The sequence below is a fragment of the Micromonospora violae genome, from assembly GCF_004217135.1.
Taxonomy (GTDB): Bacteria; Actinomycetota; Actinomycetes; order Mycobacteriales; family Micromonosporaceae; genus Micromonospora; species Micromonospora violae.
The window spans coordinates 1,943,780-1,998,193 of record NZ_SHKK01000001.1 but is presented as its reverse complement, the minus strand read 5'-3'; the positions used below and the strand labels follow the sequence as shown (position 1 = coordinate 1,998,193).

General features: G+C 72.2%; 63 protein-coding genes and 1 pseudogene (2 of these 64 only partly in view). 38 read left to right on the top strand and 26 right to left on the bottom strand.

The window, feature by feature from the left end:
- The 7 genes from kamD to EV382_RS09060 form a co-directional block, all read left to right on the top strand.
- On the top strand, nt 1–1,495 hold the 3' portion of the coding sequence (gene kamD / locus EV382_RS09090; RefSeq protein WP_130401130.1) for a lysine 5,6-aminomutase subunit alpha. Its footprint begins 65 nt before the window's first position; only the last 1,495 of its 1,560 coding nucleotides appear in the window; the start codon falls outside the window, past its left edge; its stop codon occupies nt 1,493–1,495.
- Nucleotides 1,492–2,256 carry a lysine 5,6-aminomutase subunit beta gene (kamE, locus tag EV382_RS09085; protein WP_130401129.1) on the top strand — a complete coding sequence of 255 codons (765 nt, stop codon included), beginning with the start codon at nt 1,492–1,494 and terminating at the stop codon, nt 2,254–2,256. Before kamD ends, kamE begins: the two co-directional genes overlap by 4 nt.
- Nucleotides 2,253–2,657 carry a 3-aminobutyryl-CoA ammonia lyase gene (kal, locus tag EV382_RS09080; protein ID WP_130401128.1) on the top strand — a complete coding sequence of 135 codons (405 nt, stop codon included), beginning with the start codon at nt 2,253–2,255 and terminating at the stop codon, nt 2,655–2,657. The genes kamE and kal overlap by 4 nt, the downstream gene beginning before the upstream one ends.
- 11 nt (nt 2,658–2,668) lie before the next feature.
- On the top strand, nt 2,669–4,006 hold the full coding sequence (locus tag EV382_RS09075) for a glutamate mutase L (RefSeq protein ID WP_130408621.1): 1,338 nt from the start codon (nt 2,669–2,671) through the stop codon (nt 4,004–4,006).
- Between the two features lie 479 nt (nt 4,007–4,485).
- Nucleotides 4,486–6,201, top strand: coding sequence for an apolipoprotein N-acyltransferase (lnt, locus tag EV382_RS09070; protein ID WP_130401127.1), 1,716 nt, complete (start codon nt 4,486–4,488; stop codon nt 6,199–6,201).
- A 34-nt stretch (nt 6,202–6,235) separates the two neighbouring features.
- Entirely contained in the window at nt 6,236–7,045 is an 810-nt protein-coding gene (locus EV382_RS09065; RefSeq protein WP_130401126.1) for a polyprenol monophosphomannose synthase, read from the top strand.
- A gap of 69 nt (nt 7,046–7,114) precedes the next feature.
- Nucleotides 7,115–7,633, top strand: a complete 519-nt coding sequence (locus EV382_RS09060; protein WP_130401125.1) for an FxsA family protein — start codon at nt 7,115–7,117, stop codon at nt 7,631–7,633.
- 70 nt (nt 7,634–7,703) lie between these two features.
- Here EV382_RS09060 and EV382_RS09055 read toward each other — a convergent pair whose 3' ends face one another.
- From EV382_RS09055 to EV382_RS09045, 3 genes are all read right to left on the bottom strand, one after another.
- On the bottom strand, nt 7,704–8,045 hold the full coding sequence (locus EV382_RS09055) for an RNA polymerase-binding protein RbpA (RefSeq protein WP_030327608.1): 342 nt from the start codon (nt 8,043–8,045) through the stop codon (nt 7,704–7,706).
- A gap of 228 nt (nt 8,046–8,273) precedes the next feature.
- On the bottom strand, nt 8,274–9,428 hold the full coding sequence (locus EV382_RS09050) for a coiled-coil domain-containing protein (RefSeq protein ID WP_130401124.1): 1,155 nt from the start codon (nt 9,426–9,428) through the stop codon (nt 8,274–8,276).
- Between the two features lie 26 nt (nt 9,429–9,454).
- Nucleotides 9,455–10,822: an MFS transporter gene (locus tag EV382_RS09045; RefSeq protein ID WP_130401123.1), complete on the bottom strand. Its 1,368-nt coding sequence runs from the start codon at nt 10,820–10,822 to the stop codon at nt 9,455–9,457.
- A 57-nt stretch (nt 10,823–10,879) separates the two neighbouring features.
- Between EV382_RS09045 and EV382_RS09040 the strand changes: the two genes are divergently transcribed.
- Genes EV382_RS09040 through EV382_RS09030 form a run of 3 tightly spaced genes read left to right on the top strand, consistent with a single transcriptional unit; the run spans nt 10,880 to nt 13,745 of the window.
- Complete coding sequence (locus tag EV382_RS09040) at nt 10,880–11,527, top strand: TetR/AcrR family transcriptional regulator (protein ID WP_425271877.1); 648 nt, start codon at nt 10,880–10,882, stop codon at nt 11,525–11,527.
- Between the two features lie 56 nt (nt 11,528–11,583).
- The gene (locus EV382_RS09035) at nt 11,584–12,924 is read left to right on the top strand and encodes a flavin-containing monooxygenase (RefSeq protein ID WP_130401122.1); all 1,341 of its coding nucleotides are present in this window, start codon (nt 11,584–11,586) and stop codon (nt 12,922–12,924) included.
- Nucleotides 12,921–13,745 carry an SDR family NAD(P)-dependent oxidoreductase gene (locus EV382_RS09030; RefSeq protein ID WP_130401121.1) on the top strand — a complete coding sequence of 275 codons (825 nt, stop codon included), beginning with the start codon at nt 12,921–12,923 and terminating at the stop codon, nt 13,743–13,745. Before EV382_RS09035 ends, EV382_RS09030 begins: the two co-directional genes overlap by 4 nt.
- A 9-nt stretch (nt 13,746–13,754) precedes the next feature.
- Here EV382_RS09030 and EV382_RS09025 read toward each other — a convergent pair whose 3' ends face one another.
- On the bottom strand, nt 13,755–14,405 hold the full coding sequence (locus EV382_RS09025) for a LysE family translocator (protein ID WP_130401120.1): 651 nt from the start codon (nt 14,403–14,405) through the stop codon (nt 13,755–13,757).
- A gap of 213 nt (nt 14,406–14,618) precedes the next feature.
- Between EV382_RS09025 and EV382_RS09020 the strand changes: the two genes are divergently transcribed.
- Both EV382_RS09020 and EV382_RS09015 read left to right on the top strand, forming a co-directional pair.
- A complete protein-coding gene (locus tag EV382_RS09020) occupies nt 14,619–15,107 on the top strand; it encodes a DnaJ family domain-containing protein (protein ID WP_130401119.1) in 489 nt (162 codons plus the stop codon).
- 31 nt (nt 15,108–15,138) lie between these two features.
- Nucleotides 15,139–15,666, top strand: a complete 528-nt coding sequence (locus EV382_RS09015) for a GNAT family N-acetyltransferase (protein ID WP_130401118.1) — start codon at nt 15,139–15,141, stop codon at nt 15,664–15,666.
- Between the two features lie 3 nt (nt 15,667–15,669).
- Here the strand turns inward: EV382_RS09015 and EV382_RS09010 are convergent, their stop codons facing one another.
- A complete protein-coding gene (locus tag EV382_RS09010; protein ID WP_208758350.1) occupies nt 15,670–16,245 on the bottom strand; it encodes a maleylpyruvate isomerase N-terminal domain-containing protein in 576 nt (191 codons plus the stop codon).
- Nucleotides 16,246–16,445: 200 nt separating this feature from the next.
- On the opposite strand from EV382_RS09010, the pseudogene EV382_RS09005 reads away from it, so the two are divergent.
- Nucleotides 16,446–16,646: pseudogene (locus EV382_RS09005) on the top strand (helix-turn-helix domain-containing protein); the annotation flags it as partial.
- A 4-nt stretch (nt 16,647–16,650) separates the two neighbouring features.
- On the opposite strand, the gene EV382_RS09000 reads toward EV382_RS09005, so the two are convergent.
- Together EV382_RS09000 and EV382_RS08995 are read right to left on the bottom strand one after the other, a co-directional pair.
- Nucleotides 16,651–17,130: a hypothetical protein gene (locus tag EV382_RS09000; protein ID WP_130401117.1), complete on the bottom strand. Its 480-nt coding sequence runs from the start codon at nt 17,128–17,130 to the stop codon at nt 16,651–16,653.
- Nucleotides 17,131–17,164: 34 nt separating this feature from the next.
- Nucleotides 17,165–18,040, bottom strand: coding sequence for an NmrA family NAD(P)-binding protein (locus tag EV382_RS08995; RefSeq protein ID WP_130401116.1), 876 nt, complete (start codon nt 18,038–18,040; stop codon nt 17,165–17,167).
- Between the two features lie 86 nt (nt 18,041–18,126).
- Here EV382_RS08995 and EV382_RS08990 point away from each other — a divergent pair, with 86 nt between their 5' ends.
- From EV382_RS08990 to EV382_RS08970, 5 genes are all read left to right on the top strand, one after another.
- A complete protein-coding gene (locus EV382_RS08990) occupies nt 18,127–18,846 on the top strand; it encodes a TetR/AcrR family transcriptional regulator (protein ID WP_130401115.1) in 720 nt (239 codons plus the stop codon).
- A gap of 258 nt (nt 18,847–19,104) precedes the next feature.
- Nucleotides 19,105–20,487, top strand: coding sequence for an FAD-dependent monooxygenase (locus EV382_RS08985; RefSeq protein WP_244236916.1), 1,383 nt, complete (start codon nt 19,105–19,107; stop codon nt 20,485–20,487).
- Between the two features lie 206 nt (nt 20,488–20,693).
- The gene (locus EV382_RS08980; protein WP_130401114.1) at nt 20,694–21,893 is read left to right on the top strand and encodes an NAD(P)/FAD-dependent oxidoreductase; all 1,200 of its coding nucleotides are present in this window, start codon (nt 20,694–20,696) and stop codon (nt 21,891–21,893) included.
- Nucleotides 21,890–22,810 (top strand): RNA polymerase sigma-70 factor, encoded by a 921-nt coding sequence (locus EV382_RS08975; RefSeq protein WP_130401113.1) that lies wholly within the window; start codon nt 21,890–21,892, stop codon nt 22,808–22,810. The genes EV382_RS08980 and EV382_RS08975 overlap by 4 nt, the downstream gene beginning before the upstream one ends.
- A gap of 88 nt (nt 22,811–22,898) precedes the next feature.
- On the top strand, nt 22,899–23,906 hold the full coding sequence (locus EV382_RS08970; protein WP_130401112.1) for an RNA polymerase subunit sigma-70: 1,008 nt from the start codon (nt 22,899–22,901) through the stop codon (nt 23,904–23,906).
- Nucleotides 23,907–23,936: 30 nt separating this feature from the next.
- On the opposite strand, the gene EV382_RS08965 is transcribed toward EV382_RS08970, so the two are convergent.
- Nucleotides 23,937–24,521 carry a dihydrofolate reductase family protein gene (locus EV382_RS08965; RefSeq protein ID WP_130401111.1) on the bottom strand — a complete coding sequence of 195 codons (585 nt, stop codon included), beginning with the start codon at nt 24,519–24,521 and terminating at the stop codon, nt 23,937–23,939.
- Nucleotides 24,522–25,221: 700 nt separating this feature from the next.
- Between EV382_RS08965 and EV382_RS08960 the strand changes: the two genes are divergently transcribed.
- On the top strand, nt 25,222–25,704 hold the full coding sequence (locus tag EV382_RS08960; RefSeq protein WP_208758349.1) for an NUDIX domain-containing protein: 483 nt from the start codon (nt 25,222–25,224) through the stop codon (nt 25,702–25,704).
- On the opposite strand, the gene EV382_RS08955 is transcribed toward EV382_RS08960, so the two are convergent.
- The 3 genes from EV382_RS08955 to EV382_RS08945 form a co-directional block, all read right to left on the bottom strand.
- Nucleotides 25,705–26,355: a DUF6518 family protein gene (locus EV382_RS08955; protein ID WP_130401110.1), complete on the bottom strand. Its 651-nt coding sequence runs from the start codon at nt 26,353–26,355 to the stop codon at nt 25,705–25,707.
- 111 nt (nt 26,356–26,466) lie between these two features.
- Entirely contained in the window at nt 26,467–26,928 is a 462-nt protein-coding gene (locus EV382_RS08950; RefSeq protein ID WP_130401109.1) for an HNH endonuclease, read from the bottom strand.
- 4 nt (nt 26,929–26,932) lie between these two features.
- On the bottom strand, nt 26,933–27,643 hold the full coding sequence (locus tag EV382_RS08945) for a TetR/AcrR family transcriptional regulator (RefSeq protein ID WP_130401108.1): 711 nt from the start codon (nt 27,641–27,643) through the stop codon (nt 26,933–26,935).
- A gap of 99 nt (nt 27,644–27,742) precedes the next feature.
- On the opposite strand from EV382_RS08945, the gene EV382_RS08940 reads away from it, so the two are divergent.
- A complete protein-coding gene (locus tag EV382_RS08940; protein ID WP_130401107.1) occupies nt 27,743–28,861 on the top strand; it encodes an FAD-dependent oxidoreductase in 1,119 nt (372 codons plus the stop codon).
- 7 nt (nt 28,862–28,868) lie between these two features.
- On the opposite strand, the gene EV382_RS08935 is transcribed toward EV382_RS08940, so the two are convergent.
- From EV382_RS08935 to EV382_RS08925, 3 genes are all read right to left on the bottom strand, one after another.
- Nucleotides 28,869–29,090 carry a type 2 periplasmic-binding domain-containing protein gene (locus EV382_RS08935; RefSeq protein WP_208758348.1) on the bottom strand — a complete coding sequence of 74 codons (222 nt, stop codon included), beginning with the start codon at nt 29,088–29,090 and terminating at the stop codon, nt 28,869–28,871.
- A 92-nt stretch (nt 29,091–29,182) separates the two neighbouring features.
- Nucleotides 29,183–29,656 carry a GNAT family N-acetyltransferase gene (locus EV382_RS08930; RefSeq protein WP_165435750.1) on the bottom strand — a complete coding sequence of 158 codons (474 nt, stop codon included), beginning with the start codon at nt 29,654–29,656 and terminating at the stop codon, nt 29,183–29,185.
- A 133-nt stretch (nt 29,657–29,789) separates the two neighbouring features.
- Nucleotides 29,790–30,530: an SDR family oxidoreductase gene (locus tag EV382_RS08925; protein ID WP_130401105.1), complete on the bottom strand. Its 741-nt coding sequence runs from the start codon at nt 30,528–30,530 to the stop codon at nt 29,790–29,792.
- Nucleotides 30,531–30,664: 134 nt separating this feature from the next.
- Here EV382_RS08925 and EV382_RS08920 point away from each other — a divergent pair, with 134 nt between their 5' ends.
- Nucleotides 30,665–31,147 (top strand): RrF2 family transcriptional regulator, encoded by a 483-nt coding sequence (locus tag EV382_RS08920; RefSeq protein WP_208758347.1) that lies wholly within the window; start codon nt 30,665–30,667, stop codon nt 31,145–31,147.
- 25 nt (nt 31,148–31,172) lie between these two features.
- Here the strand turns inward: EV382_RS08920 and EV382_RS08915 are convergent, their stop codons facing one another.
- Nucleotides 31,173–32,726, bottom strand: a complete 1,554-nt coding sequence (locus EV382_RS08915; RefSeq protein ID WP_130401104.1) for an ArnT family glycosyltransferase — start codon at nt 32,724–32,726, stop codon at nt 31,173–31,175.
- Nucleotides 32,727–32,848: 122 nt separating this feature from the next.
- Here EV382_RS08915 and EV382_RS08910 point away from each other — a divergent pair, with 122 nt between their 5' ends.
- From EV382_RS08910 to EV382_RS08895, 4 genes are all read left to right on the top strand, one after another.
- Nucleotides 32,849–33,880, top strand: a complete 1,032-nt coding sequence (locus tag EV382_RS08910) for an aldo/keto reductase (RefSeq protein ID WP_130401103.1) — start codon at nt 32,849–32,851, stop codon at nt 33,878–33,880.
- Nucleotides 33,877–34,383 carry a DinB family protein gene (locus tag EV382_RS08905; RefSeq protein WP_130401102.1) on the top strand — a complete coding sequence of 169 codons (507 nt, stop codon included), beginning with the start codon at nt 33,877–33,879 and terminating at the stop codon, nt 34,381–34,383. The genes EV382_RS08910 and EV382_RS08905 overlap by 4 nt, the downstream gene beginning before the upstream one ends.
- A gap of 176 nt (nt 34,384–34,559) precedes the next feature.
- Nucleotides 34,560–35,246: a Type 1 glutamine amidotransferase-like domain-containing protein gene (locus EV382_RS08900; RefSeq protein ID WP_130401101.1), complete on the top strand. Its 687-nt coding sequence runs from the start codon at nt 34,560–34,562 to the stop codon at nt 35,244–35,246.
- A 98-nt stretch (nt 35,247–35,344) separates the two neighbouring features.
- On the top strand, nt 35,345–35,917 hold the full coding sequence (locus EV382_RS08895; RefSeq protein ID WP_130401100.1) for a GNAT family N-acetyltransferase: 573 nt from the start codon (nt 35,345–35,347) through the stop codon (nt 35,915–35,917).
- Here the strand turns inward: EV382_RS08895 and EV382_RS08890 are convergent.
- Nucleotides 35,914–36,159: a flavin reductase gene (locus EV382_RS08890; RefSeq protein ID WP_130401099.1), complete on the bottom strand. Its 246-nt coding sequence runs from the start codon at nt 36,157–36,159 to the stop codon at nt 35,914–35,916. The genes EV382_RS08895 and EV382_RS08890 overlap by 4 nt on opposite strands.
- Nucleotides 36,159–36,443, bottom strand: coding sequence for a hypothetical protein (locus EV382_RS08885; protein ID WP_130401098.1), 285 nt, complete (start codon nt 36,441–36,443; stop codon nt 36,159–36,161). The genes EV382_RS08890 and EV382_RS08885 overlap by 1 nt, the downstream gene beginning before the upstream one ends.
- 206 nt (nt 36,444–36,649) lie before the next feature.
- Between EV382_RS08885 and EV382_RS08880 the strand changes: the two genes are divergently transcribed.
- Together EV382_RS08880 and EV382_RS08875 are read left to right on the top strand one after the other, a co-directional pair.
- Nucleotides 36,650–37,420 (top strand): DUF5753 domain-containing protein, encoded by a 771-nt coding sequence (locus EV382_RS08880; protein ID WP_130401097.1) that lies wholly within the window; start codon nt 36,650–36,652, stop codon nt 37,418–37,420.
- Entirely contained in the window at nt 37,411–37,602 is a 192-nt protein-coding gene (locus tag EV382_RS08875; RefSeq protein WP_130401096.1) for a DUF397 domain-containing protein, read from the top strand. The genes EV382_RS08880 and EV382_RS08875 overlap by 10 nt, the downstream gene beginning before the upstream one ends.
- 5 nt (nt 37,603–37,607) lie before the next feature.
- On the opposite strand, the gene EV382_RS08870 is transcribed toward EV382_RS08875, so the two are convergent.
- Nucleotides 37,608–38,840: an MFS transporter gene (locus EV382_RS08870; protein ID WP_130401095.1), complete on the bottom strand. Its 1,233-nt coding sequence runs from the start codon at nt 38,838–38,840 to the stop codon at nt 37,608–37,610.
- 69 nt (nt 38,841–38,909) lie between these two features.
- Here EV382_RS08870 and EV382_RS08865 point away from each other — a divergent pair, with 69 nt between their 5' ends.
- From EV382_RS08865 to EV382_RS08835, 7 genes are all read left to right on the top strand, one after another.
- The gene (locus EV382_RS08865; protein WP_208758346.1) at nt 38,910–39,413 is read left to right on the top strand and encodes a MarR family winged helix-turn-helix transcriptional regulator; all 504 of its coding nucleotides are present in this window, start codon (nt 38,910–38,912) and stop codon (nt 39,411–39,413) included.
- Between the two features lie 56 nt (nt 39,414–39,469).
- Nucleotides 39,470–39,985 (top strand): DUF2087 domain-containing protein, encoded by a 516-nt coding sequence (locus tag EV382_RS08860; RefSeq protein ID WP_130401094.1) that lies wholly within the window; start codon nt 39,470–39,472, stop codon nt 39,983–39,985.
- A 52-nt stretch (nt 39,986–40,037) separates the two neighbouring features.
- Nucleotides 40,038–40,514, top strand: a complete 477-nt coding sequence (locus tag EV382_RS08855) for a MarR family winged helix-turn-helix transcriptional regulator (RefSeq protein ID WP_130401093.1) — start codon at nt 40,038–40,040, stop codon at nt 40,512–40,514.
- 77 nt (nt 40,515–40,591) lie between these two features.
- Complete coding sequence (locus EV382_RS08850) at nt 40,592–41,005, top strand: DUF6069 family protein (RefSeq protein ID WP_130401092.1); 414 nt, start codon at nt 40,592–40,594, stop codon at nt 41,003–41,005.
- A gap of 138 nt (nt 41,006–41,143) precedes the next feature.
- Nucleotides 41,144–41,668, top strand: coding sequence for a GNAT family N-acetyltransferase (locus tag EV382_RS08845; RefSeq protein WP_244236597.1), 525 nt, complete (start codon nt 41,144–41,146; stop codon nt 41,666–41,668).
- Nucleotides 41,669–41,741: 73 nt separating this feature from the next.
- Nucleotides 41,742–42,167 (top strand): Hsp20/alpha crystallin family protein, encoded by a 426-nt coding sequence (locus tag EV382_RS08840; RefSeq protein ID WP_130401091.1) that lies wholly within the window; start codon nt 41,742–41,744, stop codon nt 42,165–42,167.
- Between the two features lie 71 nt (nt 42,168–42,238).
- The gene (locus EV382_RS08835; RefSeq protein WP_130401090.1) at nt 42,239–43,237 is read left to right on the top strand and encodes a tyrosine-type recombinase/integrase; all 999 of its coding nucleotides are present in this window, start codon (nt 42,239–42,241) and stop codon (nt 43,235–43,237) included.
- A gap of 43 nt (nt 43,238–43,280) precedes the next feature.
- Here the strand turns inward: EV382_RS08835 and EV382_RS08830 are convergent, their stop codons facing one another.
- The 3 genes from EV382_RS08830 to EV382_RS08820 form a co-directional block, all read right to left on the bottom strand.
- Nucleotides 43,281–43,652 carry a VOC family protein gene (locus tag EV382_RS08830; RefSeq protein ID WP_130401089.1) on the bottom strand — a complete coding sequence of 124 codons (372 nt, stop codon included), beginning with the start codon at nt 43,650–43,652 and terminating at the stop codon, nt 43,281–43,283.
- Between the two features lie 67 nt (nt 43,653–43,719).
- Complete coding sequence (locus tag EV382_RS08825; RefSeq protein ID WP_130401088.1) at nt 43,720–44,136, bottom strand: CAP domain-containing protein; 417 nt, start codon at nt 44,134–44,136, stop codon at nt 43,720–43,722.
- A gap of 80 nt (nt 44,137–44,216) precedes the next feature.
- Nucleotides 44,217–45,920, bottom strand: a complete 1,704-nt coding sequence (locus EV382_RS08820; RefSeq protein ID WP_130401087.1) for an acyl-CoA dehydrogenase family protein — start codon at nt 45,918–45,920, stop codon at nt 44,217–44,219.
- A gap of 146 nt (nt 45,921–46,066) precedes the next feature.
- Between EV382_RS08820 and EV382_RS08815 the strand changes: the two genes are divergently transcribed.
- Together EV382_RS08815 and EV382_RS08810 are read left to right on the top strand one after the other, a co-directional pair.
- Nucleotides 46,067–46,525, top strand: coding sequence for an Rv0361 family membrane protein (locus tag EV382_RS08815; protein ID WP_130401086.1), 459 nt, complete (start codon nt 46,067–46,069; stop codon nt 46,523–46,525).
- A 10-nt stretch (nt 46,526–46,535) separates the two neighbouring features.
- Entirely contained in the window at nt 46,536–47,744 is a 1,209-nt protein-coding gene (locus tag EV382_RS08810) for a low temperature requirement protein A (protein WP_130401085.1), read from the top strand.
- Here EV382_RS08810 and EV382_RS08805 read toward each other — a convergent pair.
- From EV382_RS08805 to EV382_RS08785, 5 genes are all read right to left on the bottom strand, one after another.
- Nucleotides 47,711–48,427, bottom strand: a complete 717-nt coding sequence (locus EV382_RS08805; RefSeq protein WP_130401084.1) for a thymidine kinase — start codon at nt 48,425–48,427, stop codon at nt 47,711–47,713. The two genes, EV382_RS08810 and EV382_RS08805, sit on opposite strands and share 34 nt — an antisense overlap.
- A 56-nt stretch (nt 48,428–48,483) precedes the next feature.
- Nucleotides 48,484–49,878 carry an MFS transporter gene (locus EV382_RS08800; protein ID WP_130401083.1) on the bottom strand — a complete coding sequence of 465 codons (1,395 nt, stop codon included), beginning with the start codon at nt 49,876–49,878 and terminating at the stop codon, nt 48,484–48,486.
- 16 nt (nt 49,879–49,894) lie between these two features.
- Nucleotides 49,895–50,662: a glycerophosphodiester phosphodiesterase family protein gene (locus EV382_RS08795; protein ID WP_130401082.1), complete on the bottom strand. Its 768-nt coding sequence runs from the start codon at nt 50,660–50,662 to the stop codon at nt 49,895–49,897.
- 52 nt (nt 50,663–50,714) lie between these two features.
- Nucleotides 50,715–51,188: a hypothetical protein gene (locus tag EV382_RS08790; protein WP_208758345.1), complete on the bottom strand. Its 474-nt coding sequence runs from the start codon at nt 51,186–51,188 to the stop codon at nt 50,715–50,717.
- Between the two features lie 551 nt (nt 51,189–51,739).
- Nucleotides 51,740–52,507 carry a lysophospholipid acyltransferase family protein gene (locus EV382_RS08785; protein WP_130401081.1) on the bottom strand — a complete coding sequence of 256 codons (768 nt, stop codon included), beginning with the start codon at nt 52,505–52,507 and terminating at the stop codon, nt 51,740–51,742.
- A 176-nt stretch (nt 52,508–52,683) separates the two neighbouring features.
- Between EV382_RS08785 and EV382_RS08780 the strand changes: the two genes are divergently transcribed.
- Together EV382_RS08780 and cydB are read left to right on the top strand one after the other, a co-directional pair.
- Entirely contained in the window at nt 52,684–54,096 is a 1,413-nt protein-coding gene (locus EV382_RS08780) for a cytochrome ubiquinol oxidase subunit I (protein ID WP_130408603.1), read from the top strand.
- Between the two features lie 14 nt (nt 54,097–54,110).
- Nucleotides 54,111–54,414: the start of a cytochrome d ubiquinol oxidase subunit II gene (gene cydB, locus EV382_RS08775; RefSeq protein ID WP_130401080.1), read on the top strand. 695 nt of this gene lie beyond the right edge of the window; only the first 304 of its 999 coding nucleotides appear in the window; it begins with the start codon at nt 54,111–54,113; its stop codon lies beyond the right edge, outside the window.

The following is a 54,414-nucleotide window of genomic DNA, read 5'->3' as shown; positions in this document are numbered from 1 at the left end:
GCAGCCGGTGGTGGACCTGGCGCGCAGCCACACCACGGTGTCGGTGGAGCGGGCGGTCCTGCGGTTGGCCGGGGTGACCGGCGCCGACCCGGAGGGCATTCCGTGGGTGAACCGGCTCGTCGACGCGGTCGCCGCGGACGTGGGGTTGGGTCACGGGGTGGCGGTGCCGGTGTTCGACGCCCTGGCCCGGGAGGGCGGCACCGACGTGACGTTGCTGGCGCAGAAGGCGGCCGCCGGGTCGGTGCGGTTCACCCAGCCGACCGGGCGGGCCGCGACGGCGGCCCGGTCGGCGGCGCGGAAGGCGGTCGGCGCGGGCATCCGGCGCATCGACCGGCGGCGGGCCGAACGGGACCGGCTCATCAAGCGGCACGGGGATCCGGCGCAGCGGCCGTGGATCTACCTGATCGTGGCGACCGGTGACATCTACGAGGACATCCCGCAGGCGCAGGCGGCGGCGCGCGCGGGTGCGGACGTGATCGCGGTGATCCGCTCGACCGGGCAGTCGTTGCTGGACTACGTGCCCGAGGGTGCGACGCGGGAGGGGTTCGCCGGCACGTACGCCACGCAGGAGAACTTCCGGCTGATGCGGGCGGCGTTGGACGAGTCGTCGAAGGAGGTGGGCCGTTACGTGCGGTTGACCAACTACGCGTCGGGGCTGTGCATGCCGGAGATGGCGACCCTGGCCGGGTTGGAACGCCTCGACATGATGTTGAACGATTCGATGTACGGGATCCTGTTCCGCGACATCAACCCGGTGCGTACGTTCGTCGACCAGCGATTCTCCCGGCAGGTGCACGCCCGCGCGGGGATCATCATCAACACCGGTGAGGACAACTACCTGACCACCGCTGACGCGGTGGACGAGGCGCACACGGTGACGGTGTCGCAGCTGCTCAACGAGTTCTTCGCGCATGAGGCGGGGTTGGCGGACTGGCAGTTGGGCCTGGGGCACGCGTTCGAGATCAACCCGGAGGTGCCGGAGTCGTTCCGGCTGGAGTTGGCGCACGCCCTGCTGGCCCGGGAGTTGTTTCCCGACGCGCCGTTGAAGTGGATGCCGCCGACGAAGCACATGACCGGGGACGTGTTCCGGGGCAACCTGCTCGACGGGTTCTTCAACCTGGCCGGGGCGCTGACGGGTCAGGGGATCCTGCTGGTGGGGATGATGACCGAGGCGGTGGTGACGCCGTGGTTGTCCGACCGGGACATCGCTCTGCAGAACGTGCGGTATGTGCTGGGTGCGGCCGGTGGGCTGCACGAGGACTTCGTGCCCGCGCCGGGCGGGTTCATCCGCCGACGCGCCAACCAGGTTCTCGGTGAGGCTCTCGATCTGTTGGACCGCATCGGGGAGCAGACGTTGCTGACGGCGATCGCCGAGGGCACCTTCGGGATCATGAAGCGGCCCGCAGACCGGGGCAAAGGGCTCGACGGGGTCGCGGCGCACGAGGCCGACTACTGCAACCCGGCCACCGACATCCTGGAAGGGGACGCGGCATGAGCGCCGCCGACGCCGCGAAGAAGATCGTGCGCCCGTACGGGGACACCACCGGTGACGGGATGGTGCAGGTGTCGTTCACCCTGCCCGTGGGCCACGACAAGCGGGCCGAGGGCGCGGCGGTGCAGTTGGCCAACAAGATGGGCATCGACCCGGCGATGGTGGTGCACGCCAAGCCGATGGGTGACGGGTTCACGTTCTTCGTGGTCTACGGGCGGGTCAACCACCTGGTCGACCTCGACGCGGTGCAGGTGGTGGAGCGTGACTTCGCGTTGCTGTCGGCGAAGGACGTCAACACGGTGATCAAGCAGCGGTTGCGGCGCAAGTTGTCCGTGGTCGGGGCGTGCATCGGCACCGACGCGCACACCGTGGGCATCGACGCGATCCTCAACGTCAAGGGCATCGCGGGGGAGAAGGGCCTGGAGTACTACCGGGAGTTGAAGGTCACCAACATGGGTGCGCAGGTCAGCGTGCCGGAGTTGGTGCAGACCGCCCGGGCGGAGAAGGCCGACGCGGTGCTCGTGTCGCAGGTGGTCACCCAACGCGACGCGCATCTGCACAACACCCGGGAGATGTCGGCGGCGTTCCGGGAGGCGATGCCGGCGGGGCGGCGGCCGCTGCTGATCGTCGGTGGTCCCCGCTTCGACGAGACGATGACCGACGAGTTGGGCGTGGACCGGATCTTCGGTCGGGGCACCACCCCGGGCGAGGTGGCCAGCTACCTCGTGCACGCCCTGATCACGCAACGGAAGGCGATGGCATGACCGACGCACGGCTGGGGTTGACGGTGACGCACCGGCGGTATGTGCCGTACTCGCACGCCCATTACGCCGGCAACCTGGTCGACGGGGCGTACGCGCTGGGGTTGTTCGGTGACGTCGCCACGGAGGTGTGCATCCGCACCGACGGTGACGAGGGTTTGTTCGCCGGGTACGCCGATGTGCGGTTCCACGCGCCGATCCACGCCGGGGACGTGGTGCAGGTGACCGCGCAGGTGTCGCGGGTGGGCACCCGTAGCCGCACCCTGGAGTTGAGCTGCGCGGTGGTGTGTCGGGGCCGCCCGGACCGTTCCGCGTCCGCCGCGGAGGTGCTGGACCCGCCGATCGTGGCGGTCACCGCGACCGGCACCGTGGTCGTTCCCGCCGACGTGAGTCGCGAGGAGTGACGGGAAAGCCTGTGACGCTGGCGGTCTGCGCGGACGTCGGTTCCACGTACACGAAGGTGGCGGTGGTGGACCTGGCCGGCGGTGTCCTCGCCGGTGCGGCGTCGGCGCCCACCACGGTGGGCACCGACGTGCTGCACGGCCTGGACGCCGCGGTCGCGGCGGCCACCGCCGGGCTCGGGGTGCGGGACGTGCCGTGGTACGTGTGCTCGTCGGCCGGTGGTGGGTTGCGGCTGGCGGTGATCGGCTACGAGCCGTTGGTGACGGCGCAGGCCGGCCGGCGGGTCGGGTTGTCCGCCGGCGCGCACGTGGTGCACGTCGCGGCGGGTCGGCTCGGCGGGGCCGATGTGGCGGCGTTGCGGGCGGCCCGCCCCGATGTGGTGCTGCTCGTCGGTGGCACCGACGGCGGCGACGCCGACACGATCACCCACAACGCCACCCGCCTGGCGCGGGCCCGGTGGCGGCGACCGGTGGTGTACGCGGGCAACGCCGACGTGCGCGAGCGGTTGACCGGGGTGTTGCGTGACGCGGGGGTGCCGGTCACCGGGGCGGAGAACGTCCTGCCGCGCATCGGGGTGCTCGCCCCGGCGTCGGCGCGGGCGGCGATCCGCGCGGTGTTCCTGCGTCATGTCATCGGTGGTAAACGACTGTCGCGGGGTTCCCGGTTCGCGCGGCTGGTACGGGCGGCCACCCCTGACGCGGTGCTCACCGGTGTGGAGGTGCTCGCCGACAGCGTCGGTGGTGACCTCGCCGTGGTCGACGTGGGTGGGGCCACCACCGACGTGTACTCGGTGCTGACGCCCGACGAGCGGGCCACCGGGCCGGGGCGGGAGGTCGCCGGGAGTCTGTGGCGGGCCCGCACGGTGGAGGGCGATCTGGGTATGCGGTGGAGCGCCCCCGGGGTGGTGCGCGCCGCCGTTGAGGAGCGGCTGCTCGCCGCGGACGAGTCCGTGGACCTGGCGGCGGCTGCGGCGCGGCGGGCGGCCGACCCGGGGTTTCTGGCTGTCGACGACGTCGAGCGGGCCGTGGACCGGCGCATCGCCGCTCTGGCCGCGACGGTCGCCATGCGCCGGCACGCCCGGGGTGCGGCCACCGGGGAGCGGGCGGGGCGGGACCTGCGCGACGTGCGGCTGCTGGTGGGCTCCGGTGGGGTGTTGCGGCACGCGCCGGCGGACGGGTCCGGGCAGGTGCTGACGGCGGTCCTGGCCGACCACGCCGGCGGGTGGGCGCTGCCGCGGGCCGCCGCGGCGGTCGTCGACGCCGACTACGTGTTGGCCGCCGGTGGGCTGCTCGCCGAGGAGCACGGGGCGGCCGCGCGGGCGCTGCTGCGTCACCACCTGCGTACGCATTGAGACTCGCCGACCCGACACGCCGTGGCGCAACACACGACAGGCCGGCTGTGGGTTGACAACCGACGGGGGTCGGCACGTACCGTCTTTGAGTCCTACCACGGGAAGCGGCTGTTGTTCGCTTCGTCCCTTCGTCCGCTGGCCGAGCGACATGTTTCAGCGTCATCGTCGCGGCGGCCAGGTCCAGCGGGCGGGGGTCGGCGGGGCGGCGCGAACCGGCCGCGGTTACCGGTGTACGGGCAGGGTGAGGTGCACGGCCAGTAGACAACGGCCCGGCGGGGGCAGCCAGTCCACGTCCGGTCGGTCCGAAGGTCGTCGTGCCCCATCCTCGCCCCACCGGCCGGGAAGGGCCTGGGAGCATCGGGGCGCGGCGTCAGCCGCGCCCCGATTTTGTGTCCGCTGGGCGGTTCGTGCCCGACGGCCCGACGCGGCCGGTGCACCCGTCAGCCAGGTAACCTTCGCCCCGTGATCGAGGTGAAGCGGTGACGACCCTGGACCGGGATGAGACCCACACCCCGGCGGTGCTGCCCCGGCCGGTCGTCGCCGGTCGGCCGCTGCCGCTGCGGGTCGCGGTGCCGTTGGCCGTGGCCGCCGGGCTGGCCCTGCTGGCGGCGTTCCCCCCGTACGGGGTGTGGCCGCTCGCGCCCGTCGGGGTGGCGTTGCTGGCCGCCGCCGCGCACCGGCGCCGGTTGCGCGCCGGCGCGGGCCTGGGCTTCCTGACCGGGGTGGCGTTGTTCGCCCCGCTGCTGGCCTGGACGAATCTGCACACCGGCTACCTGCCGTGGGTGCTGCTGTCGCTGCTGCAGGCCGGTTACCTGGCGCTGCTGGGGATGGCCACGGCCTGGGTGTCGCCGCTGGCCGACCGTGGCCGCTGGGCGTGGCCGGTGCTGACCGGGCTGCTCTGGGTCGGGCAGGAGGCGCTGCGCGACCGCACCCCGTTCGGTGGGTTCCCGTGGGGGCGGTTGGCGTTCAGCCAGGACACCTCACCGCTGCTGCGCCTGGCCGCGCTGGGCGGCGCCCCGCTGGTCACCTTCGCCGTGGCGCTGATCGGCGGGTTGCTGGTCACCGCCGCCTGGCGGGGCTGGGTCACCGCCGCGCGGCGCCGTACCCCGCAGGGCGGCCCAGCCGGCGCTGACGGGCCGCTCGACACCCCGCCGGGCCAGGACCCCCCGCTGCGCGGCGACGGCCCGCAGGGCGGCGCTGTCCGGCGGTGGGCGCCGGTGCTCGTACCGGCCGTGGTGGCCGTCGCGGTGACCGCCGGGGGTCTGCTCGTGCCGGTCGCCACCGCCGGGTCCGGGGCCACCGTCACCGTGGCGATCGTGCAGGGCAACGTGCCGCGGCTGGGCCTGGACTTCAACGCCCAACGGCAGGCGGTGCTCAACAACCACGTCGACGCCACCATCGAACTGGCCGGTCGGGTCGCCGCCGGGCAGCAGCAGCGACCCGACCTGGTGGTGTGGCCGGAGAACTCCAGCGACATCGACCCGCTGCGCAACCCCGCCGCCGGGGCGCGGATCTCCCAGGCCGCCGACACCATCGGCGCGCCGATCCTGGTCGGCGCGGTGCTGCTGGGCCCCGGGCCCGGGCAGGTCCGCAACGCGGGCATCCTGTGGCACCCCGGCACCGGCGCCGACATGGAGCAGCTGTACACAAAACGCCACCCGGTGCCGTTCGCCGAGTACGTGCCGCTGCGTGACGTGGCGCGGATGGTCAGCAAGCAGGTCGACCTGATCCGCAACGACTTCGTGCCGGGAAGCACCCCGGGCGTGGTACGCGCCGGCCCCACCGTGCTCGGTGACGTGATCTGCTTCGAGGTCGCCTACGACGAGGTGGTCCGCGACACCGTCACCGGCGGCGCGCAGCTGCTGGTGGTGCAGACCAACAACGCCACGTTCGACGTGGCGGAGGCCCGCCAGCAGTTGGCCATGGTGCGGCTGCGGGCGGTGGAGCACGGACGTCCGGCGTTGATGGCCTCCACGGTCGGGGTGTCCGGGTTCGTCGCACCCGACGGGCGGGTAAGCGATGCCACCGGGTTCAACACCCGGGAGGTCGTGGTGCGGCAGTTGCGGCTCGACGACGGACGCACCCTCGCCACCCGCCTCGGTTGGTGGCCCGAGGTGACGCTCGCCGCGCTGGCCGTGGCGGCCCTGCTCGGCGCGGCGGTGCTGCGCCGGCGGCAGCGGGTCATGCCCGGATAGCAACAGCCGGTACGCCGGCGGGAGCGGAGGAACCGTGATCCAGGCGACCGATACGATTCGACGCCCGGACGAGGTGCCCGGGGTGGGTCGGGTGCTGGTGGTGATCCCCACCTACAACGAGGCCGACAACATCGCCGTGATCGTGGGTCGGGTGCGGCGCGCCGCCCCGGCGGTGCAGATCCTCATCGCCGACGACAACAGCCCCGACGGCACCGGCGCGATCGCCGACACCCTCGCTGACGGCGACGCGCACGTGCAGGTGCTGCACCGCCAGGGCAAGCAGGGTCTCGGCGCGGCGTACCTGGCCGGGTTCGAGTGGGCGCGTGAGCACGGCTACCAGGCGGTCGTGGAGATGGACGCCGACGGCTCGCACGCCCCGGAGGACCTGCCGGCGTTGCTGGACGCCGCCCGCGACGCCGACGTGGTGATCGGTTCGCGGTGGACCAGCGGCGCGCGGGTGCTCAACTGGCCGTTGCGGCGGTTGCTGCTGTCGCGCGGCGGCAACCTGTACGCGCGCCTGGCGTTGGGCATGCCGGTCTCCGACGCCACCGGCGGTTACCGGGTGTACCGGATCAGCGCGTTGGACGCCATCGACCTGGGGTCGGTGACGTCGCAGGGGTACTCGTTCCAGGTGGAGCTGTCGCGGCTGGCGCACCAGGCCGGGGTGCGGATCGTGGAGGTGCCGATCACCTTCGCCGAACGGGAACGCGGCGACAGCAAGATGAGCCCCAGGATCGTCGCCGAGGCGCTGTGGCGGATCACCGCCTGGGGTGTGCGCGACCGGCGTCAGGCGGTCCGTCGGGGCCTGCACGGCACCGCCACCGGTCAGGCGCGGTGGCCGTGAGCGCGGCCGTGTCATGCTGGATGAGCGGAACACGTCCGTGGTGTCCGCTGCGATGGGCGATGAGGTGAGATGCGCCGAGGACTGAGGTTCGTACCGTTGGCCCTGTTGCTGGCGGTGGTGCTGGAGCTGGCGGTGTTCGTCGGTGTGGGGCGGGCGCTGGGGTTCGGGGCGGCGGTGCTGCTGGTCTTCGCCGCGTCCCTGCTGGGTCTGGTGCTGCTGCGCCGCGAGGGCATGCGCGCCTGGCGGGGGTTCCGCTCCGCGGCGGCGGCCGGGCAACCCCCGGGTGGGCAGGTCACCGACGGGCTCGTCGGGTTGGCAGGCGCGCTGCTGCTGGCGGCTCCCGGCCTGCTCAGCGGGCTGATCGGGGTGCTGCTGCTGGTGCCGCCGGTGCGTCGACTGGCCCGCGCCGGGGTGCGCCGCGCCACCGAGCGGCGGGTGTCGTCGATGGTCGCCGGTGACCTGTTCGGGCCCCGCACGGTGCGGGTGCGCCAGGGCGCCCCGCAACCGGCCCCGCGGCCGGAACAGCCGGTGGTGGTCGACGGTGGTCAGGCCATCGAGGGCGAGATCGTCGAACCCGGCCGGCACTGACACCACGCACCGACACGACAGCGCCCCCGGGGTTGAACCCCGGGGGCGCTGTCGTGGTGCGTCGTGCGGCTCAGGCGCGGCCGCGGCGGGTCCGAACTTCCTGCAAACGCTCCTCGAGGATGTCCTCCAGCTCGGCGATCGAACGCCGCTCCAGAAGCATGTCCCAGTGGGTACGCGGGGGCTTGGCCTTCTTCTGCTCCGGCTCGCTGCCGTCGACGAGTCGGGCGACGCTGCCGTCGAACTTGCATTCCCAGGTCGTCGGGACCTCGGCGTCGACGGCGAACGGCACCTCGAACTGGTGGCCCTTGGCGCAGAGGTACTCGCGGGTCTGACGCGGCGCGAGCTCCGTGTTGCGGTCGGATTCATAGCTCACCGCGCCAAGGCGGCTTCCGCGCAGCATACGCTCGCCCATGATCGACTTCCCCTCGTTCGTGGTGCTGGTCTTCTGGGTGTAACGGTGCGTCCCCGCCGAGCCATTCCCGCCCGAGGGCGTGAGGCATCCACGGGTGGGCCGGGACCAAGGGTAGCTGGCCGGGACGCGCACCCGGTGAGGTGATCCCCAGGCGCGTCGCGGCAACGGTGTGTCCGCCGCCACCCGGGGGTTAACCGCCCGAGCCTACCGAAGGTTGCGCCACGACCCTCAGGTGGCGTCGCCGGTGCCGGCGGCACCGAGGCGGGCCAGCGCCAGCGCCAGGTCGCTGACCTGATCGCCGAGCTGCGCCACCCGCCGCTGGGCCAGGTCCCGGTCGGTTTCGGCGGCGTCGAGTCGTACCGTCAGGGCGGTGCGGTGACCCTCGGCGGTCGCCGCGGCCTGCCGGGCCACGGTGAGCTCGGCGGTGAGGGTGTCGCGCTGCGCGGTGAGAGCGGCCAGCTCCGCGCGCAGCCGCGCGATGTGCTCCGCGGCCTCCTGCCGGGCCTCGTCGGCCTGCCGGGCGGCGACCTCGGCGCGGTCGCGGGCCCGGTCGGCCTGCTCGCGCGCCCGGGTCGCGTCGGCGGCCTCGGCGCGGGTGCGCGCCGCGTCGGCGCGGGCCTGCTCGATCTGACGGCGGACGTCCTGCACCTCGGCCTGCCACCGCCCGGCCCGCTCGGTCGCCTCGGCGGCGACCCGGGTGGCCTGGTCGACCTGGGCTTGCAGCGCGTCGCGTTCCACGCCGAGATCGACCACCCGCTGCCGCTCGGCGTCGCGTTCGGTGCGCAGGTCCCGCACCTCGGTGCGGGCCTGGTCGCGGTCACGCTCGGCCTGGGCGCGCAGCGCCTCGGCGGCGCTGACGTCGTGGCGGGCCCGATCGCGGGCGGCCTCGGCGTGCTGCGCCCGCTCGTCGGCGGCGGACGCCTGCCGGTGCGCCTGCTCGGCGCGCTGGCGGGCGTCGTCGGCCTCGGCGCGGGCGTCGCGGGCCTGGTCGCGGGCGCGCGCCGCGTCGGCCGCCGCGGCCTCGGCGTCGTCGCGGGCCTCGTCGCGTTCGGTCTGCGCCGCCGCGATCTCGGTGGCGGCCTCCGCGCGGGCCTGGGCGAGCTGCCGCTGCACCCCCACCGGGGACAGCTCGGCGTGCAGGGACTCGGTCAACGTCTCGACGATCTGGTCGAGCCGGTCCACCGCCTCCCAGGTGCGGGCCACCTGCCCGGGCAGACCGGGGGCGTTGCGGTGACGCATCCGACTGTTGCGGGAGGCGCGCTGGCAGGCGCCGTCGTTGTCACGGCAGTACCGAAACGGTCGACCCGCGCCGACACGCTGCGGCACCGGCCGTCCACAGTGGGCGCACGGGCGGGTTTCGGTGGTGCTGGGCTGGGCGTCCATCGAGGGCGAAGTCTAGTGCCGGCCGATCAGGTCGTCGCCCGGGCCGTCGCGTCCAGGGTGTAGCGGCGTTGCAGCAGCAGCGCCGCGAGCATCGCCACCGCCGGCAGCAACCCGAAGCCGTAGCGGACCGCCGCGAGCGCGGCATCCGGCTGCACCGGCGACTCACCGGCGCTCGAGGCCACGAAACCACCCACGGTCAGGCACAGCGCGTACGCGTACGGGCCCAGCGCCGCGCCGGTGGCCTCGGTGGCTGTCCACACCCCGGTGTAGGTGCCGGCTCCGGTGGGCGTGCCGTCGGCGGTGTGGGCGGCGGCACGGATCACGTCGGGCAGCATCGAGAACGGCAGCAGCTGCATGCCGGCGAACGCCACCCCCAGCACCGCCACCGCGGCGACCAGCACCGGCAGGCCGGCCGGGCGGCCCACGGCCAGCACCAGCGAGCCGATCGCGAAGGCGCCCTGCGCGCCGAGCAGCGCCCGCTGCTTGCCGACGCGTCGGGCCACCACCAACCAGGCCGGGGTGACCAGCAGCGCGGGCGCCACGAACGCGGCCACCAGCACCGTGGTCAGACCGGGGGCGCGCAGCTCGTACTCGGCGTAGTAGGGCACCCCGGCGAGCACCAGGTGGGTGGTGGTGGACATGGCCAGGTACGCGGCGACCAGCCACCGGAACTGCGCATCGCGCAGCGCCGTGCGCAGCGCCCGCCACCCGCCGTGCCCGGACGCGGTGGCACCCGGCGCGCGGCCGCGCAGCCGGGCGATGCCGGCGACACCGACCAGCATGGCCGCCAGCATCCCGGCGGCGAGTACCAGGCCCATGCGCTGGTAGCCGCCGCGGGTCGCGGCGTCGCCGCCGGTGAGCAGCGGGGCCAGCAGCCCGGAGACCAGGATGCCCAGGGTCAGCACCACCATCCGGAACGCCATCAGGCGGGTGCGTTCGTGGTAGCCGATGCGCAGGTCGGCAGGGGTGGCCAGGTAGGGGACCTGGTAGGCGGCGAAGAGCAGGTTGCCGGCGATGAAGAACACCGCCACCCACGCGGCGGCCGGCGCGCCGGTCAGGCCGCCGGGCACGGCGAAGAGCGCGGCGAACGCGACCGGCAGGACGCAGCCGAGCAGCAGCAGCCGGCGACGGTCGCCGCGTCGGGTCTGCTCGACGTCGGCGCGGTGGCCCACCCAGGGGTGCAGCAGCACGTCGGCGATCTTCGGCAGCAGCAGCGCCAGACCGGCCAACCAGGGCCCGACGGCCAGCACGTCGGTGAGGAAGTAGAGCAGCAGCAGGCCGGGCACGGTCACCCAGACGCCCATGCCGAGGGAGCCGGCGGCGAAGCCCGCCAGCGGGCCACGGGGCAGCGTCGCGTCGGTGGCAGCCGCGGGCCGCCGGTCGAGCCCGGTCATCGCCGCATCCTCTCCGCAATCCAACGGTTGCTGGATTCTAGGGGCAGAATGACGGCCATGACCATGCCCCGCCGCCGCCCGGGTCGGCCCCGCCGCGACGAGAGCCGACCGACCCGCGAGGTGGTGCTCGCCGCGGCGACCGCGCTCTTCGCCGAGCGGGGCTTCGACGCCGTCGGGCTGCGGGAGGTCGCCGCCGCCGCCGGCGTCGACGTCGCCACGGTCGCGCACCACACGGGTACGAAGGCAGCCCTCTACGACGCGTGTTTCGCCCGGGTGTTCGCCGCCGAGCGGGACGTGCTGACCGAGGCCGCCGAGCAGGCCCGCACGGCTCTCGACGCGGGGCCGGACGCGGCGCGGCGGGCCCTGCACGAGCTGGTCGACGTCTTCGTGGACTTCCTGGAGGACCGCCCCGAGACGACCGCGTTGTGGCTGCGCCGCTGGCTGGAACCGCAGCGGCACGCCGAGCTCGACCAGCGCTACGCCGACCCGTTGTACCGGCTGGTCGCGGAGCTGCTCACCGCCGCCGCGGCGACCGGCGCACTGGCCGAGCCGACGCCGCACATCACCGTGCGGAGTCTGGTGTGGGCCACCCACGGGCACGTGGTGGCGTTGGCCGCGGGCGCGCCCGGCGCCCGGGAACGGCGTGAGTTCCGGGCGTTCGTGCATCGGCTGCTGGACGGGTTGTACGGACCACCGGCCCCTTGACGGGCCGCCCCCGTCCGACGATTATCCATCGGACGTTGGATTAACTGGGGGCGGGCATGGGCGTACCACCTCGGGTGGCGGTGATCGGCGCCGGCGCCGCCGGGCTCGCCGCGGTCAAGGCGCTGCGCGACGCCGACGTGCCCACGGTCGGCTTCGAGGCCGCCGCGCAGGTCGGCGGCCTCTGGGTGTACGGGGCACCCGACTCGCCCGCGTACCGCACGCTGCACCTCAACACCAGCCGTGGTCGCACCCAGTTCGCCGACCACCCGATGCCCGCCGACTGGCCCGACTACCCCGACCACCGTCGCGTCGCCGGTTACCTCGCCGACTACGCCACGCGCTTCGGGCTGGGCGACTCCATCCGGCTGCGCCACACCGTCGAGCGGGTCACCCGCAACCCCACCGGCACCTGGACGGTGGCCGCGCGCGGCCCGGCCGGCCCGGTCGAGGTCACCGTCGACGCCGTGGTCGTCGCCAACGGGCACAACCGGGTGCCCCGGCTACCCGACCCCGCCTACCCCGGCGTCTGCACCGCCGAGCAGATCCACAGCCACGACTACCGCGGCCCGGAGCAGCTGACCGGCCGGCGGGTCCTGGTCGTCGGCGGCGGCAACTCCGCGATGGACATCGCCGTGGACGCGTCGTACGCCGCCACCCGCACCCTGCTGTCGCTGCGCCGAGGCGTCTGGGTGGTGCCGAAGTACCTGCTGGGTCGCCCCTCGGACACGCTCAACGGGGCGCTGGCCCGGCGACTGCCGTGGCGGCTGCGCCAACGCATCAGCCAGACGATGCTGAGCACCACCGTCGGCAACCCCGCCCGCTACGGGCTGCCCGCGCCGACGCACGGCTTCCTCCAGGACCATCCGACACTCTCCGACGGGCTGCTGTCCCGGCTGACGCACGGCGACGTCGAGGCCCGACCCGGCGTCGCCGCCCTCGACGGCGACCGGGTGGAGTTCACCGACGGCCGCAGCGACAACGTCGATCTGATCATCTGGTGCACCGGCTACCGGGTGGACGTACCGTTCCTCGACCCGGCGCTGCTCGCCGGGGGCGCCGACACCGTGGCGTTGTACCGGCACGTGTTCCACCCCGACGCACCCGGTCTGAGCTTCGTCGGGTTGATGCAGTCCACCGGCTCCGCGTTCCCCCTGGTCGAGGCGCAGGCCAAGCTGATCGCGGCGGAGCTGGCCGGGCGGTACGCGCTGCCGGACCCGGACCGGCAGCGCGCCGTGTGCCGGGCCGAACTGCGGGCCGCGACCGCCCGCTGGGGTCAGCGCCGCCCGGCGATGCGCGTGGACTTCGACGTCTACCTCGCCGAGCTGGCCCGGGAGTTGACCGCCGGGGCCCGCCGCGCCCGCTCCGGCGCGGCGTCCCCGGCGGGGGCACCCCGGTGAGCGGTCGGTCCCTGGCCGGTCGGCGGGTGCTGGTCACCGGGGCGAGCGGAACGTTCGGCCGGCACCTCGGCGTCGCGCTGAGCGCGGCCGGCGCCCGGGTGGTGGGGCTCGACCTGCACGCGCGCCCCGACGACGACCCGCCGGTGCTGGGTTGCGACCTGACCGACGCGGACGCCGTACCGGCGGCGGTGCGCGCCGCCGTCGACCGGCTCGGCGGGCTCGACCTGCTGATCAACAACGCCGGGGTGGGCGGTCCCGCCCCGGCCGAGTTACCCCCCGACGAGGTGGTCCGCCAGCAGCTGGAGGTCAACCTGCTCGCCGCCTGGCGCACCACCGCCGCCGCGCTGCCCGCACTGCTCACCGCCCGCGGGCGGGTGATCTTCGTGGCCAGCCGGATGGCGGTGCTGCCGCTGCCGCTCGCCGCCGCGTACGGGGTGAGCAAACGGGCCCTGGTCGCCTACGCCGACGCGCTGCGTCACGAGGTGGGCACCCACGTCGGGGTGAGTGTGGTCTACCCGAGCATGGTCGCCTCACCGATCCACGACAGCACCACCGAGGCCGGGCTGTCCCTGCGGGGCGTGTCCCGCCCCGAGCCCGTCGAAGGGGTGGTCGCGGCGATCCTGCGGACCGCCGCCGCCCGGCGGGCCCCCCGGGACGTGGCGACCACCGCACGCGGCCGACTGGAGATGGCCGTCGGCCGGCACGCGCCCGCGCTGGCCGACCGGCTGGTACGCCGTACCCTCGCCGCCCGCCTCGCCGCCGGTGACCTGGACGCCGCGCCGCTGGCCGCCGGGATGCTCGGCCGCCACCGGGGGCGATGAGCGCCCAGGTCAGGGCGTGGCGACGGCCGCGCGCGAGCGGTCGGCGGCGAGGCGTACGGCCAGCGCGGCCAGGGCCGTGCCGGTCACCCACCGCTGCACCCGCAGCCACACCGGCCGGCGGGCGAAGAAGCCCGCGAGGGCCCCGGCGCTGAGCACGATCAGCGCGTTCACGCTCAGCGCGACGGCGATCTGGGTCAGCCCGAGCAGCAGGCTCTGCGTGGCCAGGTGCCCGCGCGTCGGGTCCACGAACTGCGGCAGCAGCGACACGTACAGGATGGCGATCTTCGGGTTCAGCAGGTTGGTGACCAGACCCATGGTGAACAGTCGCCGGGGCCGGTCCGGCGGCAGCGGCGCGGGCGTGAACGGTGAGCCCCCGCCCGGACGCAGCGTCCGCCACGCCAACCACAGCAGGTAGCCGGCACCGGCGAGCTTCACCACCGCGTACAGCGTCGGGACCAGGACGAACACGGTGGCCAGGCCGGCGACCGCCGCCGCCAGGTAGACGCCGAACCCGGCGGCCACCCCGAGCAGTGAGACCAGCCCGGCCCGGCGACCCTGCGCCACCGAACGGGACACCAGGTAGACCATGTTCGGGCCGGGTGTGAGCACCAGCCCCAACGCCACCAACGCGATGCCCAGCACCGCACCCGTACCCACCACGACGATTCCCCCGTTCGGTAGACCCCACACCGACCCTAAACGGGATGAACGTCCTGGCCGAGGGCCACCTGACCGGCCGTGGCCTGCGGCTCGGGTGATCCACTCACGGTGGACGGCAGGGAATGCTCACCGTCGCGGGCGCGCTGACCCCTGACAAGTGCGCGCCACCGGGCGGAGGCGGCGCGTTACGGTGGCCAGGGGAGGTGCCGCAGGGTGACTGAGGCGTGGGAAGCGTCCGTGGAGGCAAAGATCCAGGATGCCCTTCAGCGTGGCGAGTTCGACGACCTGCCCGGCATGGGCAAACCGATCCCCGGTCGTGGGGCGCCGTACGACGAGGCGTGGTGGATCAAGAGCTTCCTGGAGCGCGAGGCACTCCCCAGTGACCTGCTGCTACCCACGTCGCTGCAACTGCGCCGACGCGTGGAGCAGGTCCCCGACGAGGTCCGTGACCTGCCCACCGAGCAGTCCGTCCGCGACTTCGTGGCGCAGCTGAACGCGCAGATCGTGGCGTGGCTGCGCAACCCCGACGGCCCTCGGGTGGCGGTGCGCCCGGTGAACGCCGAGGACGTGATCCGCCGCTGGCGCGCCGAGCGGGCCCGACCCGAGGTCAGGACGACCGTCACCGAACCGGCGCTGGTCGGGGTCGCGGCGCGCCGGCCCCGCCGCAGCTGGTGGCAGCGGTGGCGCGACCGTCGGGGCTGACCCCGGGCCACCGCCACGGCAGACTGTGCTGATGCTGATCGAGTCACCTCCGTCGACGCCGGACGTCGCCCTACGCGCCTGGTGCGCCGACGACCTGGACGAGCTGGTGGCGGCATACCGGGATCCGGTCCTGCACCGCTGGACCAGAGCTCCGGTGACCACCGCCGCCGAGGCCCGACGGTGGCTCGACGACGTACAACGGGACTGGGCCGACGGCCGCCGCCACACCTTCGCGGTTGTCGAAGAGCACGCCGACGGCGCCCGGCTGGTGGGCAACGTCGTGCTCAAGGGGGTCACGCCGCAGCGCCCGGCCCCGGAGGTGGGCTACTGGACGGCGTCGTGGGCACGCGGTCGCGGCGTCGCCCCGCGCGCGGTCACCGCACTGAGCCGCTGGGCGTTCGACCGGTTCCCCGAGGTGGCCCGTCTCGACCTGCTGCACCAGGTGGACAACGTGGCGTCCTGCCGGGTGGCGCAGAAGGCCGGTTTCGTGTTCCAGGAGATCCTGCCGGCCCGGCCGCCCTTCCCGCTCGACGGTCACCGGCACACCCTGCACGCCTAGACGTCAGTCCACTCTGGCGTGCCAAACCCAGGAGGTCCGCCGGGCCCGGCCGGGCAACTCACCGCGGCCGGTCATCCAGAGCAGCACCTCGGGTGCCGCCCCCGCCGGGGCGTCCGGGAAGAGCCGCCGCAGCACCAGCGCGCTCAGCCGGTACGGTGGCTGCCACGGCACCCCGAGGCCGAGGCAGATGTCGTGGGTGTGCAACAGCGTCTCGGCCACCCCCATGGCGGCGAAGCCGCCCGGATCGCACGGACCGTAGTGCCAGGCCCGCGCGTCCGGCGGGGCGGCGTCGACGGCGGCGGTGAGCAGACCCGCGCAGGCGCGCACCACGGTGAGCACCTGCGCCGGGCTCACGTCGGGGGAGACCCGCAGGTCGTACGGCAGGTAGCTGTCATCGGGGCGGCCGGTTACCTGGCCCGCGTACGCGAGGAGGTCGTGCGCGACGTGCGCCGCGGTGGTCCAGCAGCTCCAGCTCAGCGAGCCGGCCGGCACCGACCAGTCGCGCTGCTGGTACGGCGTCAGCACCCGGGTCATTTCGTCGGCGGCCTGGCGCACGTCGTCGCCGGTCACGGCTGACATTCGCCGACCCGCCGAATCGCACCAGAAGGCATGGAAATCCCGCGATGGGTGGGAGGAATCGACACGTGCAAGAATCCATCCTCGCATGCCGGGGGAGGCGAACAGGGTGTTGCCCAACGTGGTGGTGGACACGACGGTTCTGCCGCCGGCGGACCGGTTCGAGTTCTGGTACGCCCTGATCGCTCAGGAGACGGCGCCGGACGGTTGCCGAACTCATCCGCGTCAAGCGGCTGGAGCAGTGCCGCCGTGATCTCGCCAACCCGCTGCTGCGGCAGCCGATCCACGCCATCGCCGCCCGTTGGGGATTTCCGGACAAGGCCCACTTCAGTCGCGTCTTCCGGGCCCGCTACGGTCGCTCACCGCAGGCGTACCGGGCGGCGGTCGCGCACCGGGGGCGGTGACCGGTCACCGTCGGCGGTGGTCGGTCGGATCGTCGGCGACGAAGTCACCGACGGCCGCGCGGATGCTGTCGCCGTACGGGTCGTCCGGTAGCCGCTCCAGGTGTTCGCGGGCGTGGGCGAGGTGCTCCCGGGCCGCGCCGACGTTGCCCAGCCGCCGGTGGCAGTCGGCCAGATTGAGGTGCAGCGACGGCAGGAACGCCTGGACCTGGAGCGCCGGCAGGTACCGCTGGGCGCGTGCGTCGGTCAGTTCGGACGCGGCGGCCAGGGCGCGTTCGTCCCAGCTCAGCTCCGCCTCGGTGGTGTCCTGAAGGTCGGCGAGGTAGTGCGCCAGGGTGCACCGGTGCAGGGCGTCGCCGGCAGGGCCGAGTTCGTCCCACAGCGCGGTGAGCAGCGCACGGGCCTGGGCCGGCGCGCCGCTCTGGCCGAGCTGGACGGCCTCGATGATGCGGGTCATGGTCGGGTCGGCGGTCGGTTGGTCGGTCATGCCGCCGATGGTCGGGCCTCAACCCGGTCGAGGGTCAAACTCCCCCGACCCGCTCGTCAACGATGGCCTCTAGCACCGAGCGGACGGGTGTCGGGCGGTGGCCGATGACCGTCTCCAGCGTCGGGTCGGTGACGGCGAACTCTCCTTCCCGCGCCGCCCGGTACATGCCGAGGGTGAAGTCGGCCGCCGCCGCGGGCATGCCCCGCGCGATGGCGGACGCCCGCCACTGGTCGTCGCTGACGACGACACGGTCGACGGTGCGGCCGGTGATGTCGCTGAGGAGGGCGGCCACCGCTTCGAGGTCGAGCGCCTCCGCCGCGGTCAGCGGTGCCGTGACCCCGTCGAGCAGGCCCTCCTCGGTCAGGGCGACGGCTGCGGCCTCGGCCAGGTCGGCGTGTGCGGTCCAGGACACCGGCCCGTCGGCCGGCGCCACGAGGTGCCCGGTCTCCAGCGCCGCGTCGATGGAGAAGCCGAGCGTGCTGGCGTAGAAGCCGTTGCGCAGGGCGGTGAAGGGAACTCCCCGCTCGGCCAGGTACTCCTCGGTCGCGGCGTGCGTGGGCTGGGGGGCGAAGAGCGAGTCGTGGGCGGCGGCCTGGTGGCTGGTGTACAGGATTCGTTTGGCTCCGGCGGCGTGTGCGGCGTCGATGGCGGCGCGGTTGGCGACGAGCGCGCCGGGGCCGCGGATCGCGGCGGAGACGATGAGGACCGTGTCGGCGCCCTCGAAGGCGTACTCCAGGGTGGCCGGGTCGGTGAAGTCGCCGGCGCGCACCCGCACCCCGCGTGCGGCGAGGGCCGCGGCCTTGTCGACGTCGCGCACGCTCACACCCATGGCGTCGGCTGGCAGCCGGTCGAGCAGCCGATCGACGATCCGGGACCCGAGCTGACCGGTGGCACCGGTGATGACGAGCATGATGAACACTCCCTTGTTATCGACGATACGTTGCAGACGTTAACACCGATACTTCGCCGTTAACAAATCAGTGTTAGCATCGATTCATGGTGACGACGCAGGACACGGCATCCCGAGACGACGTCCGGGCCAGCATCGTCGCGGCAGCCACCGAACTGCTGCGCGAGAAGGGCGCGAGCGCGGTGACGACACGCGCCGTCGCCCAGGCCGCAGGCGTGCAGGCACCGACCATCTATCGCTTGTTCGGCGACAAGGACGGCCTCATCGACGCCGTCGCCGAGCACGTCATGGCCACCTACGTCAGCGAAAAATCGGCCGCAACCGACGACGCGACGGGCGACCCGGTCGCGGACCTGCGCTCCGGATGGCGCGCGCACGTGGAGTTCGGCCTGACAAACCCCGAGCTGTACGCGCTGATCGCCGCACGGGGGAGCGGCGCGCCCTCGCCGGCAACTGTCGCCGGTCTCGACGTGCTCCGTCGCCGCGTCCGGCGACTCGCCACGGCCGGCCTCCTGCGGGTCGACGAGCAGCGTGCGCTCCTGATGATCCACTCGGCGGGCAACGGCACCATCCTCACCCTGCTGGGCATGCCCACCGACCAGCGCGACCTCTACCTGGGCGAGGCCATGCTCGACGCCGTACTCACCAGCATCCTGGCGACAACCCCGGCAACACCCGACCCGAGCACGACCGCGGTGGCGGTGACCTTCGCGACGGTCCTGCCCGACCTGCCCGGGCTCACCGACGCCGAACGCGCGCTGATGGCCGAGTGGCTGCACCGATCGCTGACCAGTCGGACGCCGTGATCGCAAAAGCACTCGACCCAGAGCAGGTGCGGGAGATAGCGTGCAGGGGACCGCGACCCCGCCCGAGGAGGTGAGACCCATGAACGTTGTAGCGATGTGGGTGCTCCCCCTTGCCGTCACGGTCGGGCGATTGACGTAGGTGTCGCCGGGAGTGCCCTGCCAACACGGCACTCTCGAAAGGCCACACCTGTGCCCTCTGCCCTGCCCTCGCGCACTTCCTTCGACGTGATCATCGCCGGCTGCGGGCCGACCGGCGCGATGCTCGCCGCCGAACTACGGCTGCACAATGTCCGGGTACTCGTTCTCGAGAAGGAGACCGAGCCGACGTCGTTCATCCGCATCGTCGGCCTGCACATCCGCAGCCTCGAACTGATGGCGATGCGCGGACTGCTGGAGCGCATCCTCCCGCACGGTAGGCAACGTCCGGCCGGCGCCTACTTCGCCGCCATTCCCAAGCCCGCGCCCACCGGCCTGGATTCCCGGTACGCCTACCTGCTGGGCATCCCGCAGCCGGTCATCGAACGTCTCCTCGAAGAACACGCCGTCGAGCTGGGCGCGCAGGTCCGCCGCGGTCGCGCGGTCACCGCGTTCGCGCAGGACGACGAGGGCGTGACCGTCGAGCTGTCCGACGGGGAACACCTGCGTACGCGTTATCTCGTCGGCTGTGACGGCGCGCGCAGCACCGTACGCAAACTGCTCGGCGTCGCCTTCCCCGGCGAGCCCGCACGGACCGAGACGCTGATGGGCGCGATGGAAGTGGGGGTGCCGCCGGAGGAGATCGCGGCAGCGGTGACCGCCGTCGGCGACACCCATCAGCGGTTCTGGCTACGGCCCTCCGGCGCCGGGGTCTACAGCGTCCTCGTCCCCGCCGCCGGGGTCAGCGACCGGTCGGCACCACCCACCATCGAGGATTTCCGTCAGCAGTTGCGGGCCATCGCCGGCACCGACTTCGGCGTACACTCCCCGCGCTGGCTGTCCCGCTTCGGCGACGCCACCCGGCTCGCCGAACGGTACCGGGCCGGCCGGGTGCTCCTCGCCGGCGACGCCGCCCACATCCATCCACCCATCGGCGGCCAGGGCCTCAACCTGGGCATCCAGGACGCCGTCAACCTCGGCTGGAAACTGGCCGCACAGGTCCGCGGGTGGGCGCCGGAGACCCTGCTGGACACCTACCAGGCCGAACGTCATCCGGTCGCCGCGGCGGTGCTGGACAACACCCGAGCCCAGACGGAGTTGCTGTCGACCGAACCGGGCGCACAGGCCGTACGCAGGCTGCTCACCGAGCTGATGGACTTCGACGAGGTGAACCGCCACCTGCTGGAGAAGATCACCGCCATCGGCATCCGCTACGACTTCGGCGCGGGCCCTGACCTGCTCGGGCGCCGTCTGCCCGACCTCGACGTGAAACAGGGCCACCTGTACGGTCTGCTGCACCGTGGCCGTGGTCTGCTGCTGGACCGCACCGAACGGCTCACCGTCGGCGGCTGGTCAGACCGGGTCGACCACCTCGCGGATCCCACCGCGGCGCTGGATGTTCCGGCCGTGCTGCTGCGCCCCGACGGTCACGTCGCCTGGATCGGCGACGACCAGCCGGACCTCAACGGGCACCTCTCCCGCTGGTTCGGCCGACCCGCCCACTGATCCCACCGAATCGACAGGTGCCGTGTCGTGGCGACGTCCGGTGGGTCGGGACGTCGCCACGACACCCATCGGAATACCCGTCGCCAACCTTCGGCGGGCCCCTGATTCAACCTGTGTCGTGCATCATGTTCGGCCCCTGTCACGTCCCGGCCGCCTGCCTCCATCTGATGGGCGTCAGCAAGCAAGCGAGCGAGGAGGACGGAACTATGAGCGCACGGCAGGAGACCGGCACGACGACCGCGCACCGCGTGGTGATCCTGGGGGCGGGATACGCGGGCCTGGCCGCGGCCATCCAGCTCGCGGCCCGGGTGAAGCGACGCGAGGACGTGCAGGTGACCCTGGTGAACGCGCAGGAGCGGTTCACCGAACGCATGCGGCTGCACATGACGGCGACCGGGCAGCGGCTCGCTGAGCTGAGCGTCCCGGAGCTGCTGGAGGGCACGGGCGCGCAGTTCGTGCGCGGCTGGGTGACAGCGGTGGACGCGGACGCGAAGACCGTGCGGATCGACGATGACCGGGTGCTGCCCTACGACACCCTGGTGTACGGGCTGGGCGGCGTCGCCGACACCTCGGCGGTGCCGGGGGCCGAGGACCACGCCTACACGCTGAGCAGCGCCCAGGACGCCGAGTTGCTGGCCGACCGGCTGGCGCGGCTCGACAGCGGCACGGTGGTGGTCGCGGGCAGCGGGCTGACCGGCATCGAGTCGGCTGCGGAGATCGCCGAGCGGCACCCGGAGCTGAACGTCGTGCTGCTGGGCAGGCAGGAGCCCGGTGCGGCCATGACCCCGAAGGCCAAGGCGTATCTGCACGCCGCGCTCCACCGGTTGGGCGTCCAGGTGCGCGCCGGAGTCGAGGTGGTGAAGGTGCTGCCCGACGGGGTCGAGCTGGCGGGCGGGGAGAGCATCGCCGCCGACGTGGTCCAGTGGACGGGCGGCACGCGGATCTCGCCCCTGGCGGCCGCCGCCGGCCTGGCCGTTGACGAGCGCGGGCGCATCGTCACCGACGCCATGCTGCGGTCGGTGTCCCACCCCGAGGTGTACGCAATCGGCGACGCGGCCGCGATCCGCCAGGGGTACGGCGTCATGCACGGCACCTGTCAGGGCGGCATGCCGACCGGGGTGCACGCCGCGCTGTCGATCGACCGTGTACTCGAGGGCAGGCAGCCCAAACCGTTCCGCTTCGGCTACTACCACACGCCGGTGAGCCTGGGACGTGGCGACGCCGTGGTGCAGTTCACGCGGCCCGACGACAGCCCGCGCCGTTTCTGTCTGACCGGCCGTATGGCCGTCCGGTACAAGGAGACGGTGACCGCCTCGCCCTGGCCGACGTACGGCCGTATGAAGAAGATGCCCGCCTCTGGCGCGTTCTGGCCCCGCGGGGGCCGCTTCACCCGGGAGGCCAAATGACCGGCCTGTCCGCCCACCCCGACCAGCAGGTCTTCCACGAGCACCGCCGACTGCTGTTCTCCGTGGCCTACCGCCTCCTCGGCAGCGCGGCTGATGCCGAGGACGCGGTGCAGGACGCCTGGATCAAGTGGTCTGCCGCGGACCGCTCGCAGGTGGCCGACGCCAAGGCGTACCTGACGCGCATCGTCTCGAACCTGGCGCTGGAACGGCTGCGCTCCACCCGGCACAAGCGGGAGACGTATGTAGGGCCGTGGCTGCCGGAGCCCATTCTCACCGGAGGTGATGCCTCCGAGGTCGTTGCGGACGCCGAGTCCGTGTCGATGGCCATGCTGGTGGTGCTGGAAACGCTCAGCCCGCTGGAGCGCGCGGTGTTCGTACTGAAGGAGGTTTTCGACTTCAGCCACGCCGAGATCGCCGAGGCGGTGGAGCGTTCCGAGGCCGCAGTGCGGCAGGCCGCGCACCGGGCCCGCAAGCACGTGCGGGCCCGGCGGCCGCGCTTCGCCGCCGACCGGTCGCGGCAGCGCGAGGTCACCGAGCGGTTCTTCGCCGCCGCCACCGGCGGGGACGTCAACGCCCTGATGGAACTGCTCTCCCCGGACGTCACCCTGTGGACCGACGGCGGCGGCAAGGTCCGCCAGGCCCTGCGCCCGGTTGTGGGCGCGGCCACGGTGGCCTCCTGGTTCGCGGCCATCGGCACCGTCACCTACCAGGGCGTCGAGCCCGCCGACATGAACGCCGAACTCGTCGAGATCAGCGGCGGGCCGGGCATTCTGTTCCGTGGGCCAGGACGCGTGATCGCCACCGTCACCTTCGACTTCGACGTCGACGGCCGTATCACCGCCATCCACAACGTGGCCAACCCGGACAAACTCCGGGCCGTCGCCGACGGCACCACTTACAACCTCGGAACGAGGTGAGCGTTCACCGCATGCTGCCGCACCGATCAGAAATCCTCCGCCACGTCGTCAATTCTGTGAGCTCCCACCGGTGGAAGGATTCCTGACCATGACCGACGCCAGCTTGCCGAGCGCCGACGAGGCCGCGTTCATCGCGGCGGCCCGCGCGGACGACACGGCACGGTTCGCGCTCATGACGGAACGCCACCGGCGTGAGCTGCAGGTGCACTGCTACCGGATGCTCGCGAACTACGAGGACGCCCAGGACCTGACGCAGGAGACGTTCCTGCGCGCGTGGAACAAGCGCGCGTCGTTCCAGGGCCACGCGGCCCTGCGGACCTGGCTGTACCGGATCGCGACGAACGCCTGCCTCGACTTCTTGAAGAAGCGCAACGACCGCACACCCGTACCGACCGAGGTGGCGGACGTCGGCTCCGAGGTGCTGTACCTGCAGCCGTACCCCGACCGGATGCTCCCCGAGGACCCGCAGGAATCGGTCGTGACGCGGGAAACGATCGAACTGGCGTTCATCGTCGCCGTCCAGCGCCTGCCACCTCGGCAGCGGGCGGTGTTCATCCTGCGCGACGTCCTCGGCTGGCCGGCGGCGCTGGCCGCCGACGCCCTCGAGCTGACCGTGGCGTCGGTGACCAGCGCGCTGCAGCGGGCCCGTGTGACGATGCGCGAGCAGCTGCCCGACCGCCGCCTCGATTGGCGCAGACCGGCCCCCGACGAGCTGTCGGATGACGAGCGCGCCGTGGTGAGGTCGTACGTCGACGCGCACGAGCGCAACGACCTCGACGGGCTGATGTCCCTGCTCCGCGACGACCTGCGCTTCGTGATGCTGCCCGAGGCGGGCACCTCGGTCATCACGGCCAAGGACGCGGTGGACGGGTGGGTCTCCGGTGGGCTCTTCCAGCGCGGCTATGACGACTGGCGCGGTGTCACCACAATGGTCAACCGCATGCCCGCTGCCGCGCTGTACCGTCGTACCCCCGACGACCCGGAGTACCGGTTGTTCACCATCGCCGTCCTGCACATCGTCGACGGGAAGATCGCCGAACTCACCGGATTCGACGCCGCCGGGAAACCATGGCTGGACCTGCCCCCGACACTGTGACGCGACGACCCGAGCACCACCGGCGCGCGCTCATCGCCTCGTCTCGTACCGGGTCAGCACGACGCCACCGGGAAATGTCCGCGTCTCCACGAGGTTCAGGTTCACCCAGGTGTCCAGCGCGGTGAAGAACGGCGTGCCGCCGCCCACCAGGACCGGGTGGGTGACCAGCAGGTACTCGTCGATCAGCCCGGCCCGCATGGCCGCCCGGGCAAGCGTCGCGCCGCCGATGTCCATCGGGCCGGCGTTCTCGGCCCTGAGCCGGGTGATCTCGGTGACCGCGTCGCCGGTGACCAGGCGGGTGTTCCAGTCGACTGTGCGCGTCGTCGAGGAGAACACCACCTTCGGCATGTCCCGCCAGCGGCGGGCGAACTCGATCTCCGCCGGTGTGGCGCCGGGCTGCTGGTCGGCGGTCGGCCAGTGGGAACTCATGTTCTCCCACAGCTTGCGCCCGTACAGGGACAGGCCCGTCGTCCCCACCCGGTCGGACCACCACTGGAACAGCTCGTCGCTCGGCGACGAGTCCGGGCCGTCACCACCACTCCAGCCGATGTCGTCGCCGGGCGCGGCGATGTAGCCGTCCACTGTCACGTTCATACCGAAGGTCAGTCTTCCCATCACGCCAGCCTCTCGTTAGTCGATCTCGTACGTACAGACGGCCGCGGCGCGGAAACCTAATCGGTACGCGATCTGGGCAGCCGTGGCCAGGTAACACGTTGATCGTCAGGTCGATGTGGTGGGTGTTCCGCAGCACGATCGCGCTCGGCGCCTCGAGCGGTGCGGACGGCCGACGTCCGGCGGCCGGGTCGAACCTCAACGCCGCCGCCGCTTCCATTACCGCCGCCTTTGCTCTGCACCCGCGGACGCGACACCCGGCGGCTGGGTGTCGCGTCCGCGGGTGGTGCATTCACGGGTGCAGAGCAAAGGGACAACGTCGGGCGTGGGCTCCGCGGCCCGAAGCGGGACTCGGCACCTGATGGCGCCGGGCCGCACCGGGCCGGGGGCGGTCACCGGGCGGGACGGGATCCGGTGCCGCCGGCCGCTCGTCACCAGTTCTCCGCCGGTGTCACCCCGTGAGCAGTTCCGACATCACCCGCGTCTGCGGCTGATGACACGTTTCTGACCGGCGCCCCAACTCTCCAGATGCGGCAGCACCCACGCACCGCCTTTATTGGATTACCGGTAACAGTAATCCAATAAACTACGCCACAAAAGCGGCATATCGCACGGACATCATAATGACAGTTCTTGTGCGTAATGCGTCAGGATGGTGTCGTGCGGGCAACGCTGTGCCTGCGGAGTGCGGGATCCTGTCACTGTGATCGCACAACGGCTCAGGGTCGCCGCGTACGCGGTGTGTCTGCGAGATGATCGTCTGCTGCTCGCCCGCTGGGTCTCGCCCGACCGGGCGCGGCGGCACTGGACGCTACCTGGTGGAGGGGTCGAGCACGCCGAGGATCCGTTCGACGCCGTCGTGCGGGAGGTGGCCGAGGAGACGGGGTACGAGGCGCGGGTCGAGCTGCTGCTCGGTGTGAACTCGCGGACCCGGACCGTCGAGAGCTACGACGGCGGGGTTGTCGACCTGCACACGCTGGCTGTCTTCTACCGGGCTCGGATCGCCGGCGGTGAGCTGCGATCCGAGACAGACGGCACGACCGACCTGGCGCAATGGGTGCCGCTGGCACAGGTCGCCACCCTGGAGCGTTCCGTGGTCGTCGACATCGGGCTTGACCTGCATCGCAACGCACCGCCAACGGGGCACGCGGAGCCCATTCGCAGGACGGGGCTGATGCGGCACTGATCAGCTGCCGAAGCCGGCAACGGTGTACGCGGCGAAGCCGAGCACCGCGAGTGCCGTTGCCGCGGCGATCGCTTGCAGGCGTACCCGGTTGGTTCGAGCGACCACCACGATCAGTGCGGCGCCGAGCACCGCTTCGATCACCGCGGTCTGCAGGCTGTCCGTGCGGTAGTGCGAATCGTGGCCGGGTTGTGCGCTGCGGTTGAGCAGCATGGCCGCCTCGGCGAGCAGGACCGCGCCGGGCATGGCCACGGCGATCGCTCGCAGCCAGGGTTTCCGGTGACGGCTCAGCCCACCCGCCACCCCGAAGAGGGCGCCGGCGAGGACGCCGAAGAACAGCCACGCCATCGTCGTCGCGGACCACAGGTTCTGCACGCTGTCGTCCAACAGGACGACCGCCGCGAGGTAGTACGCCTCTACGGCGACGATCAGCAGCACGATCCCGGCGAACGCGGACCGCCGCCAGTCGGCGCGGAGCCACCATCCGATGGCGAACGCGCCGACCGCCCAGACGGCGCTGGAATTGACCAGGTTCGCCCAGGGGTACGGCAGACTGAGCTGCAGCAGCAGGTCCACCAGGCCGAGAAGAACCCCACCGCCCACCACCGTCAAGGCACGGTGGCGGCGCTGGACTTCACGATCAACTGTCGTCACGGGGCAAAGCTGTCACACCGCGCTGCCCGGGACATCTGCCTAAGGATGGGTTTCCGGCCGGGTCGCATCCGCCGTACGGCCGGCTTCGTTCAGCTCTGGCCGTCGGCCGCGCTACGTGCGGCCGTACGAGGCGCGCGCCTGCGCCACCTCGGCGGCCTCGCGTTCACGCCACCGACGCTGCGCCTCCCGGTTGCAGGCCCGGCAGACCCGCCGGTAGCGACCCGTCGCGTCATCGAGTTCACGGTCGTGGCCGTTGCGGCACTGCGCCGACTGTGACCGGGTTCGGCAGGTTTCCGAGCGGCTCACCTGGCGTAGGTGGGTCGGTTCGATGCAGTCGGCGGCCCCGCAGGTCCGGTCGACGTCGAGGGTGGGGTCGTAGTCACCGACGAGCACCACGTACGCGGCGATGTGCGCCCACGCGCGACCGGCGACCTTCTGGTGCACCCCGCGTCGCGGCCCGTAGCCGTGGACGACGAGGCAGCCGCTCTCGGTGCGGTGCGAGCGCTGGAGCAGGTACGCGCGCAGCGACTCCTCGGTGTGGTAGCGGGACAGTCCCTTCACGGCCGAGAGCACGGTGTCACCGTACCCACGTGTCGCGCGTCTCGCGCAGGGCCGCGATGCCGGTCAGGAAGATGTCGATGCCGGCGAGGAACTGCTCGCGGTCGTCGTGCTCGCGCAGCTGGGTGATACTCGCGTGCACGAACGGGTACGTGCCGGGGTCCAGGTGTGCCCACTGTGCGGCGGCACCGTTCAGGAAGGTTTCCCTGTTCGTGTCCTGGCTGCTGAGGTACCGAGCGTTCGCGGCGTTCTGTACGGCGACGCCGAGGACGTAGTTCACGAGTGTTCCGGCGGCGTCGAAGCGTGCCTTTTCGGGGACGGCGAGCGCGTCCAGCAGTCTGCCGACGCTCTCGTAGAAGTCGAGAAGCGCGGGCCGCCATGGTTGCCGGGAGAGTTGCGCCCCGACCCAGGGGTGGGCGTCGATCGCGTCGAACAGGCCCAGGGCGAGGCGGCGCAGGGTTTCGCGCGGGCCGCCGTCGGTGACGGTGCGGGACAGCACGTTGGCGATGATGTCGTCGGTGGCGGCCGCCAGCAGGTCGCCCTTGTCCGTGACGTGGTGGTAGATCGCCCCGTACCCGGTTTTCAGGCGGATGGTGAGGGCGCGCAGCGTCAGCGCGCTCTCACCGCCGTCGTCCAGGATCTCGGTCGCGGTCTGGATGATCAGCTCCCTGGACAGGCTGTCCGTGCGCCGCGGGGCCTGCCCGGATCCGTTCGCACTCCGCTTCGCCATGGCCCCAGTATGGCATCTTTGGATCGCCGCTCCAACCCGTGCTAGCGTCCGATTGGAGCGGCGATCCAAAGGGATGCCGACGGATCCGGGAGGACCACCATGACGACACCGGTCACGATCATCGGAGCAGGTCTGGGCGGCCTGATTCTGGCCCGCGTGCTGCACGTGCACGGCGTCGAGTCCACGATCTACGAGGCGGAGGCGTCGCCGACGACGCGTGGGCAGGGCGGGTTGCTCGACATCCGCGACTACAACGGCCAGCCGGCGCTGGAGGCGGCCGGTCTGACCGAGGAGTTCCGCACGCTCGTCCTGCAGGGGCGTCAGGCGATGCGGCTCCTGGACCGGCACCGCAACGTCCTGCTCGACGTGCCCGATGACGGCACGGGTGGTAGCCCGGAGGTGCAGCGCGGTGAACTGCGGCAGATGCTGCTCGACTCGCTCCCGGACGGCACCGTCCGGTGGGGGCACAAGGTCAGCGGCGTCCGCACCCTCGGCAGGGGCAGCCACGAGGTGGCCTTCGCCGACGGCAGCACCGTCGTGACGAGCCTGCTCGTCGGCGCGGACGGCGCCTGGTCCCGGGTCCGACCGCTGCTGTCCGACGCGACCCCCGAGTACACCGGCTTCTCGTTCATCGAAACCCACCTCTTTGATGGCGACACCCGGCACCCGACCAGCGCGCAGACCGTCGGCGGCGGGGCGATGATGGTGCTGGAACCGGGCACGGGGATCCTGGCCCACCGCGAGCGCGGCGGGAACCTGCACACCTGGGTGATGCTGGCCCGGCCGCGGGACTGGTTCGCCGCCATCGACTTCACCGACCCCGACGCGGCCACGTCACGGATCGTGCGGGAGTTCGACGGCTGGGCGCCGGAACTCACCGCGCTGATCACCGACGGGGACACCCCGCCGGTCCTGCGCCACATCTTCACCCTGCCCGTCGCGCACCGATGGGACCGGACGCCGGGAGTGACCCTGCTCGGCGACGCCGCGCACCTGACGGCACCCAACGGCGAAGGCGCCAACCTGGCTCTCTTCGACGGCGCCGAACTGGGCAGGGCCATCGCCGCGCACCCCGGCGACATCGAGACCGCGCTCACCGAGTACGAGCAGGCCCTGTTCGTGCGTACCGTCGCGGCCAACGCCGAGGCCCCGGACCTGCACGACCTGCTGGGCGACGGTACGCCGCAGACGCTGATCACTGCCTTCGCCGCCAGCTGACGGCGGCTCAACCCCACTGCGGTAGCCATACCTCGATGTCCGGCGCGCGCGTCCGCCGGGAGTCGAGGAAGTCGCGCAGTGCGCGCAGCGCGGGGTGCGGGTTGTCGTCGCGCCAGATGAGTGACATGGGATAGACCGGCGCCGGGTCGCGCACCGGTACGCGGCGCAGGTCGTAGCTGTCCGGCCACAGGTATCGGGTGCGTTCCCCGGCGAGCGTCGCCAGTTGCACGGAGTCGGCGATCTCGGCCAGCAGCGCCTCGTTGCCGAAGACCGGGCCGACCAGGTCGATGGAGGCCCGTCCTCGCGCCGGTTGATGCCTGCTCAGAGACGCAACTCAAGCACCAATTCGTGTCGGATGGGGATCCCGTCGTCCTCCAGCGGGATGCTGGGCTTGAGCCGCCGGGCCCGGGTCACGGCATCCCGTTCGACGCGTAGCAGGTCGAAGCCGCGCCGCTGGTAGAAGCGCAAGGCCGCCAGATTCTCATTGGTGGTCACCAACCAGAGCCGGGTGACGCGTTGACGGATCGCCTCGGCTCGCAGCCAGTCGAGCAACGCGCTGCCCGCACCGGTCCCCGGCTCGGTGGCGGCGAGCGAGAGGATCTCCCAGGTCTGGGTGCCGTCATGGCGGTAGGTGATCACCCCGACACGGTTGCCGTGCCGCTCGGCCACGGCCGCAGCGTCGCCCGTAGCGTCCACTAGTTCGTCGTGCACCGCCATCATGGTGCTGCCGAACGCGTCGGCCAGGGCTTCGTCGATGAACGGCGCGTCATCGGCGACGGCCTTCCGGACGGTCACGCGGGAATCCGATGTGTGCGTGCTCATGGAGTCGGCTCTCCGGGGTTCGGGGATGCGGCCGAGAGCACGGTATCGCCGTACCCGCGCGTCGCGGCGGCGGTCGATTGCCGCCGCGAGACGCGGGTACGCCTGCTCAGGCCCGGCGGTCGAGCCACTCCCGGTAGGAGGTCGGCGCGATGACGGCGTCGCCCTTGGTGATGAGGACGTCGCCGGACATGGCGGCGAACATGCCGGCGGTGTCGTCGGTGGTCACGGCGCGCTGGTCACCGCGGGCGGCGAGCGTGATCCGCCCAAGCTCGTCGAGGGTGAAGACGTCCGGCCCGGCGACGTTGCGGATGCCCTTGAGCGGCGCGCCCATGCTGACCTCGGCGACGGCCTGTGCCACGTCGGCGGCGGCCATCGGCTGCACCGGCGTGCTGGGCAGGCGGACGGTGGTGTCGTCGGCGGTCCAGGACATGATCGCGTCGACGAACTCGAAGAACTGGGTGGCGCGGACGATCGAGTACGGAACGGGTCCGGCCGTCAGGATGTCCTCCTGGAGGACCTTGGCGCGGTAGTAGTCCAGGTTGGGCACCTGGTCGACGCCGACGATGGAGAGGATCACCGCGTGGCCGACGCCCGCGTGTGCGGCGGCGGTGAGCATGTTGTCCATGGTCGTCTGGAAGAAGGCGGGGGAGGCGTCGTCGAAGGTCGGCGAGTTCGTCAGGTTGACGACGACGTCGGCACCGGTGAGCGCATCGGACAGGCCTTGCCCGGTCAGGAGGTTCACCCCGGTGGACGGCGAGAGCGGCACCGCCTCGTGGCCCGCGGCCTGCAAGATCTTGACGACCTGTGACCCGATGAGGCCGGTCCCACCCAGTACGGCGATCTTCATGTCCGTGCACCTTCCTGTGCGTGTGTGGTCGTTTGTCCGGCTGCTGACTCGCGAGCCGATACTCGGACCTCTTATGTCCGAGAACTATACTCGGACACAATGAATCCGAGTAACGGGGTGGCTAGGGTGACGTCATGAAGATGTCCGGCGGGGTCGAGTGGGCGCTGCACTGCTGCGTGGTCCTCACGGTCAGCAACCGGCCCGTTCCGGCGGCCAAGCTGGCGGAGCTGCACGACGTCTCCAGCAGCTACCTCGCCAAGCAGCTCCAGTCGCTGGCCCGCGCCGGCCTGATCCACTCCGTGCAGGGCAAGTCCGGTGGCTACGTGCTGACCCGCGCACCGGAGAGCATCACCCTGCTCGACGTGGTCCGCGCCGTCGACGGCCCCGGCCCGGCCTTCGTGTGCACGGAGATCCGCCAGCGCGGCCCCTTCGCGACCCCGGCCGACGCCTGCACCACGCCGTGTCCGGTCTCCCGGGCGATGTGGGCGGCCGAGGACGCGTGGCGTCAGGCGCTCGCCGCCGTCACGATCGCCGACCTCGCCCGCGACGTCGACGCCACCTCCGGCCCCGAGGCCCTGCTCGGCATCCAGGCGTGGCTGAGCACCGGAACCGGCTGAACCTGACCGACCCAGCGGCACACGCTCAGCCGGTGCGGCGTACCTCGGTGTCCCAGATCTGCGCCCACGGAGCCCGCAGCCCCCGGCACACGTGGATCGGGCCGCCGTTCTCGTCGTTCTCCACCTCGACCCGCTGGTCCACCCGCCCGGCGAGCGTGCACTGCTCGAACCAGGTGTTCAGTTGGTCGGGGCGTTCCCAGCCGACGGCGATGATCACGTCCGCGTCGGCGGGCGGCCGACCGAAGTCGACCATGCTGTTGTGCCCGGAGTACGCGCGGGGCAGACCACGGGCCGGCCCGTACCGGGCCACCGCGCCAGCCTCGCCGTAGTTGCTGGTCAGGACGACCGCCCGGGAGCGTTCCTCCGCGGGCAGTCCACCATGGACGGCAGCGAGCGAATCGGCGAACGCCGGCCACCCGATCGTCTCACCGGCGTCGTAGTTGACGTCGACCACGAAACCGGGCAACCGGTCGGCCGGCAGCACCGGCAGCAGCAACACGATGCTGGGCAGCAGGAACGGCACCGCGCCGAGCACCAGCAGCCCACGCCGCACCCGCACCGACCCGCGCGACGCCCAGGCGGCGGTGAGGATCGCGCCGGCGGCGGTCAGGACCAGCAACAGCGGCGCGTCGTAGTAACCCTTGCCGCCGGCGAGCAGCACGATGCCGACCACCACCAGCCAGGCCCACCCCACCGCCCGGTAGGCCCGCCACGCCGGTCGGCGCAGCAACGCGACCAGGCCGGCGACCCAGATCGGTACGGCGTATGGGCTGATGATGACGAACTGGAGGGTGAGCGCGTTGAGCCGGCCACTGTAGGAGCTGTCCCCGTCGGCGATGGAGGCCGCCACGCCGAGCTGCGGAAAGCCGTTGGCCGCCTGCCAGATCAGGTTCGGTGCGGCCAGCAGCACGGTGATCCCGGCGGCGGCGAGCACCCACCGGTCGCGGAGCAGCCGACGCGGCCCGGCAATGAGCACACCGGCGACCAGACCCACGGCCAGCAGCGCGGGCAGCAGCTTGCTGAGCATGCCCACCCCGAGCGCCAGCCCGACGCCGAGTGCCCAGCGGCTGTCACTGGTGCGCAGCAGCCGCACCGCGCACCACGCCGCCACCAACCAGACCAGCAGGTCGATGGTGGTGGTGCTGAGCAGGTGACCGTTGGCGAGCACGATGCCGGAGATCGCGGCGAGCACCGCCGCGACGAGCTGCGCACCCCGGCCGCCGCCCAGCTCACGGGCGATCGCGGCGACCAGCAGCACCGCGCCGCCGGCCAGCACCGCCGACGGGGTACGCAGCACCACCAGGTTGCCCGGGGCGATCGTGTCGAGCAGTCGAGCCAGCGCCGGGACCAGGGGGCCCTGATCGACGTAGCCCCAGGCGAGGTGTCGGCCGGCGAGCAGGAAGTACAGCTCGTCGCGGTGATAGCCGTAGCGGCCGGCGAGCAGCAGCAGCGTGACGGTCGTGGCGGCGGCCATCAGCCATGGGCCGCGCGTGCGCTCGCCGGGCTCCGGTGGCTGCGCCGGCGGTGGCGACTGTGCCGGCTGGTGAGGTCGGTCGATGTCGATCGCGGGCTCGCTCACCCGCTCATGATGACCCCCGAGGTCGCCGTGCGGGTGCCCGTGCGGGTGCCTGGTGGCCTCCATGTGCAGGTGGCCCAGCCCAGTGCGAAGATCGGCTTTGTCACTTGGACCGAAAGGACGATATGCGCTATCGCACTCTGGGCAGCACCGGCACCGTGGTGTCGACCCTGTGTCTGGGCACGATGACCTTCGGCGCGGAGACCGACGAGGCCGGCAGCTTCGCCCAACTGGACCGCTTCGTCGAGGCCGGCGGCACCTTCATCGACACCGCTGACGTCTACTCCACCGGCGTCTCCGAGGACATCATCGGGCGGTGGCTGCGCAGCCGACCCGACGTGCGGGACCGCCTGGTGATCGCCACCAAGGGCCGGTTCCCGATGGGAGCGGGGGCGAACGACGCCGGGCTGTCCCGGGTGCATCTCACCCGGGCCCTGGACGCCAGCCTGCGGCGCCTCGGCGTCGAGGCCGTCGACCTGTACCAGGCGCACGCCTGGGATCCGCTGACCCCACTGCCGGAGACCCTGCGGTTCTTCGACGACGCGGTCAGCGCCGGCAAGATCCGCTACGCGGGGGTCAGCAACTTCACCGGGTGGCAGTTGCAGAAGGCCGCCCTGCTCACCCAGCACCTCAACCTCACCCCGATCGTGACCCTGCAACCGCAGTACAACCTGCTGGCCCGGGAGATCGAGTTCGAGTTGGTGCCGGTCTGCGAGAACGAGGGCATCGGGATCCTGCCGTGGTCACCGCTGGGTGGCGGTTGGCTGACCGGCAAGTACCAGCGCGACAGCACGCCCACCGGCGCGACGCGCTTGGGCGAGAACCCGCAGCGCGGCGTCGAGGCGTACGCGGGTCGCAACGCCGAGGAGCGCACCTGGCGGGTGCTCGACGCGGTCCGCCAGGTCGCCGGGGACCAGGGTGTGTCCATGTCGGCGGTGTCGCTGGCCTGGCTGGCGGCCCGACCGGCGGTCACCTCGGTGATCCTCGGTGCGCGGACCACCGAGCAGCTCGACGACAACCTGACCGCCGCCGCCCTGGTTCTCGACGCCGAGCAGATGCGGCTGCTGGACGAGGCGAGCGCCCCGTTGGTGGGCGACTACCCGTACGGCGCGGCCGGTGTGCGCCAGCGCGGGCGTGACCTGCCGACCGGGTCATGACGTCGTTTCCCGAGCCGACCAACCCGGCCGGCAGCCGCGCTGAGGTCTTCCTGCGCTACCTGGACTACTTCCGTGAGTCGATGGTGGCCAGGGTGTCGGCGCTGGCCGAGCCGGAGCTGCGGCGCAGCCGGCTGCCGTCCGGGTGGACCCCACTGGAGCTGCTGAAGCACCTGCGTCACGTCGAGCGGCGCTGGATCGAGTGGGGCTTCCAGGGCCGGGACGTCGCCGAGCCGTGGGGTGACCGCCGAGCCGACCGCTGGTACGTCGCCCCGGACGAGACCCGCGCGGACCTGGTGGCGGCGCTGCGCGAGCAGGGCGCGCACACCACGGCCGTGGTGACGGCACACGACCTGGCCGAGATCGGTGCGCCGGGCCCGCGGTGGGACGGCGCGGACCCGGCGTCGCTGGAGCGGGTGCTGTTCCACCTGGTGCAGGAATACGCCCGCCACCTCGGCCACCTCGACGTGGTCGCCGAACTCGCCGGAGGTCCGACCGGAGAGTGAGCGGCTGATGCCGCCGTTCGCGGTTTCCCAAGATCTGCGCGGAGTGCGGAGGCCGTTGACGCTGGACGGCCGCCGGTGGATGATCCAGCGATGTCGCTCGGTTTGGCGAGCCGGCACGCTGGTCCTCACTGACACCACGATCGCCGTTCTGCGGTGGCTTCAGGAGAGCGGATCCCGTGAAGTTCCTTCTCACCTCGTCCGGCATCTGCAACCCGAGCATCTCCGACGCGCTCGTCGAGCTGCTTGGCAAGCCGATAGCCGAGTCCACGGCCCTGTTCATTCCCACCGGCGTCTACCCCTTCCCCCGTGGGGGTGAGCGGGCGTGGACGGCGGTTCACGGCAATCCTTCGATCCCGCTGGGCCAGCTGGGTTGGAAATCCCTGGGAATGTTGGAGCTCACCGCGCTGCCGACCATTCGCGAGGAGAACTGGGTCCCGGCGGTCCGGGAGGCCGACGCCCTCCTCGTCTGGGGCGGCGACGTGCTGTACCTGACCTACTGGCTGCGCCGGTCGGGCCTGGCCGACCTGCTGCCGTCGCTGACTGACACGGTGTATGTGGGGGTCAGTGCCGGGAGCATCGCGGTCACCCCGTACAACTGCGACGCCGAGTTCGACCTCGCGTTCGTCCCTGACGGCAGCGACATGGCCAAGGACGCCGACCGGGCGTTGGGGCTGGTGGACTTCACGCTGTACCCCCACCTCAACCATCCGGAGATGGAGGACACCGAGCTGTCCAACATCCAGAAGTGGGCGTCCGGAATCCCGGTCCCGACCTACGCCATCGACGACAACACCGCCATCACAGTGGTCGATGGCAAGGTCGACGTCATCTCCGAAGGCGAGTGGAAACTGATCAACCCCTGACCGGGTCGTCCCTTCAGCCGAGCCACCCCCCTCGACGTGGTCGCCGCGCTCGTGGGCGGCCCGGCCGGTGCGTGCGCCGCCGGCTCGATAATGGATGGATGCCGCTGCTCGTCGTACCCGCGCTGCCCGCCGGCAGCCTCGCCGCCCAGGAGCAACCCCACCTTCCGGTACGCCCCGGACTGGCGCTGCGGCCGTGGCGTGACGACGACGCCCCGGCCGTGCGGGCTGCCTTCGGCTGTCCGGTGATCCAGCGATGGCACGTGCGTCGTCTCGACAGCGACGACGAGGCACGGTCGTGGACAGCGCAGTGGGCCGGCCGTTGGCGCGACGAGAGCGCCGCCAGTTGGGCGCTCGTCGACGCCGACGACCGGCCGGTCGGTCAGGTGGGGTTGCGCGACGTGCTGCTGACCGAGGCGTCGGCGCAGGTGTCGTACTGGCTGGTGCCCGCCGCGCGCGGTCGGGGCCTCGCCACCGAGGCGCTGCTCGCCATGACCCGCTGGGCCTTCACCCGGGGTGGCTTCCACCGGCTGGCGCTGGAGCACTCGACCGGCAACGCGGCGTCCTGCCGGGTGGCCGGGCGGGCCGGGTTCACCGAGGAGGGCGTGGCCCGAGGGTCGGTGCGCCACGCCGACGGCTGGCACGACATGCACCGGCACGCACGACTGGCCTAACGGGCCTCGGCCCAGCCGACGAAACGCGGGGTCAGGTCGGGCAGCGCGACGCCCGGGTGGAGCGTGGTCAGATCGGCCGTCGCCTCCTCCTGGACCGCCGTCAGGTGCGCCAGCAAACCCGGTCGGTCCTCGCGGTACTCGGCGAGCAGGCGCAGCTTCGCGGCCGAGCACGGCCACAGGATGCCGCAGGTCGGGCAGCGCCACGACGGCCGCGACGGCAGGTGCTTCCGGCGCTCGGGCATCAGAGGGTCCGCGCAGCGGTCCGACGCCGCGCGGGGGCGGGCCGCAGCGCCTCGCTGGGCGCTTGCCGCCGTACGCCCGCGCGCAGTACGAACAGTTCACGCCGGGCCACCGCCTCGCCCTTCGGGTCCAGTTGGTACGCGTCGAGCCAGAGCCAACCGTCGTACGTGTGCCGGTCGGGTATCTCGCGGATGACGCGGACGACGATCGGTTCGCGGAACTGCACGCTCGCGGCGACGGTCAGGAGGACGACGTCCCCGGCCCTGAACTCTTTCCTCTCCGGCACCGGTCTTTCCTCTGCTCGGCGTCTGGGAAGGGGCCGCTTCCGGGAGTGCTCGCCCACCGGAAGCGGCCCCGCTACGAACGCGTCCGCCGGGTTCGGGGTCCTGCCGGTCGCGCCGTCTACAACGCACTTTGCCGGTAGTCGCTGGACAAGCACACAGCGTTACGTTATGTCTTCATCGCAGCCGCTTTGCACCAGGAGGGGACGGCATGAACCACGCCTTTGTCGCAGCGCTCGCCGCCGCGGGTCACACCGCGGAAAGCCTCGCCGATCGGATCGGCGTGCACCCGAAGACCGTCGCCCGGTGGGCGAACCCGGGGCACATTCCACAGAGCAGGCACCGGGCAACCGTCGCGGGGCTGTTGGCCAAGGAGATCGACACACTGTGGCCGGACGCCGGCCGTCGTCGTGAGCCGGTGTGGTTCCGGCCGTGGGTCGACCTGGAACGTGAGGCGGTGACGCTGCGGTCGTTCGAGTTGGCGTGGGTGCCCGGGCTGTTGCAGACCGAGGCGTACGCGCGGGCGACCCTGGCCGGCGGGATGCTGGCGGCGGAGGCGGTCGACGAGTTCACCGAGGCGCGCCTCGCCCGGCAGGCGATCCTCGCCCCGGGAGAGGGCGGGCCTCTGCTGGTGGCCGTGCTCGACGAGGGGGTGCTGCGACGGCGGGTCGGCGACGACCGCGCCCTGATGGCCGCGCAACTCGCGTGCCTGCTCGGGCACGCCGAGGCTGGCACCGTGCAGTTGCACATCGTCCCGGCGGACGCGCCCAGCTATCCCGGGCTCGACGGGCCGTTCACCATCGCGGACATGCCGGACGGTTCCCGGGTCGCCCACGTCGACAGCGCGGCCCAGGCGCAGATCCTGGACCAACCATCGGACCTTGTTAATCTGGAGCGACGGTGGGAGCGGATTCGCGGCGAGGCACTGCCGCGCGGGCGTTCCCTGGCACTCCTCAGGGAAGCGGCAGCAGCATGGACATGACCGGCGCGCGGTGGCGGAAGAGCACGAGGAGCGGCGGCAACGGCGGCAACTGTGTCGAGGTGGCCGACAACCTGCCGGGTGTGGTGCTCGTTCGGGACACGAAGGATCGCGACGGCGCGACGCTGGCGTTCCGCCCCGAATCGTGGCGGCGCTTCGTCGCGCAGGCCCGTCACGCCGGCTGACCTCGCTAGCGCACGCCGGCGGGTTCGGCCGGTTGCGGTTGCCCGGTCGCCGGCCAGGTGAGGCGGCGTACGCCGGGGACGAGCGCGGTGCCCGCGCAGGAGGCGAGGACCAGCAGGCCGGCGACGGCCAGCGGGACGGGTGCGCCGAACGCGTCGGCGGCCAACGGTGCCAGCGCGTAGCCCAGCGGCATGGCGCCCAGCGACACCAGCCAGTCGTACGAGGTGACCCGGGCCAGCACGTCCGGCGGGAAGTGGTGCTGCACGACGGTCTCCCACACCGGGTTGAGGTAACCGAGGGCGGTCAGCGCCACCGCGTAGGCGGCGATCACCGCGGGGGCGGGCGCGGCGACGGCGAGCAGGAACAGCGGCGCGGCGTAGCAGGCCAGGCCGAGGTTGGCCAGCAGCACCGGCCGGTGCAGCCGGACCCGCCCGGCCAGCAGCGACCCGGTGAGCATGCCGATCGCGCCGGCCTGCAACAGCAGCACCCAGGTCGCCTCGCCGCCGAGACGGTCGATGGCCACGGCCGGGCCGAGAATCATCAGCACGGCGGCGGCGCCGTTCCACACGCCGTGCCCGAGCAGGCTGGTCCAGAACCAGTCGCGGGCGCGTACCTCGCCGAAGCCGTGCCGCAGGTCGGCGAGGACGGAACGGCGGGGCACCGGCACGTGGCGGACCCGCACCAGCGCGAGCAGCGCGGCGCTGAGCGCGAACGACGCGCCGTCGAGGATGAATGCCCAGCCGGGCCCGGCGGCCCAGATCAGCGCGCCGGCCAGCGCCGGCCCGGCGAGGCGGCTGGTGTTGGCGGTGATCCCCATCAGGGCGTTGGCCCGCTGCCGGTCGGCCGGTTCGACGGTGCCGGCGACCAGCGGAGACGCGGTCGGAATGGCGAACGCCGAGGCGACGCCGCCGAGCGCGGAGGCCACCACCACGGTGCTCAGCGACGGGTCGCCGCCGAGCAGCTCGACGCCGACCGTGACCTGGGTGGCGCAGCGGACCAGGTCGGCCAGGAGGGCGACCCGGCGGGCGTCGAACCGGTCGGCCACCACCCCTCCGAACGGCAGCAGGAGCAGACGGGGGACGACCGCCGCGGCGAGGACGACGGCCAGCGCGCCGGTGGAGCCGGTGGCGCGCAGCACGGCCAACGCCAGCGCGGCGGGCACCACCGCATCGCCGATGGCAGAGACGCTGCGCCCCAGGAAGAGAAGCCGGAAGGAGGGGTTGCGCAGTGGGTGAGCCATGACCGCGAGCATAGTTCGACATCAAATATTTCGGCAATGAATATTTCGGTGTTGAGGTAAGCTGGTGCGGTGACCATCACCCCCGACGCCGTCGACCAGCACATCGAGCGCTGGCTGCCCGTGGTGCCCGACCTCGACGCGGACGTCGAGGGGGCGGTGACCAGGATGATCCGACTGACCCGCCATCTGCGGGCGGTCAAGGAGCGGGTCCTGGTCGATTTCGACCTGCCGGCGCACGAGTACGACACCCTGCACGCTCTGGCCGGCCGCGGCGGCCGGGCGGCCCCCTCGGATCTCGCCACGGATCTCGCGATGGCCCCGGCCTCGATCACCGCGCGAGTGGACACCCTGCTGCGACGGGGCTTCGTCCGCCGAGCTCCGTCCACGGTGGACCGCCGTCGGGTGGATGTGGAGCTCACCGAGGCGGGTCAGGCCGCGTGGCGCGCGGCGTTGGAGGTCCAGGGCGCGGAGGAGCACCGCCTGCTCGGCGCGCTCACCGCGACCGAGCGGCGACACCTCTCCGACCTGCTGCGCCGGGTGCTGCTCGTCGCCGAGCAGCCGCAGACCGACTGAGCCGGGCGGGAAAAACACCTGGCGGCGCGCGTACCGCTGATGCGAGGGTGACCGGCGTGACTGCGCATACGCTGGCCGGTGCCCTGGCCGACGACGGACGGCGACGGATCTTCGCGGCGATCGTGCTGGGTGCGACCAGCGCGACCGAGGTCGCCGAGCGGGCCGGCCTGCCGGCGCGGGTGGTGCTCACCGGGGTCCGGCGGCTCACCGACGCGGGCCTGGTCACCGGCGCGGACGGCGCGCTCGCGGCCGACGAGGCGTCATTGCGGGCCGCAGTACGCGACAACCGACCGCCCGACGACGCCGAGCCCGCCGCCGACCCGGTGCTGCGGACCTTCCTACGCGGCGACGTCCTGGTGGGTCTGCCGGCGCAGCGGAGCCGACGGCGGGTCCTGCTGGCACACATCGCCGAGCGGTCGTTCGAATCGGGCACCCGCTATCCGGAGCGGGCCGTCGACGACGCGCTCAAGCCGTGGTGCGCCACGGGCGGCTCGGATCACGCGACACTGCGCCGGTACCTGATCGACGAGCGGTTGCTCACCCGCGAGCACGGCATCTACCAGCGGCTCTGATCGTCCGCCGCGCGAACCGTCTCGTCGCGGAGGATCTTGCTAGCCTCGGCGCATGACCTCCTGCACACCCTCCGACGGCCCCCCGGATCTGCTGTTCCTGCTCTCCTGGGCGAGTCACGCCCTGCAGACCGAACACGCCGCGGGGCTGGCCGAGTTGGGCATCTCGCCGCGGGCGCACTACGTGCTGGCGCAGGCCCGCACCGGCGAGCTGACCCAGCGGGAGATCGGCGAGCGGTGCGGGGTGGACAAGACCACCATGGTCGTGACGCTCGACCAGTTGGAACGGGCCGGTCTCGCCGAGCGCCGTCCGGCGCCGACGGATCGGCGGGCCCGGTTGGTCGCGGTGACGCCGGCGGGGGAGCAGGTTCTGGAGCGGGCGCAGCAGGTGGTGCGACGCATCCAGGACGACCTTCTCGCGGTCCTGCCCGAGCAGGATCGGGAGGCGTTCCTGCGGTCTCTTCTGGCACTGGTGGGCGGCCCGCTGGCCAACACCTCCCCGTACGCGCCGGGGGCCCGCTCCGGCTGTTAGTTCGAAGAAAGATAGTTCCGAACAAGACTATCTGCTACGGTCGTACTCGTTCGATTCCCCTGAACGAGGAGTCCGTCATGAGCGCTGCCACCGTCACAACCCCCACCCCCTCACCACTGCGCCGCCGCGCCCTCGGCATCGCCGCCGCCGTCGTGGCCCCCCTGGCTATCTGGGCGGTCGGCGCGCTGGCCGGTGTCGACTACACCGTCGAGAGCCCGGGCCAGCCCGCCACGCTCATCGGGGCCGGCGCGATCGTCATGATCGCTCTGGGGTCCGCCCTGCTCGGCTGGGCGACGCTGGCGCTGCTGGAACGCTTCGCCCCCCGGGTCGCCCGACCGGTCTGGATCTCGCTGGCCGTCGTCGTGACGGCGCTGTCCTTCGTGCCCGTGTTCAGCGTGGAGGCCACCGGCGGCGCGAAGCTCGCCCTCGGAGCGACGCACGTGGCCGTGGCGGTCGCGCTGATCGCCCTGCTGCCTCGCCCTCGCCGATAACCGCTCAGAGCGACAAGGTGTCGCCGAGTGCCGGTCGTGGTCGTCGTCTCGCCGGCCACGACCGGCAACTGCTGCGGACCTGGCCAACTGGCCGCGTCGGCGGAGTAATACCGTTGACCGGACGGTGATGATCAACAGGTGACCGCTACCGCCCGGCCCACCTGGCTGACCACCGCTGTCCGGCCCGACCACCCCGACGCCGCGCTGTTGCTGCGCGAGTACATGACCGAGATGGTGGTTCGTTACCACAATCGCCCGGCCCTGCCCGGCGAGGTCGACGCGGCCCTGGCCGAGATGCCCAGCGACGACCTGACCGCCCCGGGCGGGCTGCTCCTGCTCGCCCACCACGGCGCCGACCTGGCCGGCTGTGCCGGGCTGCGCTGGCAGCCGGGCTGGGCCGAGCTGACCCGGGTGTACGTCCGTGCGACGCATCGGGGCGCCGGCGGGGGCGCCGCGCTGCTGGCCGCCGTCGAGGAGCGGGCCCGCGCGGCCGGGGTGGACCGGATCCGGCTCGACACCCGGCACGACCTGGTCGAGGCCCGCGCCCTGTACGCCCGGCACGGCTACGTGGAGATCCCCGCGTACGCGCACCGCACCTACGCCGATCACTGGTTTGAGAAGCGGCTCTCCCGAGCAGTTGACGTCTGCGCGCGGACACGCTAAATAAGAAGAGGAAGTTGAGTCACCCCGACTCAACTCATTACCTTCGGCCAGGAGAACCGAGGAGGCAACGACCATGTTGATGCGTACCGACCCGTTCCGCGAGATCGACCGGCTCGCCGAGCAGTTCTTCGGTACGGCGGCCCGTCCCGCGATGATGCCCCTGGACGCCTACCGCGACGGGGACCACTTCTACGCGGCGTTCGACCTGCCCGGCGTCGACCCGGACAGCATCGACTGCACCGTCGAGCGCAACGTGCTCACCGTCCGCGCGGAACGCCGCCGGCCCGCCGGCGACGGCGTCGAGCTGGTCGCTTCCGAGCGTCCGATGGGCACCTTCACCCGGCAGCTGTTCCTCGGCGACACGCTGGACGCCGACAAGCTGGAGGCGGGCTACGAGAACGGGGTGCTGACGCTGCGCATCCCGGTCGCCGAGCGGGCCAAGCCCCGCCGGGTGACCATCAACGCCAACGGCAACGGCCGCCGACAGATCAACGCCTGATCCGCCACGGCGACGGGTGGGACCGGCGCGCCTGCACGCCGATCCCACCCGAGGCTGAGAACCTTTTTCACATGGTGTTCTCCGACGCTCCGGTGCTCGCCCGCCCGTCCGCGCTCCCGGCGCTGCCGAGCGGCCCGGTCGAGGTGACCGAGGCGTGGCTGCGCAACCGACGGCTGTCCGAGCACACCCGCGACGCGTACCGGCGTGATGTCACCGGCTGGCTCACCTGGTGCGCCGGCCGTGACCTGGACCCGCTCCGGGCCACGTTCCTGCACGTCAACGAGTACGCCCGCGCCCTGGAGAGCAGCGTCGGCGCCCGCAGCGGCCGCCCGCTGACCCCGGCGACCGTCGCGCGCCGGCTCTCGGCGCTGTCCAGTTGGTACGACTTCCTCGTCAAGCTGGGCGCCGTCCCGGCCAACCCGGTCTCCGGCGCCGACCGCCCCCGCGTCGACCGGGACCACTCCGCCACCGTCGGGCTCACCCCCGAGGAGGTCGACGCCCTGCTCAGCGCCGCCGACGCGGACACCGGCGCGACCGCCGTGCGCAACCGGGCCGCGCTCGCGCTCCTCGCGGATCTGGGTCTGCGGGTCGGGGAGCTGATCTCGCTGGACCTGGCCGACCTCGGCACCGAACGCGGCCACCGCAGCGTGCGCTTCGTCGGCAAGGGCGGCAAACAACGTCGCCGCGCCCTCACCCCCGGCACCGGGCACGCCCTGGACGCCTACCTGGCCCAGCGGGCCGCCGCCACCGGCGTGCCGGTGGCGCACCTGACCGGCCCGCTGCTGGTCACCGCCAGCGGCGCCCGGCTGGACCGGCACTCGGTGTTCCGGATGGTCCGCCGGCTCGCCCGAGCCGCCGGCATCCCGGCCTGGGCGAAGCTGTCCCCGCACTCGCTGCGACACGCCTTCGCCACCACCGCCCGCTCGGAGGGCGTGCCGTTGGAGGACGTCCAGGACGCCATGGGGCACGCCGACCCGCGCACCACCCGCCGCTACGACCGGGACCGGCACAACCTCGACCGGGACCCGGCCTACGCGGTGTGGGCGGCCCGGTCGCGCCGCCGCGCCTGAACAGCCCGGTCGGCGCCGCCGTGGCTGAACCGCGAGGGCCGCGTCAGCCCTGCGGGCGGGGGCAGATGCAGAACGGCTGCCCGACCGGGTCGAGCAGCACCACCCACCGCTCGCCGCCGGGCTGGAAGGCCGGCTTCGACGCGCCCGCCGCGACGAACTTCTCCTCCGCCGCCGCCAGGTCGTCGACGTAGAGATCCAGGTGGTAGCGCTTGTCGCCGGTCTCGTCCGGCCAGGACGGCGGTCGGTAGCCCTCCACCAGGCCGAAGCCGATGGAGACGCCACCGGAGCTGATCATCGCGTACTCGGGTTGGCTGTGGGTGACCTCCCAGCCGAGCGCCTCGTGGTAGAACGCGGCGTGGCCGGCGGGATCGGAACTGTCGAGGTTGACCATGGCAAGGTCGGCAGAGACTGTCACGCCGGCAGTATGCCGCCGAGGTCCGACAACGAGGCGTCGCGACACTCGCCGCCGGGCCGGCCCGCCGTCACCCGTAGCCGAATTTCTGCGTCCACAACGGGCCGTCGCCGAGGTGCACGCCAACGCCAATCTCGCAGAAGTCCGGATGCAGCAGGTTCGCGCGATGCCCAGGGCTGTTCAGCCAGGCGTGAATCACCTCGTGCGGCCGGCGCTGGCCTGCGGCGATGTTCTCTCCGGCGGGCTCGGCGTACCCGTGTGCCCACATCCGATCGAACGGCGTGACGCCATCGGGGTCGTTGTGGGCGATGTAGCCGCGCCGCGCCATGTCGAGGCTGTGGCTGCGCGCCGCCTGACGAAGCAGTTCATTGGTCTTCAACGGGGCCAGGCGAGCCTTGGCTCTGGCTTGATTCGTCAACCGCACCACCGTGTCCTCAAGGTGGGTCCGGTAGGTGTCAGGGCCGATGCTGGTTCGACTTCCCGGCATGTCTCGTCCTCTTCGGCATGTCGCTACTCACCGATGCGCAGGTACATGATCCACCAGGCGTGCTCGTTCAGGCCAGCCGGTCAGCAGAGCAGGTCCAGGTGGTGGTGGGCGTCCTCGGCGATCTCCTCGTGCCGCAGCCAACGGCGCGCCCACAACCGGGCGGCCAACTCCGCCTGCTCGTCCCCCCAGGCGGCGTGCTCGACGAGCAACGCGGTGGTCAGCGCGTACGCCAGGCGCAACGCCAGACCACGGGCACCGGCCTGCACCGCGGCGGCACCCGGATCGGCGGTCACCGCGCTGATGGTTTCCGTCAGCTGCGCGGCGGCGGTGGCCAGGGTGTCGGCCAGCGCCGGCGACAACGGCCGGGCCAGGTCGACCGCGGCGGCGAGCCGGGCCAGCACCGGCGCACCCGCGTCCTCCCGGGTCAGCGCGCGCAGCACATCCAGGGCCAGCACGTTGGTCGTGCCCTCCCAGATGGGCAGCACCTGCGCGTCGCGCAACAGCCGGGGAACACCGGTGTCCTCCACGTAACCGGCCCCGCCGAAGCTCTCCACGTACTCGCTGGCGGAGCTGACAGCGAGCCGGCCGGTGGCCAGCTTCGCCAGCGGCGCCACGATGCGCAGCTCCGCCGCGGCCGCCGGGTCGACGCCGACCTCGACCCGTCCGAGCAGGGCGAACGCGTGCCCAGCGAGCGCGAACGCGCCCGCCGCGTCGACCGCGAGGGTGCCCAGGGTGGCCCGGTGCAGCGGCGAGGACACCAGCGGGCCGCCGGCGACGTGCCGCACCTCGGCGTACGCCCGGGCGTAGTCGAGCCCGCGTCGCATCCCACCGGCCGCCGCGGCGGCGTTGTGCACCCGGGTCACCACCACCAGGGTCATCGCCCGGACCAGGCCCGGCACCGCCGGGTCACCCAGCGGGAGGGCGTACGCGTCGTGCAGGCCGATCTCGGCGGTGGGCAGCGCCCGGGTGCCGAGCTTGTCCTTGAGCCGGTGCACGGTGACACCCGGTGCGGGCGCGCCCGGCGTCGCGCTGTCGGTCAACGGCGAGTCGACCGCGTAGCGGGGGACCAGGAACGGTGCGAGCACCCGGCTGCCGCGTCCGGCGCCCTCCGGCCGGGCCAGCGCCACCGCCATCGCCGCGTCGGCGGCCGAACAGAACCACTTCTCTCCGGTCAACCGCCAGGAACCATCCGCCGCGGGTCGGCCGATCGTGCTGGAGCGGCCCAGGTCCGAGCCGCCCTGCGACTCGGTCATCCACTGCCCGCTGGTGATCGCCGTGGCCGGGTCCGTGGAGATCAGCCGGGGCAGCCACGCGTCGCGGACCCCGGCGTCCACGTCGGGCGTGCTGAGCAGCGCCGCCGCCCCGTCGGCCATCGCCACCGGGCAGGAGAACGTCGCCGACTCCGGCCCGTACAGGTGCAACAGGGCGTGTTGCACGACCCGCGCGGCGGCACCCCAGGTGCCCCGCGCGTCGGGCAGGTAGGGCAGCGCGACCACGGCGTGCCGGGCGGCGGCGGCGCGCTGCGCCTGCCAACCGGCGGAGGTGTCGATGCGGTCGATCCGCGCGCCCCACGGGTCGTAGCGCACCAGCGTCGGTGGGTGGGCCTCCGCGTCGGCGTGCGCCGCGCGCAACGGCCCGGTGACGTCGGCGGCCAGGTCGGCGAGGCGACCCTTCGCGGCCGCGTGTCCGTCCGGGCCCAGGTGGCGCTCCAGCCAGGACCGCAGCAGGCCGTCGCCGGCGTACGGGTCGACGGGGGGTGGTATCGGCTGCACGAACCGGCTCATCGATCGACTCCTGGCACTGCTCGGGGGTGTGCGCCGACGGTAGACGATCCGTAGCCGGTCCGAACAGGGCAGTCCCACCCACCACCTGCCCCCGATTTCCGACTTGTCACACTTGAATGCAATCACGTTCTCTACGGTCGGTAATCGTGGGTGCCGGCCAGCCGTGGAGCCGACCGGCCCGGCGTCACCGCCCGATGCGCACCGGGCTGGCCTTCGCCGGGTTCGGTGTGGCGCTGTGCTGCGTCGGCGTGGCGGGGCTGGCCGCCTGGAACCTGCAGACCGTCCGTCAGGCCGCCGGCCCGATCCGGGAAACCGCCGACGACTTCCTCAGCGAGGTGACCCTCGGCGACAGCGACAGGGCGTACGAGCGGCTCTGCGAGGATGCGCGCAGCCGGTGGAGCGCGATTGGCTTCACCAGTTGGGTACGGACGCCGCCGATGGTCACCGACTACGAGATCACCGACGTGTCGGTCACCACCCGCAGTGGGCGACCGCAGGGAACGGTGACCGTGAAGGTGACCCGCGACGGCGGGCTCAGCGAGGAACGCCGCCTGCCCGTGGTCCGCGAGGGCGGCGACTGGCGGGTCTGCGGTGATCCCTTCTGAGCCGCCGGCCGTGCGACCGAAGCGGCCCTGGTTGCTGCGCGAGCGTCGGGGGGTGGAGCCGACCACGTCGATGGAGCTCTTCTTCGACCTGGTCTTCATCTTCACCACCACCCAGTTGGCGCACTACCTGATCGCGCACCCGGACTGGCGCGGCGCCGCCCGCACCGCGCTCCTGCTGATGCTGGTCTGGTACGTGTGGATCTACACGACCTGGGGGACGAACTGGCTGCGCCCCGACCAACCGCCGGTACGGGCGGTGCTGATCGCGCTGATGTTGGGCAGCCTGCTGCTCTCGGCGGCGATCCCCGAGGCGTTCGCCGGCGCCGGCCTGGTCTTCGCGCTGGTCTACGCGACTGTGCAGGTGGGGCGCACCATCTTCTCGCTGTGGGCGGTGCAGGGCCAGCCGTGGTTGGTCGACGGGTTTCAAAAGACGTTCCCGTGGTTCGTCGCCACGTCGCTGCTCGTGGTGCTCGGCGCCATGGCCGGCGGGGCCGTGCAGGAGGCGCTGTGGGCGGCGGCGATCCTGATCGAGGTGATCGGCCTGCAGACCGGGTTCCCGGTGCCCGGTCTGGGCCGTAGTCCCGCCGAGCAGTGGATGGTGGAGGGCGGGCACCTTGCCGAGCGGTGCCAGGCGTTCATCCTCATCACCCTGGGTGAGTCGATCCTGGTCACCGGGAGCACCCTCGCGCAGCACCTGGACCTGAGGACGTCCGGCGCGTTCGTGCTGGCGTTCGCCGGTTCGGTGGCGCTGTGGTGGGTGTACTTCGCCCGGTCCGCCCCGCTGGCGGCGGAGATCATCGCGCGCGCCGGTGAGCGCACCGGCGCGTTGGGGCGGCTGGCGTTCAACTACCTGCACCCGGTGATGGTCGCCGGGATCATCGTCACCGCGGCGGGCGACGAGCGTCTGCTGCGCGAACCCGGTGCCCCCGCCAGCGCGGCCGCCGCGTTGTTCGTCCTGGGCGGCCCCGCGCTGTTCCTCGCCGGGCACGGCGCCTACCAGGCGGTGCTGTGGCGAGCCCTGCCGACCAGTCGGATCGTCGCGGTGGTGGTGCTGCTGGCGCTGATGCCGGTGTGTGTGCGGCTGGGGGCGGCCGTCGCGGTGTGCACCGCGCTGGCGGTGACGGTGGTCATCGCCGTCACCGTGACCGACCGGTTGTGGGTGCCGCGGGTCATGCGGCGGGCCGCTCAGGCGCGGGGGCCGAGGTCGCCGCTGCGGTAGTGCCGGCGGCAGAGCACCTGGTAGCGCACCTCAGCGGTGTCGACGGTGTCGCCGATGACCACCTGGGCGCCTTCGCGGACCACCCGCCCGTCGGCGACCCGGGCGTTGAGCAGCCCTTCGCGCCCGCACCAGCAGAGCACCTCGACCTGGATGCGGGCCACCTCGTCGGCCAACTCGAACAGTCGCTGCGTGGCGGGGAACATCCGCGACTGGAAGTCGGTGGCCAGGCCGAACGCGAACACGTCCACGTCGTAGCTGTCGACCAGCTCGGCCATCTGCTCCACGTGCTCGACGGTGTAGAAGCACGCCTCGTCGCAGATCAGGTAGTCCACGCGTACCCCGTCGGCCCACCGGCCGCGCACCAGGGCCCGCAGGTCCAGGTCGTCGGTGACCTCGATGGCCTCGTGGGCCAGGCCGATGCGGGTGGTGACCTGCGGTCCCAACGACCGGTCGATGCGGGTGGTGACCAGCCCGCGACGGCCCTGCCGGGCGTGGTTGTAGTTCATCTGCAACGCCATCGTCGACTTGCCGCAGTCCATCGGGCCCCAGAAGAACTTCAACGCCGCCGCGTGCACCGGACGCCCGTCGAGCCCGCGCGCGGCCGCACACCCGGCCGGTGCGTGTGGCTGGCCGGGGAACGGGTGGGCCAGGCAGGTCGGGGCGGTGGCGGCGTCGTCGGTCACGGTCGGGCAGCCTAGCCCATTGACCGGCTCGGATCGGTCGGGCGCGGGTGACGTGCTCAGAGCACCCGCGGTGGCGTGTTGCCCGCGGCGACGATGGCACGGCGGATCGGCACGGCAGCCAGGAGCAGGAAACCGACCACGAAGAAGATCAGCAGTGAGACCAGGCCCACCCGGTACGAGGCGGTGAGTTGGAACACCAGGCCGAAGGCGAGCGGGCCGAGCCAGCTGGTGCCCTTGTCGCTGATCTCGTAGAAGCCGTAGTACTCGCCCTCCTTGCCGGGTGGGATCATCTGGCTGAACAGCGACCGGCTCAGCGCCTGGCTGCCGCCGAGGACCAGGCCGATGGCCGCGCCGAGGACCATGAACGGCACCGGCGCCTCGGCCGGCAGCCGGAACGCGCCGATGATCACACCGGTCCAGAGCACCAGGCTCAGGAGCACGGTCTTCCACGCGCCGATGCGCTTGGCCAGCGCGCCCAGGCTCAACGCGCCCCCGAAGGCGAGGAACTGCACCAGCAGGATGGTGACGATCAGGGTGCTCTGCTCCAGACGCAGCTCTTCGGTGCCGTACTGGCTGGCCAGGGTGATGACCGTCTGGATGCCGTCGTTGTAGACCAGGAACGCCAGCAGGAAGAACAGCGTCAACGGGTACGCCTTGATCTCCCGCAGGGTGCGACCCAACTGCCGGAAGCCGTCGGTGAGCACGTTGCCCTGCCGGGCCAGCGCCGCCGCCGTGCTGGGGCGTTCCCGCAGCCAGCGCAGCGGCACCAGGGTGAACGCCGCCCACCACACCCCGGCGGAGACGATCGACCACCGGGCCAGGTCCAGGGTGCGCTGCGGGTTGTCGTCCTCGCTGAACAGGGTGACCGCGACCAGGTTGAGCGCCAGCAGCAGACCGCCGCCCAGGTAGCCCAGCGCCCAGCCGCGGCTGGAGATGCCGTCGCGTTCGTCCGGGCCGCCGAGCTGCGGCAGGAAGGAGTTGTAGACCACGATCGCCGCGCCGAAGGCGATGTTGGCGATCAGGAACAGCACGCCGCCGAGCAGGTAGCGGTCGCCGGTGACGAAGGCCATCGCGATGGTCGCGCCGGAGCCGGTGAACGCGGCGCCGCCGAGCAGCCGCTTCTTGTGCGCCGTCCGGTCGGCGATCGCCCCGATGACCGGCAGCACGAACACGGTGAGCAACACCGACAGCGAGATCAGGTACGGGTAGAAGGACCCGGCGGCCACCCGGATGCCCAGCGGGTGCACGTACCCGTCGCAGGTGTCCGCGCCCAACTCGCACCCGGCGGCCAGCTCGGCGACGGTGGTGAGGAACGGGCCGAGGAACACGGTGATGACGGTGGTCTGGAACGCGGAGTTGGCCCAGTCGTAGATGTACCAGCCGCGACGCTCGCGGCGGGTGCTCGCCGGGGGCGGGGTGTCGTCCACCGTGGGGGTCACGGTCTCGGCCATCGGGTTCCTTGGCTGATCAGGCGGCCCAGTGGCCGCGGCTGCGGTAGACGTCGCGCAGCACGCCGACGTGATCGGTCATGATGCCATCCACGCCACGATCCAGTAAGTCGTGCATCTGGGCGGGTTCGTCGATCGTCCAGACGTGCACCTGCAACCCGAGGCGGTGGCAGTAGTCGAGGAACCGGCGGTCCACCACCGGCACCCGCCCGTAGTGTGGCGGGACCTGCGCGGCGACCACCGACGGCGGCAGTCGCAGCGGGCGTCCGTGCAGGGAGGCGAGCCGCAGCCGGGTGACCCCCCGCATGCCGAGGCTGGTGGCGACCCGTCCCTCGGTGAGCGCGCGCAGCCGGGTCAACCGGGCGTCGCTGAACGAGGCGAGCAACACCCGGTCGCCGGCGCCGGCGCGGGTCACCGTCGCGACCGTCGGCTCGACGCCGCCGTCGGCCTTCACGTCGATGTTGAAGCGGACCTGCGGCCAGGCGTCCAGCACCTCGTCGAGCCGGGGTACGACGGCAGCGCCGCCGACGCGTACCGAGCAGAGGTCGGCCCAGCTCAGCTCGGCGATGCGCCCCGCCTCACCGGTGACCCGGCGCAGCGTCGGGTCGTGGAAGATCACCGCGACGCCGTCGGCGGTGGCGTGCACGTCGGTCTCCACGTACCGGTAGCCCAGCCCGATGGCCCGGGCGAACGCCTCGGTGGTGTTCTCGTCGCCCTCGGCCGCGCCGCCACGGTGGGCGAAGGCCAGCGGCGCGGGCGCGTCGAGGTAGCCGAATCGGGTCAACACGCGACGCAGTATGCCTGCCGTCGGTGGAGTGTGGGTGGCCTGCCGGCGAAGATCAGGCCCGTACAGCGGGCGGTTGTCCGGCGGCTTCCGCGAGGGCGGGTCGTTTCGCTGGGTGGCCTTGGCCGCAGTGCCGACAGGTTCCGCGTCGGCGCCGGTGATAGGCGATCGCGGCGGCTCCCAGCGCGACTCCCCACACCGGCCAGAACAGGCTCGGAACCCATACGGCCCAACTGCCTCGTGCCTGCTCGGTCCAGAGCAACATCAGGCCGGCGGGAATGATCGTCAGGGCGACGATCGACGCTGGGACGATGGCGAGGAGGGCGGTCGACAGGTGACCGGGCCGGACGTGACGCGTCATCACCCACGCGACGACCGCACCGAGCAGCCCGAGCACGGCGATGACCGGTGCGACGACGTCAGGGCGACTGCCTTCCAGGATCGACCCGGACGCGCGTGTCGGGTCGACGGGCGCGAACGGGAACCCGTCGCCACCGACGCTCCAATACAGGCCCAGTGCGCCGTACACCAGGGAGAGAACTCCGGCCGCGTAGCCAGCCCAGCTCGGCCAGTGCCGCCACCAGGCCCACGTCAGCGAGGACCACACCGTGCCCACGGAGGCTCGCGCCGCCGCTCGGGAACCAGACCAGGACATGGCACTCCTTCGCACAGGCGGTTGGGCTGACGCGAATCAGCATCACCGCCTGTCGAGGCGACCTCATCCCCTCGCTGAGCCACCCGCATCCCCCGGGCCGGGGACAGTCCCATGCCGACCTGGGCCGGGGGTCGGGTGTCACCTGAAGCCCCGCCTGTGGGGCAGTTGGCCCGTCGCGGTCCCTCCCGGTGCCCGTCGGCCGGACTTTCGCGCCTCGACGGGCACCGAGGCCCCCACCCCCGGACAACAGTCCTTCACCCTTTGCTCTGCACCCGCGGAGGCGACAGTCACCGTCGGTAGGTGGCGCGTCGGCGGGTGCAGAGCAAAGGTTGCGAGGTGAACTCGGCGTTGCGGGTCCCGTCGGTACCCGCCCACCCACAGCACAGGCCGCCGGGTGGGTGATCCGGGGCGCGGGGCCTCTGATCTCAGGCCGGGCGTCGCCGGTGGGCGCGGCTGGGGTCGATTGGGCGGCCGGGGTCGACGTGCCGGGGTAGGTCCGGTTCGTCGGGGCGCAGCGGGGCGAGGGTGTCGGTGAGCGCGTCGATGATCCGGTCGGTGGCGCGGCGGGCCGCGCCGGGGGTGGCGGCGGTCGTCTCGCCCAGGTCGACGGGTGTGCCGAAGTGCACCCGGATCACCGGGCGGCGCCACAGTGAGCGGGCGATGCCCCGCAGCATGCCGCGGGGCGCCTGGTAGGGCAGCACCTCGTGGGAGCCCCACTGGGCGACCGGGATGACCGGGGCGCCGCAGGCCAGGGCGAGTCGGGCAGCGCCGGTCTTGCCGCGTTCGGGCCACATGCCGGGGTCCAGGCCGATGCGTCCCTCCGGGTAGATGAGGATCACCGAGCCGCGGGCGACGGCGCTGGCGGCGTCGTCGAGGGCCCGGTGCACGGCGCTGGTGCCCCGGTCGACCCGGATGTGCCCGGCGTGGCGCATGGCGGCACCGAACAGCGGGACGCGGAACAGTCCGGCGGTCGCCATGATCCGCGGGGCGATGCCGCGGGTCTGGCAGGCGGCGGCCATGACCAACGGGTCAAACGGGCTGATGTGGTTGGCGGCCAGCACCAGTGGACCACGACGCAGATGCGCCGGGACGTCGCCGGTGACCTCGAGGCGGGCGAGCAGGCCGACCAGGCCCCGGGCCAGCAGGAGCGCGGCGCGCCAGATCAGTGGCGGCTGCCAGGTGGAGGTGTTCATCAGCGCGCCATCGTCGCACGCGCCCGTGGGGCCGCGAGGGCGGGTCGGCGGGTTGCCCGGGGGTGATCAGGGTCATTGGTCCCGGGCCAGTTTGGGCCCCCCGACCCTGCCGCCTTCTCTACGACACGCAGTAGTATTTACTACGTCTCGTAGTACGAATGGCTGGGGGTTCTCAGGTGGACGCGTTGGACGTTGCCCGCTGGCAGTTCGGTGTCACCACCGTCTACCACTTCCTCTTCGTTCCGCTGACCATCGGCCTGTCCGTGCTGGTGGCCATCCTGCAGACGATGTGGCACCGCACCGGCAACGAGCGCTACCTCAAGCTCACCAAGTTCTACGGCAAGCTCTTCCTGATCAACTTTGCCATGGGCGTGGTCACCGGCATCGTGCAGGAGTTCCAGTTCGGCATGAACTGGAGCGACTACTCCCGCTTCGTGGGCGACATCTTCGGCGCACCCCTGGCCATCGAGGCGCTGGTCGCGTTCTTCCTCGAATCCACCTTCATCGGCCTGTGGATCTTCGGCTGGGACCGGCTGCCCAAGCGGGCCCACCTGGCCAGCATCTGGGCCGCCGCGATCGGCACCAACCTGTCCGCGTACTTCATCCTCGCCGCGAACTCGTTCATGCAGAACCCGGTCGGCTACCGCATCAACCCGGACAGCGGGCGCGCCGAGCTGACCGACTTCCCGGCCGTGCTGACCAACAAGGTCGCCCTGATCACCTTCCCGCACACCCTGGCCGGCTCGTTCCTGGTCGCCGGGTCTCTGATCGTCGCGGTCGGCCTGTGGCACGTGATCCGCAACCGCGACTCGGCCGACACCGGCGCGTACCGCTTCGCCACGAAGTTCGGCTCCTGGGTGGTCCTGGTCGCCTCCGCCGCCGTGCTGTTCACCGGCGACATCCAGGGCAAGATCATGACCGACGTGCAGCCGATGAAGATGGCCGCCGCCGAGGGCCTCTACACCACCGAGAGCCCCGCCTCGTTCTCCGTCCTCACCATCGGCAGCCTGGACGGTAGCCGCGAGGTGTTCGCCCTCAAGATCCCGTACCTGCTGTCGTACCTGGGCACCGGCGACCCCAACGGCACCGTGCACGGCATCAACGACCTACAGGCCCAGTACGCCACCCAGTACGGCGCGGGCAGCTACACCCCGATCATCCCGGTCACCTACTGGAGCTTCCGCTTCATGATCGCCTTCGGGATGGCGGCCGCCGCGATCGCCCTGCTGGTGCTCTGGAGCCAGCGCAAGGGCCGCACCCCGCGCAGCCGGTGGCTGCTGCGCGCCGGCCTGGCCATGCCGGTGCTGCCGTTGCTGGCCAACTCCTTCGGCTGGATCTTCACCGAGATGGGCCGTCAGCCGTGGATCGTGTTCGGCGAGATGCTCACCCGCAACGGCGTGTCCCGCAGCGTCTCCCTGACCGAGGTGCTCACCTCCTTCACCGCCTTCACGCTGATCTACGCCACCCTCGCCGTGATCGAGGTCAGGCTGCTGCTGCGCTACGCGAAGGCCGGCGTGCCGGACGTCAGCGAACAACCCCCCACCGACGACACCGACGACGCCGAGCGCCCGCTCGCCTTCGCCTACTGACCCCGGAGCCCATCGTGGACCTGACCACCATCTGGTTTCTCCTCGTCGCCGTGCTGTTCACCGGGTACTTCATCCTGGAGGGCTTCGACTTCGGCGTCGGCATGCTGCTGCCCGTCCTCGGCCGCGACGACCGGGAACGCCGCGTCCTGATCAACACCATCGGCCCGGTCTGGGACGGCAACGAGGTGTGGCTGATCACCGCCGCCGGCGCCATGTTCGCCGCGTTCCCCGAGTGGTACGCCACCCTCTTCTCCGGCTTCTACCTGCCGATGCTGCTGATCCTGCTGGCCCTGATCGCCCGGGGGGTCGCCTTCGAGT

Bases quoted from the DNA above. Each gene is read 5' to 3' on its own strand.
- kamE (WP_130401129.1), top strand. From the start codon at position 1,492: ATGAGCGCCGCCGACGCCGCGAAGAAGATCGTGCGCCCGTACGGGGAC.
- kal (WP_130401128.1), top strand. From the start codon at position 2,253: ATGACCGACGCACGGCTGGGGTTGACGGTGACGCACCGGCGGTATGTG.
- EV382_RS09060 (WP_130401125.1), top strand. From the start codon at position 7,115: ATGCGCCGAGGACTGAGGTTCGTACCGTTGGCCCTGTTGCTGGCGGTG.
- EV382_RS09055 (WP_030327608.1), bottom strand. From the start codon at position 8,045: ATGGGCGAGCGTATGCTGCGCGGAAGCCGCCTTGGCGCGGTGAGCTAT.
- EV382_RS09050 (WP_130401124.1), bottom strand. From the start codon at position 9,428: ATGGACGCCCAGCCCAGCACCACCGAAACCCGCCCGTGCGCCCACTGT.
- EV382_RS09045 (WP_130401123.1), bottom strand. From the start codon at position 10,822: ATGACCGGGCTCGACCGGCGGCCCGCGGCTGCCACCGACGCGACGCTG.
- EV382_RS09040 (WP_425271877.1), top strand. From the start codon at position 10,880: ATGACCATGCCCCGCCGCCGCCCGGGTCGGCCCCGCCGCGACGAGAGC.
- EV382_RS09035 (WP_130401122.1), top strand. From the start codon at position 11,584: ATGGGCGTACCACCTCGGGTGGCGGTGATCGGCGCCGGCGCCGCCGGG.
- EV382_RS09015 (WP_130401118.1), top strand. From the start codon at position 15,139: ATGCTGATCGAGTCACCTCCGTCGACGCCGGACGTCGCCCTACGCGCC.
- EV382_RS09010 (WP_208758350.1), bottom strand. From the start codon at position 16,245: ATGTCAGCCGTGACCGGCGACGACGTGCGCCAGGCCGCCGACGAAATG.
- EV382_RS09000 (WP_130401117.1), bottom strand. From the start codon at position 17,130: ATGACCGACCAACCGACCGCCGACCCGACCATGACCCGCATCATCGAG.
- EV382_RS08995 (WP_130401116.1), bottom strand. From the start codon at position 18,040: ATGCTCGTCATCACCGGTGCCACCGGTCAGCTCGGGTCCCGGATCGTC.
- EV382_RS08990 (WP_130401115.1), top strand. From the start codon at position 18,127: ATGGTGACGACGCAGGACACGGCATCCCGAGACGACGTCCGGGCCAGC.
- EV382_RS08985 (WP_244236916.1), top strand. From the start codon at position 19,105: ATGCTCGCCGCCGAACTACGGCTGCACAATGTCCGGGTACTCGTTCTC.
- EV382_RS08980 (WP_130401114.1), top strand. From the start codon at position 20,694: ATGAGCGCACGGCAGGAGACCGGCACGACGACCGCGCACCGCGTGGTG.
- EV382_RS08975 (WP_130401113.1), top strand. From the start codon at position 21,890: ATGACCGGCCTGTCCGCCCACCCCGACCAGCAGGTCTTCCACGAGCAC.
- EV382_RS08970 (WP_130401112.1), top strand. From the start codon at position 22,899: ATGACCGACGCCAGCTTGCCGAGCGCCGACGAGGCCGCGTTCATCGCG.
- EV382_RS08965 (WP_130401111.1), bottom strand. From the start codon at position 24,521: ATGGGAAGACTGACCTTCGGTATGAACGTGACAGTGGACGGCTACATC.
- EV382_RS08945 (WP_130401108.1), bottom strand. From the start codon at position 27,643: ATGGCGAAGCGGAGTGCGAACGGATCCGGGCAGGCCCCGCGGCGCACG.
- EV382_RS08940 (WP_130401107.1), top strand. From the start codon at position 27,743: ATGACGACACCGGTCACGATCATCGGAGCAGGTCTGGGCGGCCTGATT.
- EV382_RS08925 (WP_130401105.1), bottom strand. From the start codon at position 30,530: ATGAAGATCGCCGTACTGGGTGGGACCGGCCTCATCGGGTCACAGGTC.
- EV382_RS08920 (WP_208758347.1), top strand. From the start codon at position 30,665: ATGAAGATGTCCGGCGGGGTCGAGTGGGCGCTGCACTGCTGCGTGGTC.
- EV382_RS08910 (WP_130401103.1), top strand. From the start codon at position 32,849: ATGCGCTATCGCACTCTGGGCAGCACCGGCACCGTGGTGTCGACCCTG.
- EV382_RS08905 (WP_130401102.1), top strand. From the start codon at position 33,877: ATGACGTCGTTTCCCGAGCCGACCAACCCGGCCGGCAGCCGCGCTGAG.
- EV382_RS08895 (WP_130401100.1), top strand. From the start codon at position 35,345: ATGCCGCTGCTCGTCGTACCCGCGCTGCCCGCCGGCAGCCTCGCCGCC.
- EV382_RS08890 (WP_130401099.1), bottom strand. From the start codon at position 36,159: ATGCCCGAGCGCCGGAAGCACCTGCCGTCGCGGCCGTCGTGGCGCTGC.
- EV382_RS08880 (WP_130401097.1), top strand. From the start codon at position 36,650: ATGAACCACGCCTTTGTCGCAGCGCTCGCCGCCGCGGGTCACACCGCG.
- EV382_RS08875 (WP_130401096.1), top strand. From the start codon at position 37,411: ATGGACATGACCGGCGCGCGGTGGCGGAAGAGCACGAGGAGCGGCGGC.
- EV382_RS08870 (WP_130401095.1), bottom strand. From the start codon at position 38,840: ATGGCTCACCCACTGCGCAACCCCTCCTTCCGGCTTCTCTTCCTGGGG.
- EV382_RS08855 (WP_130401093.1), top strand. From the start codon at position 40,038: ATGACCTCCTGCACACCCTCCGACGGCCCCCCGGATCTGCTGTTCCTG.
- EV382_RS08850 (WP_130401092.1), top strand. From the start codon at position 40,592: ATGAGCGCTGCCACCGTCACAACCCCCACCCCCTCACCACTGCGCCGC.
- EV382_RS08840 (WP_130401091.1), top strand. From the start codon at position 41,742: ATGTTGATGCGTACCGACCCGTTCCGCGAGATCGACCGGCTCGCCGAG.
- EV382_RS08835 (WP_130401090.1), top strand. From the start codon at position 42,239: ATGGTGTTCTCCGACGCTCCGGTGCTCGCCCGCCCGTCCGCGCTCCCG.
- EV382_RS08825 (WP_130401088.1), bottom strand. From the start codon at position 44,136: ATGCCGGGAAGTCGAACCAGCATCGGCCCTGACACCTACCGGACCCAC.
- EV382_RS08820 (WP_130401087.1), bottom strand. From the start codon at position 45,920: ATGAGCCGGTTCGTGCAGCCGATACCACCCCCCGTCGACCCGTACGCC.
- EV382_RS08800 (WP_130401083.1), bottom strand. From the start codon at position 49,878: ATGGCCGAGACCGTGACCCCCACGGTGGACGACACCCCGCCCCCGGCG.
- EV382_RS08785 (WP_130401081.1), bottom strand. From the start codon at position 52,507: ATGAACACCTCCACCTGGCAGCCGCCACTGATCTGGCGCGCCGCGCTC.